This window comes from Vibrio sp. R12-SW3-ISO1 (assembly GCF_059834005.1).
In genome coordinates, this window is sequence record NZ_JCBDGK010000004.1 from 1 (window position 1) to 48086 (window position 48086).

A 48086-nucleotide genomic window follows, 5' to 3' on the forward strand; every position below is an offset into this window, starting at 1 on the left:
GTATCACCACGAATGATGATCGTATTGCAATGTGTAAGCAATTAAATCTCCCTTACGTTTGCATTGGAATGTGTGAAGGCTCATTTTGGGTTGCACCGGATGATTTCAATGGGGGACGAGCAGCGACGCAACATTTAGTGGATAAGGGACTCACTAATATATGTTTCGTCACTCCCACAACGTATGGCGATGGTTACCAATTTCGTCATCAAGGTTACATGTCTGTCATGGCAAATAATGCGCTGCCTGTTCGAGAGCTAAGAACAGGGGCTGAGCCTCTAGGTGAAATTGCCGCTTATCGCTTTTTTATGTCTATGGATAGTAAACAACTTGAAAGCTACCAAGGGTTTGTCTGCGAGTGCGATGAAACGGCCCTCGGTGTCATGGCTGCCCTTAGTGATAGAGGTTACGATATTCCCGGTGACTTTGCATTAGTAGGCTACGATGGGTTGCCGGGTATCTCAAACAGCCTAACCACCATAGTCCAAGATACGGATATGATTGCTCAACGAGCAGCCATCATGCTCGAAAAAGCGATGATGGGTGAACACCCAGTGGGTTCTATTGTGCCTGTGGACCTGAAAATCGGGAACACAACGTAACCATTCCTTTTTTGATTTAGGTTGGATAAAAGCGTGCTATTAGTCACGCTTTTTCTATTTATACAATGGATATTTACGTAATGTGATCCAATTAACGTAAGCGCTTACGTTAATTCTGCATAATACCCTCGAACTAAGAACGAATGGATTTGAGGGCAACATGAAAAAAACGACATTAGCAGTATCCCTACTTGCTGCTAGCCTATCAGCACACGTTACTGCAAAAACCGATATCACCATTGCTGGCTGGGGTGGTAATGACGTCGTCGTACTCAATAAACTGGTGAACGAGGTCCTTGCAGACGATTTTGAACAAGCCGGACTCAATATTAAATATCAGGCGATTGAGGGGGACTTCTCACAATTTATCACTAATTCACTTTCGGCAGGCACTGCCCCTGACGCTTTCTATATTGATATCGTTTTTGCTAACACGTTAGTTAAGTCGGGTAAGGTAGCGCCGAACAACGCGGATCTTAATACTCTATCCAACGAACTTATTCCAAGCCTAAACAGCGCGTTTACGCTTGAAGATGCACAATACGGCATTGCGAAAGACTTCAATACTATCGCGCTTCAATTCAACAAAGATATTTTCGATGACGCTGAAGTTGACTACCCAACAAACGATGACTCTTGGGAAGACTTGCGTACCAAGCTTCTTGAAGTGAAAGAAGTATTGGGTGACGAAGTTTCTGGAATCTGCGTAATGCCTGACTACGCACGTTTCGCACCTTTCGCATTGGCAACGGGTTGGAAGCCTTTCAATGAAAATGGCCAAACGATTCTAGATGAGAACTTCGAGCGTGCCTTTAACTTCTACACAGGTCTTGTGACGGAAGATAAAGTGGGCATTCTGGCGACAGACCTTGGTCAAGGTTGGGGCGGTGGCTGTTTTGGCACTGAAGAAACAGCAGTAGCACTAGAGGGTAACTGGATCAGCGGTTACCTGCGCGACAAAGCGCCAAACTTGCCTTACGGCACAACGCTTATGCCTACTGATCCTGTTAGTGGCGAGCGCGGCAACTTGTTGTTCACGGTTGCATGGGGCGTAAACGCCGATGGTAAGAACATCGAAGCGACGCAAAAAGCGGTAAAGATCCTAACTAGTCAGAAAGCTCAAGAATGGGTTTTGGATTCTGGTTTAGCACTGCCAAGTCGTGAAGCTCTAGGCGAGTCTGAATTCTTCGCTCAGCAAGATTCAGAAAGTGAACTAGCCAAACAAGTCTTTGATGGCGCTCTCAACGGAAATGTAGAGCCTTTCGCGTTTGGTGATTACGGTACAGCATGGATGACCCCAATTAACGAAGCGTTAAATTCAGTTCTACTGGGTCAGATGTCGCAAAAAGAAGCGATTAAAATGGCTCAGGAACGTTATAACGCTCTAACAGTAAACTAAACGGGGCGTTGGATGAACTCTTTACGTTTACGCCAACAAGTCTACGGATGGCTCTTAGCAGGGCCATTTGTACTGACGTTGGTAATCTTTTTCCTTTATGCATTAGTCAGAACGGTCTATTTCAGTTTCACGGAATACGATCTGTTTTCAGAAGCTGTTTGGGTAGGCTTGGGTAACTTTAAAGCCCTGCTTTCAGACGATCTGTTTTTACTTTCGCTGGCAAATACAATCTGGTTCTCTCTTATTGTAACCAGTATTCAAACGGTCTTAGCGCTTGGTTTAGCCATCTTGGTGAATTCGAAGATTCGAGCCAAAAGCTTCTTTAGAACAGCTTTTTACCTGCCGAGTATTTTGTCTAGTGCAGCCGTTACGTTGATCTTCATTTGGTTCTACCAAAAGAATGGCTACTTAAATGGTTTTGTTACGGACGTGGTGAATCACTTCCCGCATCTTAGCTGCTTTGTGTTGATTGCAATGGCAACTCAGTTTGTACTAGTGACTAAAGATCGTTTGAAAGGCTTACCGGTAAGTTGGTTTGATCCGGCATGGGCGATTTTATCTTTCATCATTGCGGGTGTGGGAACATTCGTGGCAAGCGCGATGGGCTGGGTGTCGGTGACAGACGCTGTTGTTGAGGTGAACTGGTTAAATACACGTGACCATGTTGGGCCGATGCCGCTTACGCTGTGGGCTATCGTGATTCAGAATATCTACACCACGATTCCAACCTTCATGTTGCTGTTCCTAGCGGGCCTACAAGGTATTCCAGGTGAGCTTTATGAAGCGGCGCATATTGATGGCGCAAACAAGTGGCAACAACACTGGAACATTACGATTCCTCAACTTGCACCAGTGACATTCGTTGTTGTGACCTTCTCAATCATCGGCACACTGCAAATGTTTGACCAAGTCGCACTGCTGGGTTCAGCAGCACCGCTGGAATCACGTATTACGCTGGCTTACTACGTTTACCACAACGCCTTCCCACCGGGTGGCACGCCACAAATCGGCATGGCAAGCGCAGCAGCTCTAATACTGGCAACCATTACATTAGCCGTGGTTTACCTGCAAAAACTCTTCGGTATTAAGGAGAAAGCAGATGGCTAACTCAATGACAAACACTCAAAAGTTAGACGATAAACCTATGGCATCTATGGCTGAGGTCGCTAAGTTCCAAGCACGTCGCCGCTGGGCAAAAGTGGCTTGGGTTTACACCGCGCTACTGGCTATTGCCACCATCATGTTAGGTACGTTCGTTGTTGCATTCCTAGCGAGTTTGAAAGATGACCCACTTGAGCAACCATTTAAGTTTAGTTTTGCTCAGGTTCAACCAAGCAATTGGAGCGCTGCTTACCTACTTGGTAAACAGGGTAATGATGCGCCTATGTTTGGTGGCTTTGCTCCGGGTGCAGAGGTTGACTTCACCGTGACTTACGCGGTGGAAGAGGGCAAAGAGCTAGCAGTACCAACTATTGAAGTACCGCGTCGCCGACCTGGTACCGGCATGGCTGCTGCGACGGTCACTGACTTTGCATCTGACTACGCTGTGGTATCTGAGCCAAAGCTGGTGGATAGCAACGAAGAGGTGACGTTCATCGAGCGCCGCGGTCGTCGCGAAATCGAAAAAACAGGTCACAGCCAAACGTGGGCATTCACTATTAAGTATGACGGTGAGGGGCCAGAGGTGGCAACGCTACCGCTAACAGTCGAAGCGCCACGCGGCCAGATTCTAATCGACAGCACACTCGCACCAAGCAAGATGGAGCGCCGTGGCCGAGTCGCTGCATGGGACAACGCTGCACCGGGTTTGATTGGTTATGTCTTTAAGTCTTATGTTCGTGTTTACACCGAATCGGTAAGTCTTGATACCGGCAAGAGCTTGTTCATGAGCTGGACCATCAACTCGTTTCTCATTGCGATTGGTAAAGTGATTTTAACTCTGTTCTTTGCCTGTACTGCGGGCTACGCCCTAGCAAGACTGAAGTTCACTGGAGCACGTGCAGTATTTGCCTTCATGTTGTTTAGCATGATGATTCCGGGGCAAGTGACCTTTATCTCGAACTACCTTATCTATCGAGAGATTGGCTTACTGAATACGCCTTGGGCCGTGATAACTGCCGTGGTGGCATCCGGGCAAGTTCTTATTATGAAGCAGTTCTTTGAAAACATACCAAAAGAGCTGGAAGAGGCCGCGATTGTCGATGGCGCAAGCCCAGCGGTGATTTTGTGGAAAGTGTTTATGCCATTGGCTAAGCCAGCCATCTTGTCGGTAACAATCCTTGGTTTCCAAGGTGCTTGGAACGACTTCTTCTGGCCGCTGGTGGTGATAAATAGTCCAGCAGATGCGTTCACGCTACCCGTTGGTCTATTGAGTTTACGTAACGCTTATGGCGTAGCAGGTGACTGGAACCTGATATTGGCGGGAGCATTCCTGTCGACAATCCCAGTACTCATTGTGTTTATGGTTTTTCAACGTTACTTCGTTGGTAACGATATTTCTTCCGCTGTTAAAGGTTAATTCTCGGGGATATTTAAGATGTTAATGAATTACACTGCTGGTCAAGGCGAACTTAAAAACTGGATCGTTGAAGAGACGGCATTTGACTCAGCATTCCAAGGTAAATGTGAAGTAGTAATGAGCCAAGGAAATGGCTACATGGGCGCACGTAGCTCAACGGAAGAAAAATACGTGGGACAGGTTCGCAACCTTTTCGTTGCGGGTACATACAACAAATTTGATGAAGATGAAGTAACAGAGCTGCCAAACGCGGCAGACATGAGCGCTATCGAAATCTTCATCGATGGTCGTCGGTTCCACCTAGAAACGGGTGAAGTGAGCAACTACTCTCGTCGTCTAAACGTGAAAAACGGTGAACTTATCCGTGAGTTCACGTGGACAAACACAGAAGGTAAGAGCTTCGAGATGCGCTTCCGCCGCTTCTTCTCGCAAGCAAACCTTCATCTAATGGCGTTCGATGTTCAAGTTAAGGCTGTGAACAGCGATGCGAAGATTGAAATCCGCTCTGGTGTGGATGCGCAACTTTCAAACTCGGGTGCACAGCACTTCCACGAAGGTGAAAAGCGTATCTATGATAAGCGATTCATTGAGCTTCTACAGCACACCACAGAGAGCAAAGTAGACTTCGTTTTCCTAACGTCTCACCGCTACTTTGTAAACGGTCAAGAAACTGAAATCGACCCAGGTCTACAGATGGATCGCCGTAAAGTATGGCTTAACATCCACCACGATTTGAAAGCGGGCGACACATTCGGTACTGAGAAAGTGGGTGTGGTACACACTTCACGTGACAAGCAGTTTGATGTTGAAGGCTACGAACTACAAGCGCTACGTGACCACGCGCTGACAGACCTAAAAGCAAACGCAGACCGCAGCTTCGACGAGTTACTAGCAGACAGCGCGGCTGAATGGGACAAGCGTTGGGCTGGTATGAACATCACTATCGGTGGTAACGACTTTGACCAACTGGCGATTCGTTTTGCTCAGTACCAACTGAACATCTTCACGCCAATGCACGATTCTCGTTTCGGTATCGGTGCGAAAGGTCTGTCTGGCGAAGGCTACAAAGGCCACTCGTTCTGGGATACAGAAGTCTTCATGCTTCCGTTTTTCATCTACACCATGCCAGAAGTGGCTCGCAGCCTGCTAGAGTACCGCTTCCGCACGCTAGGTGGGGCACGTAAGAAAGCAGCAGATAACGGCTACCTTGGTGCACAGTTCCCATGGGAATCAGCACTAACAGGTGAAGAAGTCACGCCAGTATGGGGTGCAGTAGACATCATTACAGGTAAGTCGACGAAGATTTGGTCTGGCTTTATCGAGCAGCACATCACGTGTGACATCACTTACGCATTGTGGCAGTACTACCAAATCACAGGCGATCAGAAGTTTATGGACGACATGGGCTACGAGATCATGTTCGACACGGCTACGTTCTGGACCAGCCGCCTAGATTGGCTAGAAGACCGCAACATGTGGGGTATCTGTGACGTAATCGGTCCTGATGAGTACAAAGAGCACATCGATAACAACGCGTTTACTAACTACATGGCAGTAGAGAACATCAAACTAGCGATTCGTTACTACGAAGATCTAGAAGCGTCGAACCCAGAGCTACTGGCTAAGCTGTCTGACAAGCTAAACCTAGTGGAAGCTCGTCAAATGTGGCTAGACCGCGTAGACAACATCTACCTACCCAAGCCACGTGCTGAAGATAAGGTAATCCCACAGGATGACACTTACCTACAGAAAGAAATCATCGACCTGACTAAGTACAAAGAGCAGCCATTCGTTGGTGGTCTGTTCCAAGACTACAACCTAGAACAGGTTAACGACATGCAGGTTTCTAAGCAGGCGGACATCATGGTGTTGTTCCTGCAGCAAGAAGATAAGTTCGACCTAGAAACTAAGATTGCTAACTGGAACTACTACGAGCCTAAGACACTGCACGATTCATCGCTTAGTCTTTCTACGCACTCAGTATTGGCCTCAGATGTAGGTAACCCAGAGCTTTCTTACGACCTGTTCCAGCAAGCAGCATCTATCGATATTGGTCAAAACATGAAGAGTTCTGATCACGGCATTCACGCGGCGTCTATCGGCGGCATGTGGCAGTGTGTGGTTTACGGCTTCGGAGGTGTTCGTATGCTAGGTGGCAACCTGCGTATTAACCCTAACCTTCCTAAGCAATGGGAAAGCCTGAACTTCCCAATCTACTGGAAAGGTGAGCGTCTAGAAGTGACCGTTGACCAAGAGCAAGTTCGTATCGAGCGCCCTGAGTTCAACGGCCAAGCACTAAACATTGAAGTTGCAGGCGAGCCACGTGTTATCGATTCAACAGAGGTGACGTTCAATGTGTAAGGCATTTATTTTCGACCTAGATGGCGTTATCACGGATACGGCTGAGCTGCACTACCAAGCGTGGCAACGTATGGCGAACGAAGAAGGCTACTACTTCGACCGTGAAATCAATGAGCAGCTACGTGGCGTATCTCGTCAAGCCTCGCTGAACATCATCTTGAACGGCAAAGAGATCAGCGAAGAAAAGTTTGCTGAGCTAATGAAGCGCAAGAACGATTACTACGTGGATCTGCTGAACACGATTTCTGCAAAAGACGTTCTACCGGGTATTGAGCAATTCCTACTTGAGCTAAACGCACGTGGCATCAAAGTGGCACTGGCATCAGCAAGTAAGAATGCTCGCCCAATTTTGCATCGTCTTGGCTTAACGCCGCTGTTTGATGCAATTGGCGACGGTTGGTCGGTAAACCGCTCTAAGCCGGCACCAGATGTGTTTATTCATGCTGCGGGCCAAGTTGGAGTCAACGCTGACGAATGCATCGTGGTTGAAGACGCAGAAGCAGGCGTCGATGCAGCGAAAGAAGCGGGCATGCGTGTTGTTGGCATTGGCCCTGATGACCGAGTTGGTCACGCAACATGGCGTTTCGACGACACTAAAAGCATGAACTTAGGCGCAATCCTAGGTTAAGCATAAGAAGAGTGATGGGCAGTGGTGAAAGCCACTGCCCACAACCACCAATAATTATTAAGGTAGAACAATGGCACGTTTAGAACTGAAGAACATCAATAAAATTTATCCAGATGGTGCGCATATCATCAAGGATGCCAACCTGACCATTGAAGACGGTGAATTTACAGTATTCGTTGGGCCATCAGGCTGTGGTAAGTCAACCATGCTGCGTATGGTCGCAGGTTTGGAAGAGATTTCATCAGGGGACATGTGCTTAGACGGTGAGGTGGTTAACAACCTTTCACCAACCGATCGTGGGATTGGCATGGTGTTCCAATCTTATGCGCTTTACCCGCACATGACGGTCTACGAAAACATCGCTTTTGGCCTAAAACTGGCGAAGAAAAGCAAAGACGATATTGATTCAGCAGTACGTCAGGTAGCGGAAATGCTAGAGCTGACAAACCTTCTGAAACAAAAACCAAGTCAACTATCGGGTGGTCAGCGTCAGCGTGTGGCTATTGGGCGCGCTATTGTGCGAAATCCGAAACTCTTTTTGCTCGATGAGCCCTTGTCAAATCTTGATGCTTCATTACGAGTGCGCATGCGATTACAGCTTGCTGAGTACCACAAAAAGCTGAAATCAACGGTGATCTATGTGACGCACGATCAAGTGGAAGCGATGACATTAGCGGACAAAATTGTTGTATTGCGTTCGGGCGTAGTAGAACAAGTCGGTTCGCCTTTAGAACTGTACTATTTTCCGAAAACGTTATTCGTTGCCGGCTTTATTGGTTCACCAAAAATGAACTTGCTACCCGCTACGCTGCTTAGTGCTTGTGATGAGCAGGCAACGGTTGAGGTAGGGGATTACACTTTCCAAGCTGGTGTAAATGCAAAAGGGGCGACAGAAGGTGCACTGATGACACTCGGGATTCGCCCGGAAGACATTCATTTGGATGAAGAAGGTGTCGGGGTGATTGTTGAAGGTTTTGAGCGTCTTGGTACGGAATCTTTGCTCTACACAACGTTGGTGAGAGGTGGTCAAGAGGTCTTGGTTCGTGTACCTGGTACAGTTAAAGTCGATATTGGCCAGCGCTTAAATATCCGCATTCCGGCAGAAAAATGCCATCTATTTGACAGCAAAGGTAAAGCGTATAGGCGAGGCATGACACTGAATGACTTGATCACCTTGCCTCCGCAAATTAAGCGCGCAAGCTAATATAACTTCAAATAAAACAATTATAAAAAAGCCCGCTTGGCGGCGGGCTTAGGGTTCACTGCACTCAAAATTCACGGTTTTGAATGTGGTACTTAATGCCTGTTGGCGCAGGCATCCAGTGACACTACCCCGTTGGCGCGGGGTAGACAGTAACAATGTGATAATAAGGTAATCATCATGAAAAAAACAGTAGTGGCATCATCTGTTCTCTTTAGTTTGGCTCTATCTAGCTCTGGTTGGGCAGATGAGCTGGCAGCCCCCGAAAAAGAAAAGCAACTAGCGCAAAAAATTGAGCAACTCAAATCAGAGTACTCCAATGCTGAGCTCTTGACCGCGCTCGATGTCCCCAAAAGTGAAGAGAGTAAGTTTCATGGAACGCTTGGTTCGAATATCGAAGTGGAACGTGTCATCCGTGACGATGGTGTCAATGAAGGAAAACTGAAATATACAATCGCGCAGGGAAGTTTTAGGCATGATGATTTGCCAGGGTGGGACTTTGGCTTCTATTCAGGTCGTGAGGAACTATTCAATGGCAACTTGAAGCATGCCGACTACAACCGAGGCGTAAACTCAATCCAAGAAATCTATGTTAACCGTAGTTACAACCATGAAAAAGGTAATATTGGTTGGGGATTGAAGTTAGCCGGTGAGAGTATTGACCAACGCACTACTCCGGGCGGTAAAGTGTTTGGTTCTTACCAACTGACAGATCGTTTAGGTATGCATGGTTACGCGCTTTACCACGTGGAATACAAGCGTGGCACGGGGGAGTTCCCGTACTGGGAAGTTGAGCCAGGCTTTAGCTACAAAATCAATGACAACACGGGCGCATGGTTGAATTTCCGTTACCAAGAAGGTCAATGGAAGGCAAAAGATGGTTACTCTGAAACAGAGACTGAGTGGATCATTAAACCAGGTATTTGGCATAACTTCGGTAAACTTTCTGCGTCATTGTGGGGGGAGTTTGGTTCATTCGAAAAGAGTGTTGACGCAACAGGCGCTCATGCGTGGACGGAAGACTACTCTAAGCTAGGCGTATCTGCCAACTACCCACTTTCAAAGAGCTGGCGCATGTTTGGTGAGGCAAGCTATAAGAAAATTGACTTCGCTAGCGGTCCGCAACGTGATGAGTTCGATGGTTACATTCCTCTATTTATCTTAGGTGTGAACTACAGCTTCTAACCGCGCAAGAAATCCCTCCTTCGTCGCAAGGAGGGAACCCCACTCTTTTTCAATGTTTCTAGTTTTGGACCAGCATTGGCTGCGTAGCGTCCGTTTTGGGAGCCTGTTCCGGCTCCATTTTTCGTCGCGTCCAAACCTAGAAATATTTACAACAACATTGGATTGGCTTATGAGCGAACAGTATCGCCCTTTATTGCATATGACGCCTAACTCAGGTTGGATGAACGATCCAAACGGATTGGTGTTCTTCAATGGTCATTATCACCAGTTCTACCAGTATTACCCAAGCGATACGGTTTGGGGACCAATGCACTGGGGACACAAAATCAGCACCAACTTGATAGATTGGCAAGAGCTTGAGCCTGCACTGTATCCAGATGAATCTGGCATGTGCTTCTCCGGTAGTGCAATTGTCGATTGGCACAACACCTCAGGTTTATTTGAGGTTGGCAAACCAGGCTTATTGGCGTTCTACACCTCGTTCATTCAACCTAAAGCGACGTTGGCTGATGGCACTGAAATTGAAGATCCAATTCAGCAGCAGTCTCTCGCTTATAGCCAAGATGGCATGATGTGGAAGAAGTTCGCCAATGGCGCACCGATCATTACTGCACGGGGTAATCCGGATTTCCGTGACCCTAAGGTGATTTGGCATGAGCAAAGCCAAGCGTGGGTGATGGTGGTGTCTTGCGGTCAACATATCGAGTTCTACCGTTCGACCAACCTATTGGATTGGCGTTTAGTGAGCGAGTTTGGCTACCGTCATGGTGCGCACAGTAAAGGCCCGTGGGAATGCCCAGACTTGTTTGAACTGGCTATCGAAGGCTCACAAGAAACACGTTGGGTATTGGTGGTTGGCATCGGTGAAGGCGCTCACTGTGGCGGTGCAGGTACGCAGTATTTTATCGGCGATTTTGATGGCGAAACCTTCATCAATCACAATCATCCAGAGACCGTGTTGTGGCTCGATTTCGGTCGTGATTACTACGCGACTCAGTCTTTCTCTGATATCCCTGTTGAAGACGGTCGCCGTATCGTCAGTACATGGATGAGTAATCATCAGTACTCGCTTGAGCTACCAACCCAAGAGTTTCGCAGTTCGATGGCTATGCCTCGTGAGCTGTTCCTGTTTGAAGGGAAAGCAGGGTTACGTGTTGGACAACGCTTTGTGAGAGAGCTTAATCAGGCGTTAAGTCTTGATGTGCAAACGCCAGAGCCAAGTGACGAACAAGCGATTAGTCTTTACAGCCTACAAGAAGTCATGAAGTTCAGCGCTGATGTGACGCTACAAGATAGCCAAACGTTGCACCTGAATGTGTACCAAGACAATCCAGCTTACTTTGAGTTTGTTTGTGTCGAACAAGGCATAGAAGTGCGCTCTGTACGTCGCGGTCAGTTTGGCTCGGAACGCATTGATGAACACTTCCCACACGATTACCGCGTGACCTTACCGATTGAGAATGAATTCCAAGTCGAAGTGTTGATCGACAAAGGCTCAGTCGAGTTGCTGCTCAATGCTGGCCAATTCAGCTTTACCAACCTTGTTTACGCCAAAGAGACGCAAGCAAGTGTCGCCCTAAACGTGGATAGCGGCTCGCTGGCACTGCGCAACGTTCAAGTGTCTAGCTTGGCAGGAGAGAAAACATGTTAAACGAACGACAAACCCAGCAAGCACTGCAGCAAGTTCTTGATTCGGTTGAATTGCCAAAGTTAACCAAAAAAGATGAGAAGGTATTTCTTGAACGTCTGGCGCAGTATTTTCCATCTTTAGTTGGGCAACTGCACTCGCTTTATGGTGAACGTTATGACTTCTTCTTGCATCTACAAAAGCTGGTGGTTGTGCTTGCCAAAGCCTTTGCAGGTCGCAAACGCAAATGGAAGAACTTGGATGAGAAGCGTCTCGGTAATCCAAGTTGGTACCGCAGTGAAAAGATGCTCGGTATGGCGGTGTATGTGGACTTGTTTGCGGGTGATTTGAAAAAGCTACAATTGAAGATCCCGTACCTCAAGTCTCTGGGGATTAACTATCTTCACCTGATGCCGCTTTACAAAGCACCAGAAGGGGACAGCGATGGCGGTTATGCGGTATCGGATTACCGCAAGGTCGATCCAAAGCTAGGCACAGAGAAAGATCTGGCGCAGTTAGCAGAGGCATTGAGTGATGAAGGCATCAGCCTAGTGCTGGACTTCGTGTTCAACCACACCTCTGATGAACACTACTGGGCAGATCAAGCGCGTAAGGGCAACCCTGAGTTTGAAGATTTTTACTACTTTTTCACCGATAAGCAAGAAGTGGATGAGTACAACCAAACCTGTCGCGAGATCTTCCCAACCGTTCGTCGTGGCAGCTTCACTTTCTTAGAAGATGTAGAGAAGTACGTTTGGACGACATTCAACAGCTTCCAATGGGATCTTAACTACTCAAACCCAGCGGTGTTCAATGCGATTACCGATGAGATGTTGTTCCTAGCCAATATTGGTTGTGAAGGTCTGCGTTTGGACGCGTTGGCGTTTATTTGGAAAGAGAAATGGACCCAATGTGAAAGCTTGCCGAAGGCGCATACTCTGATTCAGTGTTTCAATACCTGTTTGCAGATTGCAGCGCCTGCCGTGTTATTCAAATCAGAAGCGATTGTGCACCCGGACGAGGTGGCACAGTACATCGACAAAGAAGAGTGTCAGTTGTCCTACAACCCACTGATGATGGCGCTGATGTGGGAAAGCTTGGCAACACGTGAAACCAAGCTACTGACAGCATCATTAAAGAAAAGCTTTGAGATTTCAGATGCGTGTTCATGGGTGAACTACATTCGTTGTCACGACGATATTGGCTGGACGTTTGATGATGCAGTCGCTGAGCAGCTTGGCATTAATGGCTATGAGCATCGCCGCTTCCTAAACCAGTTCTACACTGGCAAATTCGACGGTTCATTCTCTCAAGGTGTGCCATTCCAAGAAAACCCAACTACGGGCGATTGCCGCGTATGTGGTTCTTTGGCCTCTCTTGCTGGGTTAGAAAAAGCAATAGAAGCGGATGATGCAAAAGCGATTGAGCACGCATTGATGCGTATTCGTCTGCTTAACAGCATCAACTTGAGCATCGGTGGTATTCCGCTGATTTATCAAGGTGATGAACTAGGTATCTTGAACGATCACAGCTACTTGAATGATGAGTTTAAACGCGAAGATGCGCGCTGGGTGAACCGCCCTCAAATTAGCGCAGAAGCGGTCGCATTGGCAGAAAGCAAAGGCAGTTATCAGTATCGCATCAATCAAGACCTCCAACAGATGATAGCACTACGTAGAAATCACCCAGAGTTTGGTAATGCAAAAACAGAGATTTTAGAAACGTATCGTTCGCAACTTTTTGCTTACTGCCGGACGAACGCAAAGGGTGAGCAACTTCTCGCTATCTGTAATTTTGCCGAATCCACGCAATCAATTCCGGCGTCAATATGCGATATTTTGGGGTCAAGGCGAACCCGAGATTTACTGTCTGGTAAGCAACTGGTCGGTGAAGATATTTTGCTCGAAGCATATGATGTGCTTTGGTTAAAGGTAACTGAGTGATGAGAACCGAAAAACAAAAAATGCTCGCTGGTGAGCCGTACAATGCGTGGGACGAGACACTCTACCAAGAGCGTATCCGTTGTAGAGAGCACTTACTCAAGCTCAACAACACGATTCCCAACAGCCCAGAATGGCGCGAGGCGATCGACAGCCTGCTGCCTGATGCGGGAGAGGCCTATTTAGAGCCGCCGTTTCGTTGTGATTACGGCAGTAATATTCATGTGGGTAAAAACTTCTACGCTAACTTTAACTGCGTGATTTTGGATGTGGCGCCGGTGTACATTGGCGATAATGTGTTACTCGCCCCTAATGTTCAGCTTTACACCGCTGGCCACCCGTTGGATGTCAAAGGGCGTGTGGAAGAGGGGGTTGAGTTTGGTACCACGATTACCATTGGTGATAACGTCTGGCTAGGCGGTGGTGTGATTGTTTGCCCAGGAGTCACCATTGGTGATAACACGGTTATCGGGGCGGGCAGTGTTGTGACGAAAGATGTTCCGGCGAATGTTGTTGCCGCTGGTAACCCGTGCCGCGTGATTCGCGAGATTGAGCAGCGCTAGTTAGCCATGATCTCGAAGCGTCGGGGGAACCACGGAGAGCGTGGCGCTCTTCCCGGCGCTCATTTCTTCTGCTTGTTGGTAGAGAATGCGGCTGATGGCCTCGGCGTAAACAGGTTGCGAATAAAGATACCCTTGGCCGAGTTCACACTGCTCGCTGCGTAAGTAGCGTGCTTGCAGCGCGGTTTCTATGCCTTCAGCCACCACTTTGATATTCATCTGCTGAGCCATTGAAATCACGGCCGAGCACAATGCGCGATCATTCTCATCCTCTTCAATATCAGACACAAAGCTGCGGTCGATTTTCAAACCATCGACGTTGAATTCTCTCAGATAGGCGAGCGACGCGTAACCTGTCCCAAAGTCATCCAACCATACTTCAATACCCAATTGGCGGATTTTATCCAGCGTTGTTTTGGCTTTGTCCATGTCTAGCATTAAGGCGGTTTCCGTCACCTCGACGTGCAGATGCGAGGCGTGAAGCTGATGTTTGTCGACCAGTTCCGCTAGGCGTGCGGCAATGTCTTGGTTGTAAATCTGCTTGGCAGAGAGGTTGATCGCAACATGAAAATCATCCGTGTGCGGTAACTGATGCCACTTGTTCAGTGCCAGACACACTTGTTCCATAATCCACTGGCCGAGAGGCAGAATCAGCCCAGTGGATTCTGCGACGGGGATAAACTCGCTTGGCGCGATTAACCCTCTGGCTGGGTGATTCCAGCGAATCAGCGCTTCAACGCCGATGACTCGACCTGTTTGCATATTCACTTTCGGCTGGTAGTGGATTTCAAACTGAGAAAAGTCGATGATTGCCGCCCGCAACTCTCGTTCAATCACGCCGCGATTGAGTACTTGATATTCCATCTCTGCGGTGAAATGGCAGTAACGCCCTTTGCCTTGCGTTTTGGCGGCGTACATCGCGATGTCGGCGTTTTTGACCAGTTCCTCGGCGCTTTGGCCGTTGGCAGGGAAGAGGGCAATACCAACACTAGCGCCAACGACCACGGATTCGTTGACTCCTTTGAGTAATATCGGTTCTTCAAACAGGTGTACCAGGCGCTGCGCGATGTCACCGGCTGCGTGTTGATCAATGTGAGGAATACAGAGTAAAAACTCGTCCCCGCCGACGCGGGCAATTAGGCTATTTTCTTTGGCGTGACGACTGAGTAGATTCGCGACAAAATCGCTGTGACGTAAGTTCTCGCTAATTTTGCTCGCGACACTGCACAATAACTCATCGCCGGCTTGATGACCTAAGTTGTCATTGATGCGTTTGAATTCATCCAAGTCGAGGAAAAGAATCGCGAACGTCAGTGATTTGACTTTACTTTGTGCGAGTAGCTCGTCAACAAAACTCAAAAATTGAGTGCGATTTGGCAGCTTAGTCAACGGGTCGTTATAGGCGAGAAATTGGATCGCCTCTCTACGTTCTTTAAGGCTCGTATCCATCTTATTGAACGCTTGCGCCAATTCACCAAGTTCATCATTGCGCTCGATGTTATTTAAATTTTCATATTGACCGCGACTAATACGTTGAGAGTGACGCACTAATTTAGTGATCGGATTGATCAAGGTATTTGCCATGACAATCGAAATAAGAAAGCTCACAACACACATCACCGCGGTGACGACTATGATGAAAAAGGTGCTGTGCTCAGTACTGGCTTGGTTGATTTGATGGATGATCGCTTGATTCTCTGCGATGTCGTGTTGAATAGCGTCTAGCGAGTAAACCATCATTACTCCGCCAAGCAGTTCTTGATTGAGAACGAGGGGGCGAGCAATCGTCAATGTACTGCCATCATGCTCTAGGTAGCCCACCTGTTTTTTGAGTACGCTTTCGTAGACCGCTTGATCATCAAGTGGCATGCCGTACTCGTTGCCTTCTCGACTACCTCGGTGAATTACAATGCCTTTAAAATCAAATACTTTAACTTCTTTTGTAGATTGGTTTTGCAAGGTAGGCTCGAGTATGTTTTCTATTCCATCCAGATCATAGAAATACATGGGATTAAGCAGGGCTTCAGTCAGGTAACTCATGGTGTGTTCGGCTTGGCTTTTCGCATAGCCGATAAAACGCTGCGCCATGTGCTGTCCGTTTTCTTCTAGTACCTTGGCATTGTAATGGCTGTTGATGAGCCATTGAGAGAGTGCAAAACTCCCTAGCGTGAGAATCACGGCGAGCATATTACCCACGACCAGTTTACTCTTGAGTTTCATCCTATTGCCTCGTCATGCTGGTCACTAACGACCTAGATATTGGTCGACGAGGGCTTTCTGTTGCAGGGACCAGACGATGCTCTGTTCTATGTCGTCGGTAATGGGGTCAAACTTTGCTGTATCCTTGTATTTTTTGAGTGGCAGCGCGGCGCTAGGGTCTTGGTCTGCCAAGAAGAGGACTTGGCTTATCGCTTGTTTGAGATCGGGGTCCATGTCAGGTCGAACGAGCATAAACGCACGCGGCACAGAGGGGCTAGTGTAGATGACGCGCAACTGCACTTTGATTGGAGCCGGAATTTCTTTCTCCCAGTCGATATCACTGAACGCCGCAGCGGACACGATTTTACGATGTACCCAACTCATCATATTGGACTCACCACCCGCAGATGAGAACTCATCGGAAAAGAAGTAGCCAATTTTATCTGCTGGCGGCAGATCGCGCGGTGAAGTCACTTCATGCAGCGGATAGCCTTGTTCTATGAGCGCAGAGATAGGAATTAGAAATGCGCTGGTGGAGTTACGATCCTCAAAGACAATCACTTTGCCCACCAAATCATCCAAGGTATGGATGTCGGAGTCTTGATGAACGAAAAACAGCGAGGCGTAGTTGGCCACCCCGTTTTTCCAGCGACGCGCAATCATTTCAGCATGGCTGTACTTAATGAGATCGTCTGAGGCATACACCGTCTCTGACACGATATCCACTTGGCCACTTTTGACCCAATTGGATAGCTGAAGGTTGGTTTTGGCCACCACGACTTTGGCTTGCACAATACCGTGTTGATGGAGGTTCGCCGCTAAGTAATCGGCAAAGGGCTGCGCACGTTTAAAGGCTTTCTTCGGGTTCGAGCTAAGCGTGCCAAGAATAAGGGTTTGCTCACGCGTAATCTCAGGTGATTCGCTCGCTAATACGCGAGGTAGACTCAACAGCAACGCGACGGACAAGGCGGTAAGGGCAATGTGAACCCAGTGGCGTGGTGTCATAACTCTCCCCTTATTTGAAGAAGATACACGTAACTGTCTGCGCAGTGTTTTAAACAAATGAACAACTGACTTAATAAATTAAGTCTAGTGTGACTCCTAATATTGAGCAATATGAATGATAAATTGCTCATCAAGCTTGAGCGAAAGTTCACGGTTTACAATGTAAATGCTAGGAAGAAAAAGGCTTCTCATGCTGAGAAGCCAGTTCAATGAGTTTATAGAGTGCGGTGTGAAGGCCACAGGATGCTTAACGCTCGTCTAGCCACGTTTGCAAATCGAACGTGCGTATATTGCCTGCATCCTCAAGGTGAATCTGCGCTCTGCGAGTTGCCAAATCAAGTTGAAGCGTTGCGCGACTGTCTAAATGTACCCATTCCATCGTGAGGTTTGAACCCTCGCCAGCCACGCTAAAATTGCCATCAAACGCGGTGCTGCGATTACGCAATCGAATCAGTTCACACAAGGCGTTGACGACAGGCTTGCCTCGTTCAGAGGCTAACTGCGCTGGTGTGAGGTAAGGGCGATTGATGTCTCGACCCACTTGAGTACGATGGAGCAGGGCCATGTCGTTGTGCATCGCCAACAAACCGCCGTAGTAGACTTGAGGAACGCCGGGGCTGAAGAACTGAATGGCTCTCGCCACCAAATAATCAAAATCGCATCGCCCTAGTGCGTCATAGTAGCTGCAATTGACTTGATAGAGATCGAGGTTATTCGCCGCGCTGCCTGTTGCCTGCTGACTTTCTCCTTGGCTCTTTTGATGAATGGTCTCGACGAGCCGATCGATTTGTTCCGCGTTGAGTAACCCCGGTTTGTCACCTTCAGGACCAGCGTCGATGATGCCGATGCCATCGTGTGTATCGAGCACGGTTAAACAGTTTCGTGGTGCGATCGTCAGCCACTTGACCAACGCCTCGACATTATTGCTATAGAGGGTGTGTAGGACCAGTGGCGGCAGAGCAAAGTCGTAGACACGATTGACTTTGCTCGCCACGTCAATTTGGGTTTTATAGTGGCTATGAATTTCAGCCACGGTCTCCATGCCAAGTGCGTTGGCGCGCTTGGACAACGCATCGATAAACGCAAAGGTATCCTCAATCATAAAACAGGAGGTGCCCGCGCGTTTAATCGCATAGCCTGCAGCGTCAAGGCGAATGATTTTTACACCGTTATCAGCAAATAGGGTCAGTACGCGCTCAAGGTAGGCTTGACCCGCTTGCGTTTCCACATTGATGTCGATTTGGTTGTCAGTGAAAGTGGTCCAAAAGTTGACGGATTCACCGCTGGCGAGGGTTTTTGCGCTAAAACAACTGCCCGGACGAGGGCGATAGATCCGCTTAGCTTGCTCTTCACTGATGCCATCTGGAAACAGATCGCGCTCTTTAAGAAACATCGACCAATACTCAGAGGCTTCGCCTTTCTCCAGCACATCCAAAAACTCGGGTGATTGGCCAGAGGCATGGTTGACGATAAGGTCGGCCATGATTTCAACGTCTTTGCCAAGTGCGTTGAGATCGGGCCAATCGCCAAGCCTTGGGTCGATTTGTGCATGATCAATGGGATCAAATCCCGCGTCGCTACCATCAATTGGGTAATAGAACGGCAAAATATGCACGCCGCCAAAGAGGTCGCTCAGCGTGTTGCTGAGTGTGTTGCGCAGCGCATGAAGACCGCCACCCGTTAGGCGGTCTGTGTAAGTGATTAACTGAACTTGGTTTTTCATCGGATTCTCTTTTTTACACTCTCTTGTCCAAACTCTCTTGTTCAAACAGGGTGAGCGATAGACACACTAAAGATGTTTCAGTGAGATACCTTGTTGGTTGAACAAGTGAATCTTATCGGGCTCTGCGGTCAGTTTAATTTGCTCGCCTTTGTGATAGTCGAGAATACCCGGCAGTTTGGCGACGATGGACTCATCATGATTGGGCAGCTGAATGTGCAGCAGCGTGACTTCACCGAGCGATTCGACAAACAGCACCGTGCCCGTCATCAGTTCTTGCCCCTCGGCGGCGACGCGAAAATCTTCTGGGCGAATGCCCATTTGTAAGGTGTCGCCAACTAATGCGCTCTGAGCTGCGATTGGGACGGTAATGGTGAGGCCGCTTTCGGCTTTGATTTGAGACTCGCTGCCTGCCGCTTCAAGAGTGACTGGGCTAATGTTCATCGCAGGTGAGCCAATAAAGCGCGCAACAAACACGTTCGCTGGATTGGTGTAGAGTTCCAGTGGGGTGCCGACCTGTTCAATCTTGCCTGCTGACAGTACCACAATGCGATCGGCGAGCGTCATGGCCTCGACCTGATCGTGCGTCACGTAGATCATCGTGGTTTGCTTGAGCTCCTCTTTTAAGTTGGCAATCTCAATACGCGTTTGTACCCGCAGCGCCGCGTCGAGGTTAGAGAGTGGCTCATCAAAAAGGAAGACTTTTGGTTGGCGTACAATCGCGCGGCCAATCGCCACTCGCTGTCTTTGCCCACCGGACAGCGCTTTCGGTAAACGGTCGAGGTAAGGTTCTAGTTGCAGCATGCGCGCGGCTTCCATTACTCGCTCATGGATCGCTTCTTTTGACTCTTTCGCGATGCGCATCGCAAATGCCATGTTGTCGTAAACCGTCATATGCGGGTAGAGGGCGTAGGTTTGAAACACCATCGCAATACCGCGCATCGCGGCAGGCAAATCGTTGACTTTCGCCCCTTCAATAAACAAATCGCCAGAGGTGATTTCTTCCAATCCCGCAATCATGCGCAGCAAGGTGGATTTACCACAGCCTGATGGCCCGACAAAGACGATAAATTCGCCTTGATCAATCTCCAAATCGACACCGTGAATGACTTGGGTGTCACCGTAGGCTTTTTTTACGTTGGTCAGTGTTAATCCTGTCATTATCAATTCTCTTCAATCCTTGGCTGGTTATTTCACAGAGCCAGAAAGCAATCCGCGCACTAAGTAGCGCTGCAAGGCAAAAAATACGGTCAGTGGTACAGCAATTGAGACAAAGGCTGAGGCCGTGAGGATCTCCCAGTTACCGCCACGCGAGCCGAGCAGTTCGCGTAAGCGGGCGGTGAGCACCATGTGCTCTTCTCCTGTGCCTAAGAACACCGTCGCGACCAGTAAGTCATTCCATACCCAAAGGAATTGGAAAATGCCAAAAGAGGCAAGGGCAGGGAAGGAGAGTGGCAGTACGATGCGCATAAAGATCTCAAAGTCTGTCGCACCGTCTACCTTGGCGGACTCAATGATCTCCCTTGGTAGGCTAGAGATGTAGTTGCGCAGCAGATAAATCGCCAGTGGCAGACCAAAGCCGGTGTGCGCAAGCCAGATACCGAGATAGGTTTTCGCGCCCACGCCAAAGAAGGCACCAATGTCGTTGTAGAGACGTAGCAACGGGATCAGTGACATCTGCAATGGCACCACAAGCAAGCCAACGACCATAGCAATCAGCAGGTTGCGACCGGGCATCTTCATCCAAGAGAGCGCATACGCAGCGTACGCAGCGATCAAAATCGGGATGATGGTAGCGGGAATCGTCACGGTGAGTGAGTTAATGAATGAGCGTCCAATCCCCTCTGCGGTCAGTACCTCGCGGTAGTTATCTAAGCCAAACTTGGGCGGCACGACGGCGGTATAGAAAATACGTTTGCCACGTGAGCCTTTGAACGGCTCGTTTGAGACCATTTCATAGTGACCATCTTCAGTGACGGTCAATGTCCCGTCGTTCATCTCGGCCACGTCGCCGGGTTGGTAAGCGGTCGGCTCTCTTGAGGAGAAACCAAATGCTTTAATATCAACAGGCTCACCATCAAGCAGCAGTTGCCCGGCAAGTACATACTGATCGCCCCGTTGAATTTGTGTGTCGGGATCGCCGGTGCGATCGACGAGGTTTTGTTCTGATGCGGTAAGGGATGTCCACCAACCACTCAGGGCAAGCTGATCTTTATCTCTGAATGAGGAGATGAACAAGCCTGCGGTCGGCAGTGTCCAAAGAATTACGATGACGAGCACAGAAAAGTGGACAAGAAAGGTCAGCGGTGAGCGCCTAAGTTTACTCAGGCTAAACTTGGCTTGGCTCACATTGGGTGCTGTAGTTTGAGGCTGAGACATTAACGATCCTCCATTTGAGCGCTGGCTTGGCGCATGTTCCACACCATAACAGGAACAACCGCGACCATGATCACCACGGCAATCGCCGCGCCGCGGCCAAAGTCACCGCCGCCTCTAAACATCCAGTCGAACATCATGTTCGCCAGCACCTGTGTACTCCATTGACCGTTGGTCATGGCAAGGACGATATCGAACACTTTCAGCACTAAGATGGTGATGGTGGTCCAGACCACAGCAATGGTGCCCCAAATCTGTGGAATGAGTATTTTGAAGAAGATTTGCACGCCATTGGCCCCATCAAGGACCGCCGCTTCCACCGTCTCTTCGGGAATACCGCGCAGCGCGGCTGAGAGAATCACCATCGCAAAGCCGGTTTGAATCCAAATTAAGATCACCATCAAAAAGAAATTATTCCAAAAAGGGAGGGTAATCCATGCTTGCGCCGTACCGCCGAACAGTTCGACGATGGCGTTTAAAATACCGATTTGTTCTGAGCCTGACGCACGATAGTCATAAACGAACTTCCAGATGATCGACGCACCGATAAAGGAGATGGCCATCGGCATAAAAATCAAGCTTTTGGCAATATTGCCCCAGCTGACTTTATCGGTCAGCGCCGCGATCACCAAGCCAAAGAAGGTCGAGGCAGCCGGTACGACCAATAGCCACAATAGGTTGTTGAACAGGGATTCACGAAACTCCGGATCGTTAAACAGCCAGGTGTAGTTACTCAAGCCTACAAACTCAAAGCCGTTTCGATCGTGCAGTGATAACACCACAGATTCAAAAACGGGATAAATAAGGTAGAGGCCCAAAAACGCCAACGCTGGGCCAAGAAAGAGCCAAGGGCGAATCGCTGCGGCGCGACGCAGGTTTTGCGCCATAGTCTGATTGGAAACCCGACGAGTCGGGAAGATCACGCTAAGTAACCAGTTGGTGCCGACAAAGTAGACCACGCAACTGGCGACGCCTAGCGCCATGATAAATAAAGAGGAATAGAGTTGCTCCATCACGACCTCAACTTGGAACCCTTGCCGACAGAAAACGCTTAGCTGACTGTCGAGGGTTGAACATCAATACGGCAGTCTCATCAGCGGGCTACCTTGGGTAGCCCGCATGGGATGAGATGAACTATTTGAGCGCATCCCAGGTTTTTTGGATGTCGTTGGCGACATCTTGCGCCGATTTACCGCCGCTGTAGTCGACCATGCCTGTCCAGAATGCGCCTGCGCCGATTTTACCTGGCATCAAGTCAGAGCCGTCAAAGCGGAAGGTTGTGGCTTGAAGTAAGATCTCACCTTGTTTTTTCAAGGTGTCGTTGCCGTACGCATCCACGTTAGCGCCTTTGTGCGGTGTTAAGAAACCAGACTGAGCCATCCAAATTTCATGCGCAATCGGCGATTGGAGGAACTCCATGAACGCGCGAGCCGCTTTGGAATCTTTGGTGATGCTCCACATGGTGCCGGCACCCAGTACCGGTTTACCTAAGTCTTTGGACTCATAAGCAGGGAAGTAGAAGAAGTCCGCATCCGCGCCCAGTTCCGTTCCTTCAGGGAAGAAGCTTGGAATGAATGACGCTTGACGGTGCATGTAACATTTGGCCGGAGAGGTAAAGAGACCTTTTGGCGAATCCCTAAAGTCAGTTGCAGCGACCGCACGCGCGCCGCCATCCACGTAGGCGTCGTTGCGAACAAACCAGCCGAATTCTTCAATTGCGCCGACCACTTTCGCGTCGTTGAATTTCAGCTCGTTGCTCACCCATTTGTCGTAATCTGCGGGTGATTGGGTGCGCAGCATCATGTCTTCTACCCAGTCAGTGGCTGGCCAGCCGGTTGCGCCGCCAGAACCTAGACCGACACACCAAGGTGTTTCACCATCTTTGACGATTTGATCGGTAAGCGCTTTAAGCTCTTCCATCGTTTCTGGTACTTCGTAGCCTGCGTCTTCAAAGTTTTCAGGCACATACCAAACCAGTGATTTCAAATCGACTTTATAGAAGAAGCCGTAGAGCGCTTCTTTGCCATCTTTGCCGGTAAATGTGCCCAGGTCGACCCAGGATGAGCCTGCCGCATAGTTATCATTAATCCAGTCGGCCATGGAAGGCTCAAGTGGCGTGAGGAAGCCTTTTGAGGCCAAATCAGCCGCAAGACCTGGCTGCGGGAAGATCGCAATGTTTGGCGCACTACCTGCTTGTACATCGATGGCGATTTGCTGCTCAAACGAGTCTGAGCCAGAGTATTTCACCACGGCGCCTGTTGCCGCTTCGAAGTAGGCGATAACGCTTTCCACCAGCTCCTTATCTTCGGTCAACCAAGGGCCGAATACGGTGACGGTTTCACCTTTTAAATCCATATTTTTGAGTGCTTCGTAGCTCTGCCAATTAAAGCGAGCGTCTTCACCCGGTGCGTACTTCAGTTCGGCGGCAAACGCGGAGGTACCAGAAATCGCGACCGCGATTGCACCAGCAAGTAGAGAGGTTTTCATCAGTAAGACTCCATGTATTCGATACCCTTTACCTTCAATGGGTTAGGGTGGGTTCAGATACTTTGTTTCATTGTTATAATTGATGTTATTCCCTAGACTTAACCCATCAAGATTCTATAACTTCTATAAAGACCAGAAATTTCTTAATCGATTAAGCTATCAATAAACAACATAAGACGTTATTTCAAATTCGCCTGTTTTTCTGCTCAATCTTGTGCTTTTGATCAAATTTTTCTCTGGTTTGCTGCTCACTCTATGACCGCTGTCAAACTAATCAATTTTTAGTGATTAAGTGAGTTCCTTATTTCTTCTTAATCGATTTAGAATTGTGACATATAACCCTGAACTATCGACGCCGTTGGTGTGGTTCACTCAGGGAGTCAGTGAAGGAGTGGTAGTGCGATGAGCAGTGAAAGGCGAAAACCGACGTTGAAAACCGTGGCGGCCCATCTTGGGGTCTCGACCGCGACGGTGTCGAACGCTTTCAATCGTCCCAACCAACTCTCCCAGTCTCTGCGTGAGAAAATTTTGGCGGAGTGTGAAACGCTTGGTTACACGGGGCCAAGCATTACGGCGCGCAGTTTAAGAACGGGGAAAACGGGCGTGATTGGTGTATTGCTGGCAGACAGCCTGGCGTACAATTTTACCGATCCGGTGGCGACCGAATTTCTCGCGGGAATATCAAAAACCTTGGACGCAGCACACGTCAATATGCTGCTGCTGCCCTCCAATCACGAGAACTACCAAAATACGCAGGTGGAAACCATTCCGGATAGCTTTATCGTCTATGGTAAGCCGATGGACCCGAGCGTGATCAATCTGATTTTGCGTCAACACAAGCCGGTGGTGTCGGTGGATTTCTCTCTTCCTGATATTCCTTCCGTGAACGTAGATAACTTCACCGCGTGCTATGAGATTGCTAAACACGCCATTCGTAGCCCGGATGACAATGTGTTGATTCTCGGCCTGCGTCTAGAGCCATCGACCTCCATGTCACTGGCGAACCTGAGCTCACTGTATACCAGTGAAGAGTCCGTCTCGCGTTGCCGATTTGAAGGTTATAAAAAAGCTTTGGCAGAAAGCGGGATTGATTTGGCCTACGAGAACGTCTGGCAGATTCACGACCTTGACGAAACCAGCCTGAAAACCATGCTGCGCGGCGCGTTGGCCAACCCGAAAAAAGTCGATGTGCTGCTCTGTATGAGTGACAAAATCGCGCTTGCCGCGCTGGATGTGGCCAATGAACTTAGTCTTTCTATGCCCGATACACTGCGCGTTGTCGGCTTTGATGGCATTCCGAAAGCGGCGCAAGCGGGCCTGACAACGATTGCTCAACCGATTATGAAAAAGGGCCAAGTGGCGGCGCAAATGGCGCTTGGACACATCCCCTACGAAACTGTCCAATTGGACACAGAGCTGGTGGTTCGCACCAGCAGTTAACTTGCTAAGGAGTCTCCCATGACGACGGGACAACTGGAAAAACGCTGGTGGCACGATGCTGTGGTGTACCAAATCTACCCAAGAAGCTTTAATGATTCTAATGGGGACGGGATTGGTGATATTCCGGGCATCATCGACAAACTGGATTACATTCAAGAGCTCGGAGCCAATGTGATTTGGCTCAGTCCTGTTTACAAGTCACCGATGGATGACAACGGTTACGACATTTCAGACTATCAGCAGATCGCACCAGAATTTGGCACCATGGCGGACATGGACAGGCTGTTGGCAGAAGCGGACAAACGCGGCATCAAGATTGTGATGGATCTGGTGGTGAACCATACCTCTGATGAACATCCCTGGTTTATTGAATCTAAAAGCAGCAAGGATAACCCTAAGCGCGATTGGTACATCTGGAAAGATCCCAAACCCGATGGCAGTGAACCCAACAACTGGGAGTCTTTCTTTAAGCCCAAAGCGTGGACACTGGATGAGAATACTGGCCAGTATTACTTGCACCTGTTTAGCAACCGCCAGCCGGATCTCAACTGGGCTAATCCAGAAGTGCGTGAAGCCGTGTATGAGATGATGCATTTTTGGCTCAAAAAGGGGCTTGGCGGGTTTCGCATGGATGTGATCAACATGATTGGTAAGCCATCTGATTTTCCCGATGCGACCATTTTTGATGCCGGTGTCGCAGGCTGGGAACATTGGTCCAATAACCTGTTGGTGCACCAGTACTTACGTGAAATGCATGAGAAGGTACTTCAGCATTACGATGTGTTGACGGTAGGCGAAACGCCCTTCACGACGACCTTAGATGGCCGCTACTATTCGCACCCTGATCGCAAAGAGATCAGCATGATTTTCCAATTTGAGCACGTCAGCATTGATCGCGAAGAGCATAACGCAGTGAAAAAGCCGTTCGATCTGGTGCAGTACAAGGAGATCATGACACGTTGGCAAGACGATTTGTACCAAAAAGGCTGGAACAGCGTCTATTGGAGCAATCATGATCAGCCGCGTACCGTCTCTCGCTACGGTTGTGATTCGCCGCAATATCGAGTCATCAGTGCGAAAATGCTCGGTACGGTGCTGCACATGATGAGCGGCACGCCCTACATCTATCAAGGCGAAGAAATTGGCATGACCAACAAGCACTTTGCCAGTATCGAGGAGTTCAACGATTTGATGGCTAAGTTCCATTATCAAAAAATGATGGAGCGTGGCATGACCGAGGAAGACGCATTGGCGTTTCTCAACGACTTCTCACGCGACCATGCCCGAGTGCCAGTGCAGTGGGAAGACGCGCCCAATGCCGGATTCACAACCGGGACACCGTGGTTGCCGGTCAATGACAACTATCCAGAGATCAATGCGGCGCAAGCGGTGCTTGATCCTAACTCGATCTACCATCACTACCGCGCTCTGATTGCGCTGCGTAAAAGTGAAGAGTTTGGTGATGTGGTGGTGTATGGCCGTCACACACTGCTCGACCCGCAAGACAGTGAAGTGTACGCCTATGTGAGGCAAGATGAGCAAAGCGGTCGCGCGCTGTTGGTTGTGGCGAACTTTACTGATCAAACCTTAGAGCGCCGCTATCCGTATCAAGCCAAACAAGTGTTGATCAACAACTATCCGCAAGCGGAATTTAACCTTGATGGATTAACCTTAGCGCCCTATCAAGCAGTGGTGATGGAGATTACGCCAAGCGTTTAAGTGGGTGTTTCGCGCCCTCATTCTCACTGCCATAGCATGAGTTCATAAGCCGCATAGCATCAACACTATGCGGCTTTTTTTAAAGCTCACACGGCGCTTCGAAGATGAGCGGCTCTTTAGTGTAAGGATGCTCAAACTCCAATCGCTCAGCATGCAAATGTAGGCGATCAGCTTTATGGCCGTAGAGCGCATCACCGACAATCGGGATGGCGAGGCCAAGGTAATGGGCACAGTGAACGCGCAATTGATGGGTGCGTCCTGTTCTTGGGTAAAGCCGTAACTTGCTGCGGCCATCGCGTTGTTCAATCAATTGCCAATGGGTTAACGCCGGTTTGCCGTGTTCAAAGCAAACCAGTTGGCGTGGTCTATCGTCTGGGTCGCCTCGTAGCGGCAGCGAAATCTCCCCTTCATTGCCAGGCACTTGGCCATCGAGTAGCGCGATGTAGCGTTTTTGTACTTGGCGAGAGATAAACTGCTTTTGCAGGCTTTTGTTCGCACGGCGCGTGAGAGCGAACACCAAAAGCCCAGAGGTCGCCATATCTAATCGGTGAATAACAAACGGCCCTTCACACTCAGGGTAGCGCTCAGTCAAACGGGTGTAGGCGGAATCTGTGATGGTTTTGCCCGGGACTGAAAGTAGGCCTGAAGGCTTATTGACCACCACCATGGCGTCATCTTCATAGATAATGTCGAGGGGCAGGTTTTCGGCCCAGTTTTGCTCAAGTGGATTGTCATCCACCTCTAGCCCTTGCAGCATGTGGCCGAGAATCGGTTGACACTTACTATTGCACGATGGATAAAAATGACGATGCTGGCGAATTTCCGATTTGGGTGACACTCCCCACCAAAACTCCGCCATAGCCAGTGGCGTATAACCATGCTGATACGCGTAGTGGAGCAGTTTCGGCGCAGCGCATTCGCCTGCGCCAGCAGGGGGCGTCGGGGTGGTGGTTGGGGCGAAAATCGCATTGAGTGAGCGTGATTCACCGCGTGCATTGAGAAACTGATAGTGGTCAAACAACTTGTGTTGCAGTTGGTTTGAGAGCGTTTTGCGCTTTTGTTTTAACGCATCTAACTGCGCTCGTTGTTCGTCAATGCGTCGCTGCAATGCTGTCGCTTTCTCTTCCCACTCCAGTTTTAGATACTTGAGGCGGTTTTTATCCGCGACACTCTGTTTTGCTAATTCATCGAGGCGCGCTTGCTGCTCAGCGCTGTGTGGCTCGCTTTGTAGGGTTTGACGCTCTGCTTTACGCTCAGCACGGCGCGCGATCATGGTTTGTCTCAGAGCGTGCTCCTTTGTGGCGAACGTTTGATTGAGCGTGGTGAGCGCCTCGATAAGCGGTGTCAGATCGTGGTTTTTCTGCCAAGCGGTGACTTGCGCATTAATGTCGGTGATTTGCGCTAATTCTCGGCGGAAAAAGCTCTCTTCCGCGAGCATGTCAAAGACGGGCGGGACAAAACCGGGCAGAAGGTTTTGGTCAGCAATTTTGCCTGAAAAAGCAGAAAAGAAACCAATCTCACCTTGCGGTGAGCGCACTAACAGCACTCCAAACATTTTTCCACTTGAGTGTTGCACGGCTGCAGAATCACTCTTCAGAGCGCCGTTTGGCGAAACACCAAAGTCATGCTGCCACTGGGTTTGGCTCATCAAGTGTTGCTGCAACTGCGTAGCTGCTGCCACGCACAGCGGATGCGGCTGGTAGTAAAAGGGGAAGGTGAACTTCTCAGGTAGTGTGCGGGTATCTATCGCTGGTTCAAAGCGAGTAAACAGCGAGTCCGGTTGGTGCATGGCTGGCATTCATTCTTGATTCAATCTGGCGCCGATTGTACCGAATTAGCGTTTGAATGCCAGCGAGAGCGTGTTACGCGTCAATCAAAGCGAGGTGTTTGGCGTGAAACTCGAGATGATCATCAATAAAGCTCGAGATGAAGAAGTAGCTGTGGTCATAGCCACTTTGCATGCGCAGTTCCAAATGGCTGTCATGGGCTTTTGCCGCGGCAAACAGCATCTCTGGTTTGAGTTGATCGTTTAAAAAGTTGTCCGCATCACCTTGGTCGACAAGGATAGGCAAAGGTGATGGCCCACATTTCAATAGCTCACACGCATCGTATGGCTTCCATGTTTCGACATCTGAACCGAGATACGCCTGAAACGCTTTTTGTCCCCAAGGGACATGAATCGGATGACAAATCGGACTAAAAGCGGAAATCGACTGGTACAGATGCGGATTTTTCAGGCCAATCGTCAACGCGCCGTGTCCGCCCATGCTGTGGCCAGAGATGGAGCGCAGCGAGGAGATAGGGAAGTGCGATTCAATCAGGGTCGGCAACTCTTCGGTGATGTAGCTGTACATCTGATAGTGCTTTTTCCAAGGTGGCTGTGTGGCGTTGAGGTAGAATCCGGCGCCTTTGCCTAGGTCGTACTCCGGGTCATCGGCGACCTCGTCACCTCTCGGGCTGGTATCGGGTGCGATGATTGCTAGGCCAAGTTCGGCCGCTTTTTTGAACGCACCAGCTTTTTGCATGAAGTTTTCGTCAGTACAGGTGAGGCCAGATAGCCAATACAAAGCGGGGACAGGCGAGGTGGCACTGGCATTGGGCGGCAAAAACAGCGCAAAACGCATGGTGCAGTTTAGCACCTCAGAGTCATGGCTATATTGCTTGTGCCAGCCTTGGGCCACTTTGGCTTGCGATAGGTTAGTTAAGGTCATCGTGTGCTCCTAACGTTGGCTGCCGCCACAGTGTGACGGCAGACGAATGATGAGTGTGCGGGCGGGTTATTTGTCCATGTGGATGACAGAGCGAATGCTCTTACCTTCATGCATCAGATCAAACGCGTGGTTGACCTCATCCAGGCCCATGGTGTGCGTGATGAACTCTTGCAAGCCAAATTCACCCGCTAGGTAGCGCTCAACAATGTCGGGCAGCTCAGAACGGCCTTTAACGCCGCCAAAGGCACTGCCGCGCCATACACGACCTGTCACCAATTGGAATGGACGGGTTGAGATCTCTTGGCCTGCACCAGCCACACCAATGATCACTGACTCGCCCCAACCTTTGTGGCAACACTCGAGCGCAGAGCGCATCACATTGACGTTACCAATGCACTCAAAAGAGAAATCGACACCGCCGTCCGTCATTTCGACGATCACTTCCTGAATGGGGCGATCAAAGGATTGTGGATTGATGACATCGGTCGCACCCAGTTGCTTGGCCAAATCAAATTTGCTCTCGTTGATGTCGATACCAATGATACGACCCGCACCCGCCATACGTGCACCGATGATCGCCGATAGACCAATACCACCGAGGCCAAAAATCGCAACGGTATCGCCTTTTTGTACTTTCGCCGTGTTTAAGACCGCGCCCATACCAGTGGTGACGCCACAGCCGAGCAAGCACACCTCTTCAAGCGGCGCTTCTTTGTTGACTTTCGCCAGTGAAATCTCTGGAAGCACAGTGTATTCAGAGAAGGTTGAGCAGCCCATGTAGTGGAAAATAGGCTGGCCATCTTTGTAAAAGCGCGTGGTGCCATCAGGCATCAACCCTTTGCCTTGTGTTTCACGTACCGCTTGGCACAAGTTGGTTTTACCCGAGGTACAGAACTTACACTCACCACATTCTGCGGTGTAGAGTGGAATGACGTGATCGCCGACGGAAACACTCGTTACGCCTTCGCCAACCATTTCGACAATGCCGCCGCCTTCATGACCGAGAATCGCGGGGAATACCCCCTCTGGATCGTCACCTGAGAGCGTGTAAGCATCGGTGTGGCATACGCCCGTCGCCACGATACGCACCAACACTTCGCCTTTTTTCGGCAGTTGGACATCCACTTCTTCCATTTTCAGTGGCTCGCCAGCCGCCCAAGCCACAGCGGCTTTAGACTTAATGAATTCCTGACCGGGTTTAATATCAAGTGCCATCGGGTATTCCTCTTTTTTAGCAGTGGGCAGACGCTCTAAGCCTAGCAACAATAGCGAAAGCTGCAGCGTCCTATTTCATTACTACCTTATACTGTTTCGCTTTTGTTGATAATGAGGTGGATTTGCAAATGATTTTTACGTATATGTAATAATTGGCGAATTCAAATGAGGAGAGAGTCATGGCGAATTGGGAAGGGGTGAACGAGTTTGTCGCAGTGGGTCATCATCAATCGTTTACTGTCGCGGCCAAAAAATTGAATACCTCTGTGGCGCAAGTCAGCCGTAAGGTCGCTGCGCTTGAAGAGCGGCTAGCGGTTAAACTGCTTAACCGCACAACGCGTAAAGTCTCGCTCACCGAAGCGGGTCAAGTGTACTTTCAGCGCTGCAAACATCTGGTCGAAGGGCTTGAATTGGCAGAGCTCTCTGTGACACAAATGCAATCGAGCCCAAAAGGCATGGTGAAAATCACTGCGCCAGTGGCCTATGGCGAGTCGCATGTCGCGCCGATCCTTAATGAGTTTTTGGAGCACTATCCGCAAGTGGATCTGGACTTAAATCTCACCAATCAAACGTTGGATTTGATTGAATCAGGTGTTGATATCGCCGTGCGCCTTGGCCGCTTACAAGACACCAGTTTGATTGCAAAGCGGCTGTCATCTCGGCAAATTCACGTCTGTGCTTCACCGGCTTATTTGGCGCGCTATGGCGAGCCGCATACCTTGTCTGAACTGGTGAATCACAGTTGCTTGGTTGGGTCACTGGATCATTGGCGGTTTGTCGAAGGGACGCGAGAGCGAGCGATTAAAGTTTCGGGTCGCGTACGCTGTAACTCTGGTTTTGCGCTGCGCAGCGCGGCAAAGCGCGGCCTTGGTTTGATTCAACTGCCCGACTACTACGTCAAACAGGATTTAGAATCGGGCCAATTGACCGAAGTACTCACCGATTACCGCGTTGACCGAGAAGGCATTTGGGCGCTGTATCCCCACAATCGAAATTTGTCGCACAAGGTTCGCCTTGTGATTGATTTTCTGGCAGAGAGGCTCGCACAGCGCGAGCCGGTTAGTGAGTAACTAGGCGAGGCTATCGGCGTCTTGCTTTTTAATTTGCTTGTGGCCATCTTCTGAGACACCTTGCTTCCAATAACTGCTGATGTAGATGAAGTCGCGGTCCACCTCTTTCTCATTTCTAAAATACTGGCGCAGTTGGCGCATCGAATCAAACTCACAGGCACACCAAATGGACGCTTGACCTGCCAACCAAGGTTGCGCTTTGACATGCTCCGCCAAAGGTTTGTCTTCGGTGACCCAAAGTACATTAAAGTGACTGGGTATCGTTAAGGCTTGTTTATCTTGCTCGGATTGAACCTGAATCACCGCATAACCGCGTGCGTCTTCAGGCAGTTGTTTGATTTTGGCCGACAGAGCAGGGAGCGCAGTCATATCGGCGACCATAAAAAACCAGTCGGCATCTGTGTTGATGGGCGCAATGGTGCCAGGGCCGGCAATTGAGATGGTATCGCCCACCTGAGCGGACATCGCCCAACGCGCCGCAAAGCCGCAACTTAAGTCGCGGGTTTCGTGACGAACAAAATCCACCTCAAGAGTGCGTGCGGCCGAGTCAAAGTGTCGAATGGTGTAGGTACGCATGATGGGGCGCTGACCTTCTTGTTGTGAAGTGAGATCGGTGCCACCTTCTGCGTTAAACAGTAGTTTAATGTAACCGCCATCGCAGTCATGGGGAAAGTCACTTAAGGCGTCGCCGTGCAATACGATGCGCTGCATATTGGGTGTGATGGTCTCTGTTGATACAACAGTAAGCAGTTTTGGTGAAGGCTTCTTCATAATGAGGACTCTTACAATCAGGTTGAGCTCGACAGTCGTTGTCGATAATTATTCTTTTTCGCATTTAAGATTAACAGCTCAACCTCGTTAATGTCAGTTCCTTTAACTAAATTTACATTCGAAAGGTGTAAATTAACCAAAAGCACATCCGCACCAACAGCGTTGAGGTGAATCACAGCATCGGTAAGGTAGAGGCGACCAACAGCAGTGCCATCGTGACGTTAAACACGCGCACGCGAGTGGTGCTGGTTAACCAGCGTTGCATCTCTTTGCCTGCCAATACCCAAAAGGAGCAAGAGGGGAAATTCACGAGCATAAATGCGCTGGAGATCACCAACAGTTCCCATACACCTCCTCCATTACTATAGAGCGTGACCGCCGTCAGTGCCATTGACCAGCCTTTGGGATTGACCCACTGAAACCCGGCGGCATTAAGAAAAGTCAGCGGTTTATACGCCTCCTGACTGGAGACTTGTCCGCTCAATGCAATTTTTACCGCGAGGTAACCAAGGTAGAGTAAGCTGAGCCACTTTAACCCTTGATGAAGCGCTGGATAGGTGATGAAAACTTGCGTCAACCCGAGCCCAACTAGTAGCACCATAAACGCAAAGCCTAACACCACACCAGCGATGTGCGGCAGCGTTCTTAGATAGCCGACGTTGGCGCCACTGGTCATTAACATGACGTTGTTGGGCCCCGGGGTAAAGGTAGAAACGAACGCGAACAGAGTCAGCGCAATCACTTGATCCAGTAACATGATGCAATCCTTAATCGAGAAATGAATCCTTATCGTATGTTGTCGTACGAGCAATTGTGTGTTTTTATTTGTGTAAATTCGCCACCAAAAGACATGAATTATCAAGATGGATAAATACGACGACAGGATATTGCGTGAGTTAAAAAATGACGGAAGAATATCCAATGTAGAGCTATCTGAGCGAATTGGGCTCTCAGCCTCAGCAACCTTGCGACGTGTGCAAGAGTTGGAAAAAAGAGGGGTGATCAAAGGGTATCGCGCGGTGCTCGATAATGGGCAGTTGGGTGTTGGCTTTGTCGCCTACGTGTCGATTGGGCTAGCCAGTCATCGCAAGCAAGCCCAGTTGGAATTTGAAGATCATGTCAGGTTTGTTGATGAAGTGGTGGAGTGCCACAACATCACAGGATCGAACGAATATCTGCTTAGAGTCGAGACGAAAGATCTGCCCAGTTACAAAAAATTTCACGCGGATGTGCTGGGTGAGTGCCGACAAGTCAATTCCATATCCACCATGGTGGTGATGGACTCTCCTAAAGATGAACGATAGCGGCTATTTTTTAATCTAAGTCTGCGTTTTTCTATTCAATCTAAATTAATTGACTGATTTTAAATAAGGTTTTGTCATCATCATTACATAAAACTGCCACCAAAGTGTCATCAACGAGCCATGAAACCTTCATAGAGTCTGACTAACTTAGTCGCCATTGAATTGGTTTGAGCAATGAAGCTCTTTGATTAAAAAAGGTAAGTAAGATGAATAAAGCAGTTCTAGCATCAGCTGTGTTGGCGGTTCTCACTTCAGGTTCCGCATTGGCGGCAACAGTTTACAAAGCTGACGGTACTGAATTCAAAGTGGGTGGTCGTGTTGAGTTTCGTGGTGATTTCATTGGTAACGAGGACGGTGAAGAGATTCCAGGTACTATGGAAGATTCTTCACGTGCTCGCCTTAATCTTAAAGGTAAAAGTGAAATTCAAGACGGTATGACGGCGTTTGCTGTCTACGAAGCAGAACAAAAAGTAGATTCTGACTTCAAAAATCGCTACATGTACGCTGGTGTCGACTTTGATGGGCAAGCTTTCTCCGTTGGTAAGCAAGACATGGCATCAGTCATCGTATCTGATATGACCGATATCACTGAGTTTTCTGGCGTACAACAAGCGATTGATGCGTCTAGTGATAAAGCGAGCAGTGTGATCGCCTACCGTGGTGGCTTTGATTCACTACAACTTGAAGTTACCTACCAAGCGAACAGCGAAAAAGACGCAGACGGCTACAGCCTTGCAGGTTTTTATTCTGCACCTATGGGGCTAGATATCGGTTTAGCGTATTCAGCGGCGGAAAGCGGCAATTTAGATGATTCGCAAGTGCTTGCTGGTTTGGGTTACACCTTAGATAACCTGTACTTAGCGGGCACCTACTCAAAAGGTGACAACGAAATTGAGGAAGGTGCTGGCTCTGAATTCACGGCCTACGAACTCGCGGCGCAATACAAGTTTACCAAGCAATTCTCAGCGGCGGTTCTGTACACTTATCAAGAGAACGAAGCGTCTGACGGTACAAAAGCCGACGCGACCGATGGCGTAGAAATTGCGGGCTACTACAAATTTAACAGCAACTTCCGCACTTACGTTTCTTACTTCATCAATGGCATCAGCGAAGAGAAAAACGCAGAAGGTCTAGTTACCGCGGGTGAAGATACACTTCGTCTAGGCGCGCGTTACGATTTCTAATCACAAAACAACGTCAGTTTTGTCTACCCATTTGGTCAAGCTTCGTGCTTGGCCATTTTTTTTGCCTGAAATTTGAGCGGAAAACGCCGTCTGTTTTGAATACCCGTCGCTCAGGGTGTGAGTGGATAAGGTGAAATAACCCAGATGAGTGCGCTGGAAATGAGCGAGCGATAAAAGCAAACGTTTGGCTGGGTGTCGGTAACTGTCTGACTAATAATGAAAAGTTAAGAAGAAATTTAAAGGGTAGGGAATTTAGGTATGCGACTTAACCGAACTGTATCACAAAAAATCTAACAATATCAGTCTTGCAGGAAACAAATCACAACCTATAATGCTGAAAACCGGAGCGTCTGCCAACGCTCCGGTTTTTTTGTGTCCGAAACTCAGTCACGCTTCTGCCAAAGCGTACCGAAAACGCACCGACACTCCGATTTGAAGAGAAAGGAATGGTAATCCATGCGTATCGAACAAGAACTTAAGTTAGGCTTTAAAGATGTCCTGTTTCGCCCGAAACGTTCTACCCTAAAAAGTCGTTCTCAAGTAAATTTAACCCGCGATTTTACATTCAAGCATAGTGGCCGTCAATGGTCCGGCGTGCCTGTGATCGCTGCCAACATGGACTCTGTCGGCAGCTTTGAAATGGCAACCGCACTTGCTGAGCACGGCGTGATGACGGCAATGCACAAGCACTACTCTGTTGAGCAGTGGGCTGAGTTTGTCGCCAATGCCACACCAGAAACGCTCAATAAAGTGTTTGTTTCAACGGGTACTTCACAGCGTGATTTCGAAAAGACACAGCAAATTCTCGCCCTCAGCGATGACTTGGAATTTATCTGTATTGACATCGCAAATGGCTACTCTGAGCATTTGGTGGAGTTTGTCCAGCAAGTGCGCCAAGCATTCCCAACGAAGACCATCTCTGCGGGTAACGTCGTTACAGGCGACATGTGTGAAGAGTTGATTCTAGCCGGTGCCGACATCGTCAAAGTGGGTATTGGCCCGGGTTCGGTGTGTACTACTCGCGTGAAAACGGGGGTGGGTTACCCGCAGCTTTCCGCCATCATCGAATGTGCGGATGCAGCGCACGGCCTTGGCGGCATGATCATCGGTGACGGTGGCTGTTCTTGCGCCGGTGACGTAGCCAAAGCGTTCGGTGGTGGTGCGGATTTTGTCATGCTTGGCGGCATGCTCGCGGGTCATGAAGAATCAGGCGGTGAGCTGGTAGAAAAAGACGGCAAAACCTTCATGAAGTTCTACGGCATGTCTTCTCAGTCGGCTATGGACAAGCACTCTGGTGGTGTGGCTAAGTACCGCGCAGCCGAAGGAAAAACCGTACTTCTTCCATTCCGTGGCAGTGTTCACGGCACTATCTCAGACATCCTGGGTGGTGTGCGCTCAACGTGTACCTATGTAGGCGCAGCAAAGCTTAAAGAGTTAACGAAACGCACGACGTTTATTCGTGTACAAGAACAAGAAAACAACGTATTCGGCAAAGAGTGATTTAAGCACTTTGGAGTAGTGTGTAAAAACAACCATACATTGATTTTACGAAACCATACCGTGACATAAAAACAACCATACCTTGAAATAGCTTACAAAGTGTACAACACTTGAGTAAGTTTACTACAGGTATGGTTGTTTACTATGAAAAAACGAATTCTTAGAAACTCGTCAGTAAAAAACATCTCACGTTTTGTCAGCCTCAAAACTGACTCCATTCATACAGTCGAGTCCGACTTAGAGTTTGATGCCTGTTTTCACTTTGAATTTTCAGCACAGATTTTAACTTTTGAAGCTCAACCCATTGGTTTCGAGTATCATCTCGATGGTAAGCGACGTAAGTATACACCTGACTTTTTAGTAACTTACTATGACTCTTACCAACCATTTTATGAGATAAAACCAAAGCGCATTGCGGAAACTGAAGAGTTCAAGGAAACTTTTTCCGCGAAAAAAGAACAAGCGCTTAGTATGGGGAATGACCTACGAGTTCTAACTGAGGACGATATTCAAATATACCCGTTGCTCGATAACTTGAAGATCATCCATCGGTATGCCTGCGATGATCGTCTTAATTCACTCCAGCGCCAGATACTGAGCTTATTCAGGAAATATGGAGAGTTACGAATAGAGCAAATCGTTCAATACTCTTCAGTTCATTCTTCTAGATCATTACCAGCTCTTTATGACCTGATTGCCAGACAACTTTTGAAAATCGATATGCATCAGCCGATTAATTGGCAAACTCCGATTTGGAGCGCATAGATATGAATGATGAAGACACAGAGCGATTTGGTGAGCTGTTTCCAAGCTCAAGTTCTGGCGTGCAATCAAAGCCTAAGGAAACGTTATCGCTTCCTCTTTGGGAAGACGTCGATTTGGTTTTCAAGGACGTTTTTGGTGTTAGTGAAGAGCGAAGAGACGAAGCTATCCATAGATACAACGTTCTTGAACTTCTTATTGAGCGATATGGAAATAATTTTTCAAAAAAGGAAATAGATGAAGCATTGCCAACTTTAGAAGAAAAGTTCGGTTCAAGCACGCCTTCTGCAATCACCATTTATCGGTACTGGAGAGCCTTTAAAAAATCTGATTTTCAGTTGTCATCACTTATCCCTAAAATCACGGCAGGGAACACAGGCTACAACTTGCCTGAAGAACTCGAGCCATTAGTTCAAGAAGCGATAAAAGACTACTTTTCAGTTGAAAAGCAAACTGCGGCGTCGGCATACATCACACTTGAAACTGAAGTTTCTAGGTACAACGAAATGCATGACACTCAGTATAGTTTGTTTTCAATACAATCATTTAGGAAGCGACTGAGAAAGCACTCTGAGTACGAAAAAATTCTACTTAGAAAGGGAAAAAGTGCTGCCGACTCGACTTTTAGGAAAGTAGGCCAACGACCGGCAACAACACGTGCATTGGAACGCGTAGAGGCAGATCATACTAGACTTGATTTATTTGTTATTGATGAACGCCATGGCATACCGTTGGGCAGACCTTGGCTTACGCTTTTATACGATACACACACTAAGAGCATCATAGGCTTCTATTTGGGATTCGAGCCACCGAGCTATCTTTCAGTTTCATTGGCACTAGAAAATGCCATTTTGCCCAAAGATTACGTCAAAGATTTATATCCCTCGGTAGAGGGGAGATGGCCTTGTTATGGTTTGCCGGAACATTTGATTGTTGATAATGGTGCTGAGTTTAACAGTAGAGATTTCAAAATTGCGTGCAAAGCGCTGAAAGTAAAGGTGAAGAAAAACCCGACCAAAAAGCCTTGGCTCAAGGGATCAGTAGAGCGTTACTTTCGCACAATCAATAATCGACTACTCTCTAGGATACCCGGAAAGAGCTTTACTAACGTATTCGAGAGGAAAGACTACGACCCGCTTGAAAATGCTGTAATTGACAGTTTACTTCTTCAAGAAATGATTCATATCTGGATAGTTGATATCTATCAGAATGGGAAAAATGGGCTTGAAAACAATATCCCAAATTTAAGCTGGATCGATGCTGTCAATTCTTCTGTTCCCCCTCGACCTTTTAACGGCACAAGAGAAGAATTAAAGTTCAATCTCGGAAAAAACCATCAAGTCACTCTTGACAAAAATGGGGTTAGACTTGGCACGACAATACGCTACTCTAGTGCCCGTCTAGCGCGCTATTTCGGTAGCCAAACGTGTAGCAGTAGAAAAAGTGTAAAAGTACACATTAAATATGACCCCAGTTGTCTCGGAAGGATCTATGTACTTGATGAAATAAAGGAAGAGTTCTTCGCGGTTGAAGCGGTCGACGCTGACTATGCCTATTCTGTTTCAGAATGGCTTCACAAAACCTGCTGTAACTACGCAAGACGGCACATTAGGAAAAATTACAATCACAAAGATGTCGTTAAAGCGTGGCAAAAAATCCTCTGTATTATCGATGATGCAATTGAAAAAACAGGGCGGAGCAAAAAGCGAAACTCTTTAGGCATAACTACAACGGCTAGAGTACAACGAGTGAAAGAACATTCAGAAAGAGCAACTTTTGAAACGAAGAAACAACAGACGGATGTTAATGCCAAGGCTACCTCAGATCTTGATGATGAGTTCGATTGGGATATTGAAGTCAATACTAGGGGTTGGTCAATAGAGTGAGTTGTCATTGAGGTAATTGATATGGAGCGTCAACAAGTTGAAACAACTGCTGATAAAGTCAAACAGATCTTTATCCAAAACCCCAAAATTACCGACATCATTGACGATATTTCAGATTGTCGAGAGTTCAGTGACGGTATCCATGAGCCAGACTGTATGATTGTCGTAGGAGACACGGGCGCTGGTAAAACAACGTTAATTAATAAATACTTAGCTAAAAACCCTCGATCTGAGACAAACGACGGCTCTATCATACCTATTTTGTCCACATCACTTCCTCCTAATGCCACCCCAATAACAGCTTCCGAACAATTGTTATCCGATCTTGGAGATCCACTAGCTTTTTCAAGAGGGAATGACCCTGTCAAAATTGCCAAAGAAATGAGTGATTTAATGAAGTTGTGTGGAGTAGAGTTAATCATTATTGATGAATTTCAACACATGATTGATAGGAAAAACAAACAAATCTTACATAGTGCAGCTGATTGGTTGAAAATGCTCATCGTTCGTTCGAAGATTCCAGTGGTACTGTTTGGCATGCCTTACTCAGTGTTGATTTTGGAGGCAAATAATCAATTGGCGGGCCGCTTTGAGCTACAACATACACTAGAGCCTTTTCGATTGAACAATAAAGAAAATCGCACTCTATATAAGACCTTTCTTACAATGCTTGATGAGGCTCTTCCGTTTCATGAATCTTCAGCTCTGGCATCACCTGATATGATGAAACGTATATACGCCTTCTCTCAAGGCAATTTGCGACGCATAAGAAAGCTAATTAATAGGTCGAGCCGTCTCGCATTACGAGATAACTCAAATAAGATTTTACTCGAGCATTTTGCCAAAGCGGCTCCAAAAGTTAGTAAGGCTGCATGCGAAAAACAAAACCCTTTTCGGGTAAACGTGAACGAGCTAAGGATTAAACAGCCGCCTAAAGACATCGGATGGGAGAACTACCTTAACCAGCAAGAAAAGGACATCTCTCCTAGAGACATTTTTTGAAGTGCTTTGTTTCCCCTTGCGCGATAGCTCACGTCAGCAAAAACATGTTTATCCAGAAGATGTCATTACTGAAGACTGAGGGAGAAGTTGCAAGTTTTTGGACAAGAATGAGCTAGAAGTATTGCTCTAGCTCTGGTGATTTGAATTAGAAAATGTATTAATGTTGTGTATAGTTTATCAGCAGGTATTCGTAAGCATCTAGTCAGGAAAAACAACAATACCCAACGCTTCGAGAAGCAGTTCTTGTTGCCAGCTGGCAATTTTGATACCTGATGTATCGACTTTTCGAGGATCTAAACCGTCGAGTTCGGCGTGGCATAAATTAGCACCCTGTAGGCTAAACTGTCCCCAGACATCTTCAGAAAAAACACCTCGACTTAAGTCTGACTCTTTCAGTGATGCGCCCGCGAGGTGAGTCCCTATCCAGCGATTTTCAAACAGCTCACATTTTTCTAAACAGACCCGCTCCATATTGGCATAAGACAGGTTACATCCAGTAATAAAGGCTGAGCAAAAGTACATACGATTACTCACTTGATTGGCAAAGTTTGCTCGGGAAAAGTTGGCCCCTTTTAAATCACACTCACGTAACTCAATACCGTAACAATTGGCGTTACTAAAGTTTGCCATCGCAAGCTGGCATTGTTGGAAACTTGCATCGCGAAGGTCTGCGACATCAAAATGGCAACCTTCGATATCACCCTGTTCAATGAACTTGCAGTTAATAAATGTCGCATCACGCAAGTTAGCACGTCGAAAATCGCATCGGATAAAGGTGCAAGCAGTGAAAGTAATATCACTTAGATCTTGATGTGAAAAACTGTGGTGTCGATATGTGTGACGGTAGGTTTCCATGTTTACTCCTATGATGAACTGGACGCAACACTACCATCAAAGCCACATCACATCACCAAAATAAAAACACTAAAAATCAAGATCTTAAAAACCCTCATTTTGCCTATTTTAAGGGGGTAAAATAGCGCTCTGAGCCTCTATGTTAACGTTCAAAGTACGCGGCACCATTGAAAAAAGTTATCCGCTTAAAAAGCCACAGAGAAAAGGAACCCAATAGATTACTGATGTCCGCCATTAGGTAAAGTAACCTTAAATGGAAGCCTGCAATTTGAAGTAGATACAAGGTCTAAGAAGGAATGGGGCAGAACTGTGTCGACGACTTTGCTAATTTAGTAAATTATGAATCAATTCACAAACTTCCTGTTTAAGCTTACGCTTAGTTCCGAGATCCGGCGTTTGGGCAGAGTTACTCATTTTCAACACCTCTTGCTTTGGCAATCAAGTCAAAGCCATGCTCTATGCCATGCAGTACGTCCCGCAGATGACACTTATGTGGTGAGTTTAAGTTTGCAATGACTCGGCCAATTTCATTGCCCAAATCGCAAAGTTCAATATCACCATCTGGAAGGCAATCAAGCGCTGACTTGAGGTTTGAAAGAAAAATCTCTGGGTTCACTAGACCTGAACTGGAATTATCGAAAACCTCATTTCGGTCAGCCATGAAATCATCTGTAACCCGTTCTACCTCATCGGCGAAAGACAGCCAATCAGATTTTGGTTCGGCCTTGGCGAGCAAGTCATTGTGAGCATTATAAGAAGTCATCCCTTCTAACAGTTCTTTTTCGGTCAATTTTTTCTTGCTCATCGCATACAACCTGACAGGAGATTCATATTAGTTGCAGTATAGCAAAATCAGCTAGGCTGCCGTTAGAACAAACGCGCTGAAACAAACTTTGGCACAGTTTTGAGTTCATCAGGCAACTTGCGTTTCGCAATCTGCGTATTAACAGTGAAAGACGCTTTGAGGCAATACCAGCGAATCGGCAGCCAACATGTGGACTGATAGAAGAAAGCCCCGCACTAGCGAGGCCCAATGACATATATTTACTTGTAGTACTGGTGACGCCTTTTTGATTTATGCTTCCAGCACTTAGCAACATTGTAAACATATGCCGGATAGTCATCCCAAGGGTTAGCTAGTGATTTTCCTCTAGCAGGTCGCAGTTTAAGCGGGTACTCACTGTATTCAACTTTGTGGAGGAAAAAATAGCTCTTCTCCTGCTTGGTTGAAAAATGTTTGTGGGTGCCACTACGTACTCTGGGATACACATCCCATAGATAATCTCCATGCGCCACATTCCCACAACGATACTGTTGTTTTAGCTTTTTCATTTACCCTCCAGGTTTGCATTACCTAGAAGGGATCCTCAGCGTAATAGTTCATTACATTCCTATGTCACAGATGGTCATATAAAATTAGTATAGCAATCTAGACCTTGGAGCCGTCTGTGATCTGGTGAAACTATGGGGCAAAACTGCAAACTAGTTGGAATGGTTACTCGAAACCGCTTTGACAACAAAGCGGCACAGGAACGGACAAGCGTGGGTGGACTACGCATATCTAAAAGCTTCAATTACCCTTTGTTTGAAGTGGTTTAATGTGATGTCGGTGTTATTGTGAGTGTTTGAATTGACAGCAGCCACTTCAGATTGATTACTTGTCCAGAGTAGCTTTTGAGTGAACATTGTGGGTGTATCCTGAATTGAAAAAGGGGGATTTGCCTCACGTGATAGGACGTCGATTTCGTCAGTATGCTCTTGATTGATCTTGATATACCTACAAGTCTCAGGAATGTCATTTTCGATTTCCTCCGCAAATCGGTTCAGGCTTGGTTCTGCGAATGTATAAAACCAGGCCTCTTGATTTGGACATGTGGTCGTTCGAAGGATACGCCCTAGAATTTGTCTGAAATAAAGTTCCGTTTTCACGTTGCTTAGATGGCAACATACCTGAAGGCGCGGTATATCAGTGCCTTCGCTCACCATCCCAACACTCACAATCCATTCAGTACTACTTATTCTAAATTGGTTAATTAAATCTTGAGCATTTTGTTCTCTGTAGGTGACTATACTTGTTGACTGATTGAAATCCTCTCTGAGGATACTATCTATGTATCTTGCGTGTTCTACAGATGAAGCGACGATGAGACCGCCGGCTTTTTTGTTGGCGCTTCTGATTTTTTGTAACCGACTAACGGCTTCACTCAGAATATGAGCAAGAGCATCATCATTTTGTATTATCATAGAATAGCTGACTTTGCCTTTTTCAATTAGCTCGCTCATTGAGCGATAGCTATCCTTTGTTCCTGGACTTGAGACGACTGAGTGATGACAATCAACAAGAACAATTTTCGGTCGGCGACACACTCTATCCTTTATGGCCTGAGCGAGTGAATATTGATAGTCACAGACTATCTGACCTTCAGGATTGGTATATGAGGCTAGGGTAACTGGTGTGAGATTGGATCTCCATGGTGTGCCCGTCAATGCCAATGTATATCGAGCCGCACTTTGTACGTCAGTAAGAATACTGTTACCCCAAGCGTTCGCATTTGTTTCGCTATCGCCACTGCAATGATGTATTTCATCAAAGATACAAAGAACTCGATATCGCGACAGAGTTACCCAAAACTTAGGGCTTAAATGGCGTAATGATTGGTATGTAATAGAGCACCCAACCGTCCCAATTTTTCCATCAAATGTACACGACAGCACGCGTGAAAAGAGAACGCTGGATGCTATCAGCGACGCTTTTTGACGGTGAAAAGCAAATAACAAAATCGATCAATTTTGAGTCAAACATCTTTTTTGATAGACTGGCGGCCATGAACGTTTTTCCGGCGCCCGGTGTTGCCTGTGTCAGAAAGTGTTGCTTCCCTCCTAAGTAAGTCTCGAGAGCTAAATTTATACACTCGTTTTGCCAACGCCTTAGCATGTGGCGTCCTTGTTTTCTTGAATGACACGAAGTGCATCACTCCAGACATTTAATTTTGCTAGTAGCAACGCCGATTTTCTTGTTGTGCTTAAATAGGAGGGTTTAAGTAGGTGCGATAACTCTTCTGAACGATTCATCAGCTTTTTGTATTCATCAATTTCAGCGAGCGTAACCGTGAGTTCTGCTTCAATGTCGTGTTTTTCTTTCTCAAGCGTCGTACCCACTGCGCTTTGGTCTGTTGTCACTCGCTGTGTAGGTTGACTCTTAGTCGAACGTTTATCTACAAGCTCAAATTCTGTTTCATGAAACAGTGTTGTTTTAGAAAACACTTTACTACGCCCACTCCCTTTACTACTCATCAATCCCAATTTTTCTAGTAAATGCAACTGCCTCGAGACATATAGGCGGGCATTATTACTATTTCCAAAACGGCTAGATTTAGCTTGAATGCTGTTCCTTACTTCGATCACACTGAAGTGATTCAAAGAAGATTGAGAAAGAGTTTGGTAGATCTCTCGGTTAATTCGATGCTTTTTGTTCATTGGTCACATTCAAAGTGATTTTTTTGCGGATTATAGTCCGTGGTAATGTTTGCATCAAGCGTAGATAGTTTTTCATTTTGTGATTCGATTTAAATGAAAGACTTAGCGAAACGGTTTGGCACCAACCTACGCAATAAACGCCGAGAGAAAGGTGTGTCCCAGGATCACCTAGCTTTGCAAGCGAACATAGACAGAAGTTATGTTGGGCGAATTGAACGAGGAGAAGTAAACATCACACTCGAAAAAGCCTATCAATTAGCGCATGTACTTGAGTGTGATGTTAGAGAGCTTCTTCCGTAGTTATCTACTTATTCAGCAGTAAAGTGCTCTTGTACTCGAATGAAGGTGGTTCGTTTGTTATCAGCTACTTTGCAGTAGTAATGAGGATTATAGTCCTCTTTGAGGGGTAAAACAAACAGCCGATCGGCTGTTTGGAAAGTAACGGTGTTGATCTTGTGGATGCGCTCTGCCTACTCAGCAGTTCACAGCTATGGAGACAACAACTACATCTATAAGTAATTGTCAGCTACCTACTCGGCAGTTCACTCGAACCCCTCTTTGTCGCAGAGTGCGCGTTGATTATCAGCTACCTACTCGGCAGTTCACATAGCCTTTGAGTTGGCCAAAACGGTTTTTCAATTATCAGCTACCTATTCGGCAGTTCACGTAGAAGGTTCTCTCCACGTTGCACGTTCTATATTATCAGCTACCTATTCGGCAGTTCACCGTTACCACTTAAAGCTTAGCTCATTATTTTCAACTAGTTAGATGCTAAGAAGTGTTTTTACCCTTTTTCTTACAGTATATTAAAACACTAATGATTTCATATGGTTGTAACAAGCCAGAAAATAAGGGTCAGATTAAGGGTACAGGTTGAAACGAGTTTTCTGAATTTGATAAGCCATAGCTACTAAAAATCGAGTTCCCCTCACGGTGTTGATCCGAGATCATCCTGATATTGAGTCGAAAGTTGCGGTTCGTCTGTTTGCTGGACTCCCCAAGTGAGTGGTAGTGCGCTATTGCAGTATGCCCTTTTTGAGCAAAAGATGATGGGTCAAATTGCTCGCCTCTAGACAGAGCACGTTTCTCAAGGCGTCTGATTTTCCTTGCCTGCCCAGCTGCTGTGAGCTTATCTATATATTGACAGCGTCTAAAGGAAACGTAAGTACAATCTTCTGGGACGAGAACAGTGTTGGATATATGAAAATATTGAAGTTGTTCCATTTGGACGAAATAGTGTTGTTTAAGCAGTAAGTCGAGTTCTATTTTGTTCTTGCTGACAAATGAAATCTTCTTTCCAACCGTTGCTTCACACCAAAGCGGAAATGAAACGCCGATATTTCGTGTCTCATACTGATAGTTAAATCCATGCAGAACGCGAAGACACTTTGCAGCCAGTGACTCGTTGTTGCACAACTCTGGCAGAAAGGTGATTGTTTTATAATACCATTTCACAGTCAGTCTCCTTTATGCTGGAACATCCCACCCTTAATCAGGTTAGCCATTAAAAAGTGCATGTCGTTGATAGTTTCTTGAGCGGGAGATTTGTTGGCGCTCAACACTTCAATATAGTGCTCTGCTTGTTGTAATATCGAAAAAAAATCTTTTCCGGTAGACGGATGACGGTAGCAAGTGACATCTTCGCGATGAACCCCAAACCGTCCGACCCTTAGTGGCTCAGTGGCTTCAGGATACCAGTCGTCAATGGTTGCAATAGCTGCTCCCGTTTTAAAGGCACCTAGTATTGGCGTTCGTTCACCATCAATAGTTGTACTCTGAAAAACTCGACTGTTTTGAGATTTAGATTTACTTTTACTGCCATTTTCTTTTTCTGTGAATACTTGGCTTGGCCGCACTATAGCATTGGTTGGCAAGTGCAAGGTGGCCTTGACTTCAAATATTGCCAGCCCATTAGTACTAGAAAATGCGGTTTTTATCATTTCAACTATAGCAGACCAATTTTTATGATTTTCAAAGTCTTGCCGTGATATGTAGTTGGTACGAATATCTTCAAATTTAACTGTTTCCCTGTTCCATGGCCAAGGCGTAAGTTCGATGTTCCAGCAATAAGCTTTGCGCGTATTTTTCCACAGCCACGTGCCGTCGCATATATTGATCAAGTATCGGGTCGCTAGCTCAGCCCAGCCGATTTTCGTTTCGTAGAGCTCGACTAATTGCACTAGCGTTTGTTTAACGTTGCTTGAGTTACACTTATATGGTTGACGTAGTTCAGAAGAAAACGAGACGGAGAAACTGCATTCAATATGACTCGCACCATATGGAACGTGGCAGAAATCAACTTTATGAGGGTTCCCTTGAGCTAACGCCTCAGCGGTGGCACTTTTTATTGGTTGACCTGAGACATCATAGGCTAATGATGCCGCTTCCATTTGCCCGATCAGAGTACGAGAATTGTAGGTTAAAGGTGTTTTTCTATCATCGGGCCAGACGACAAAAAAACAGACATCTGATGGGTCGATAGAGCGCTCATAGGCTAGATTTGTCGGTAGTTTCATCGTTGATACTCCTTGGCTGTACCACTAGGTAATTTTGATGGTTATTTAGTGACCAAAAGATTGTGTTGGCATCGGTCGCTGAATCAAAGGTGATTGAGTTGATAAGGCCAATAATGCACTCGGCGAAAGCGTGTTTGTAACCTCTGAGGGAGTTTGGTTTATCTTTGGGCTCTTCTAACAAGTGGTAACCGACGCAGCTTGCCATGAGCTGATGGTCCTCTGTCATGGCTGCTAATAGATCACCTAGATTATTGTTTGACTGTGCGTAAAGTGACAACCACTTACCAGCTTCTATTGGCAGAGATTCGATCGCTGATTCTAATGTGGAGAAGGAGTTGATATGTTTAAAGTCATCAATTGCAATTTTTGCTGAACCTCGAGCCAATCGCTTTGGTAGTGATGTAACTAACGTATCTTGGTCAATATGTTGAGCAAAGTTGGTGTTCAAAATAAGGCTAAATACGACATCACACTGCCAGTTATCCCGGGTCGCGGGAGCGGATATAGTCCCGTTGCCTTTTTCCACAAACTCTAGTGTCAAACCTCGCTTTTCGACATGTAGTTGATGGACGCATATCGCAAAGGATTCAACACGAAACGATGAGGTGGTGCGATTTATATTCCGTTCAAATGCGTGAACGAAGCCAAAGAAAGCGGTAAGTGATGGAACCCCCACCGTTACAGGGGAGCTTAAAGCTGTTGCGCCACAAACCCTGATATTCGGTAGGACTAAAAACGATCCATTAGTGTGTTGCTCACCATTATTGATTGAACTTGATAACTCTCGTTTCAAAAGCTCAAGAAAGAGTTTGGTCATCGCTGGATCGTAAGCAAAACCCTTGGTGGCTCCAAGGCAAGATAAGTCA

At 47.4% G+C, this 48086-nt stretch carries 42 protein-coding genes; 21 read left to right on the top strand and 21 right to left on the bottom strand.

Translation table 11 applies throughout. From position 1 onward, the window contains the following. From AC6R0R_RS00995 to AC6R0R_RS01045, 11 genes are all read left to right on the top strand, one after another. The coding region (locus AC6R0R_RS00995; protein ID WP_500625358.1) for a LacI family DNA-binding transcriptional regulator at positions 1-602 on the top strand (602 nt) is incomplete at its 5' end. A 160-nt stretch (positions 603-762) separates the two neighbouring features. Then, on the top strand, positions 763-2001 hold the full coding sequence (locus tag AC6R0R_RS01000; RefSeq protein WP_500625359.1) for an extracellular solute-binding protein: 1239 nt from the start codon (positions 763-765) through the stop codon (positions 1999-2001). A gap of 12 nt (positions 2002-2013) precedes the next feature. After that, a complete protein-coding gene (locus tag AC6R0R_RS01005; protein WP_500625360.1) occupies positions 2014-3108 on the top strand; it encodes a carbohydrate ABC transporter permease in 1095 nt (364 codons plus the stop codon). Next, positions 3101-4519 carry a carbohydrate ABC transporter permease gene (locus AC6R0R_RS01010; protein WP_500625361.1) on the top strand — a complete coding sequence of 473 codons (1419 nt, stop codon included), beginning with the start codon at positions 3101-3103 and terminating at the stop codon, positions 4517-4519. Before AC6R0R_RS01005 ends, AC6R0R_RS01010 begins: the two co-directional genes overlap by 8 nt. 18 nt (positions 4520-4537) lie before the next feature. Then, positions 4538-6880 carry a glycoside hydrolase family 65 protein gene (locus AC6R0R_RS01015; RefSeq protein ID WP_500625362.1) on the top strand — a complete coding sequence of 781 codons (2343 nt, stop codon included), beginning with the start codon at positions 4538-4540 and terminating at the stop codon, positions 6878-6880. Beyond that, positions 6873-7508, top strand: coding sequence for a beta-phosphoglucomutase (gene pgmB / locus AC6R0R_RS01020; protein ID WP_500625363.1), 636 nt, complete (start codon positions 6873-6875; stop codon positions 7506-7508). Before AC6R0R_RS01015 ends, pgmB begins: the two co-directional genes overlap by 8 nt. Before the next feature lie 70 nt (positions 7509-7578). After that, positions 7579-8712, top strand: a complete 1134-nt coding sequence (locus AC6R0R_RS01025; RefSeq protein ID WP_500625364.1) for an ABC transporter ATP-binding protein — start codon at positions 7579-7581, stop codon at positions 8710-8712. Between the two features lie 177 nt (positions 8713-8889). After that, complete coding sequence (locus tag AC6R0R_RS01030) at positions 8890-9894, top strand: OmpG porin family protein (RefSeq protein ID WP_500625365.1); 1005 nt, start codon at positions 8890-8892, stop codon at positions 9892-9894. 169 nt (positions 9895-10063) lie between these two features. Further along, complete coding sequence (locus AC6R0R_RS01035; RefSeq protein WP_500625366.1) at positions 10064-11545, top strand: glycoside hydrolase family 32 protein; 1482 nt, start codon at positions 10064-10066, stop codon at positions 11543-11545. Continuing rightward, complete coding sequence (locus AC6R0R_RS01040) at positions 11539-13464, top strand: alpha-amylase family protein (RefSeq protein ID WP_500625367.1); 1926 nt, start codon at positions 11539-11541, stop codon at positions 13462-13464. Before AC6R0R_RS01035 ends, AC6R0R_RS01040 begins: the two co-directional genes overlap by 7 nt. Next, entirely contained in the window at positions 13464-14024 is a 561-nt protein-coding gene (locus AC6R0R_RS01045) for a sugar O-acetyltransferase (protein ID WP_500625368.1), read from the top strand. The genes AC6R0R_RS01040 and AC6R0R_RS01045 overlap by 1 nt, the downstream gene beginning before the upstream one ends. Here the strand turns inward: AC6R0R_RS01045 and AC6R0R_RS01050 are convergent, their stop codons facing one another. The 7 genes from AC6R0R_RS01050 to AC6R0R_RS01080 all read right to left on the bottom strand — a co-directional run bounded on the left by AC6R0R_RS01050 (position 14025) and on the right by AC6R0R_RS01080 (position 23808). After that, the gene (locus AC6R0R_RS01050; RefSeq protein ID WP_500625369.1) at positions 14025-16241 is read right to left on the bottom strand and encodes a bifunctional diguanylate cyclase/phosphodiesterase; all 2217 of its coding nucleotides are present in this window, start codon (positions 16239-16241) and stop codon (positions 14025-14027) included. A gap of 24 nt (positions 16242-16265) precedes the next feature. Then, entirely contained in the window at positions 16266-17225 is a 960-nt protein-coding gene (locus AC6R0R_RS01055) for a phosphate/phosphite/phosphonate ABC transporter substrate-binding protein (protein ID WP_500625370.1), read from the bottom strand. 247 nt (positions 17226-17472) lie between these two features. Then, positions 17473-18948 carry a sucrose phosphorylase gene (gene gtfA, locus AC6R0R_RS01060; protein WP_500625371.1) on the bottom strand — a complete coding sequence of 492 codons (1476 nt, stop codon included), beginning with the start codon at positions 18946-18948 and terminating at the stop codon, positions 17473-17475. Between the two features lie 66 nt (positions 18949-19014). Next, positions 19015-20106: an ABC transporter ATP-binding protein gene (locus AC6R0R_RS01065; protein WP_487903477.1), complete on the bottom strand. Its 1092-nt coding sequence runs from the start codon at positions 20104-20106 to the stop codon at positions 19015-19017. A gap of 27 nt (positions 20107-20133) precedes the next feature. Continuing rightward, positions 20134-21324 carry a carbohydrate ABC transporter permease gene (locus tag AC6R0R_RS01070; RefSeq protein WP_500625372.1) on the bottom strand — a complete coding sequence of 397 codons (1191 nt, stop codon included), beginning with the start codon at positions 21322-21324 and terminating at the stop codon, positions 20134-20136. Further along, on the bottom strand, positions 21324-22334 hold the full coding sequence (locus AC6R0R_RS01075) for a carbohydrate ABC transporter permease (RefSeq protein WP_487903479.1): 1011 nt from the start codon (positions 22332-22334) through the stop codon (positions 21324-21326). The genes AC6R0R_RS01070 and AC6R0R_RS01075 overlap by 1 nt, the downstream gene beginning before the upstream one ends. Before the next feature lie 121 nt (positions 22335-22455). After that, the gene (locus AC6R0R_RS01080; RefSeq protein WP_500625373.1) at positions 22456-23808 is read right to left on the bottom strand and encodes an ABC transporter substrate-binding protein; all 1353 of its coding nucleotides are present in this window, start codon (positions 23806-23808) and stop codon (positions 22456-22458) included. A 402-nt stretch (positions 23809-24210) separates the two neighbouring features. Here AC6R0R_RS01080 and AC6R0R_RS01085 point away from each other — a divergent pair, with 402 nt between their 5' ends. Both AC6R0R_RS01085 and AC6R0R_RS01090 read left to right on the top strand, forming a co-directional pair. Then, complete coding sequence (locus AC6R0R_RS01085) at positions 24211-25248, top strand: LacI family DNA-binding transcriptional regulator (RefSeq protein WP_500625374.1); 1038 nt, start codon at positions 24211-24213, stop codon at positions 25246-25248. 18 nt (positions 25249-25266) lie between these two features. Then, positions 25267-26967 carry a glycoside hydrolase family 13 protein gene (locus tag AC6R0R_RS01090; RefSeq protein WP_500625375.1) on the top strand — a complete coding sequence of 567 codons (1701 nt, stop codon included), beginning with the start codon at positions 25267-25269 and terminating at the stop codon, positions 26965-26967. A gap of 79 nt (positions 26968-27046) precedes the next feature. Here AC6R0R_RS01090 and AC6R0R_RS01095 read toward each other — a convergent pair whose 3' ends face one another. From AC6R0R_RS01095 to AC6R0R_RS01105, 3 genes are all read right to left on the bottom strand, one after another. Then, a complete protein-coding gene (locus AC6R0R_RS01095; protein WP_500625376.1) occupies positions 27047-28756 on the bottom strand; it encodes a pseudouridine synthase in 1710 nt (569 codons plus the stop codon). A gap of 73 nt (positions 28757-28829) precedes the next feature. Next, positions 28830-29678 carry an S-formylglutathione hydrolase gene (gene fghA / locus AC6R0R_RS01100; protein WP_500625377.1) on the bottom strand — a complete coding sequence of 283 codons (849 nt, stop codon included), beginning with the start codon at positions 29676-29678 and terminating at the stop codon, positions 28830-28832. 66 nt (positions 29679-29744) lie between these two features. Next, positions 29745-30893, bottom strand: a complete 1149-nt coding sequence (locus AC6R0R_RS01105; protein WP_500625378.1) for an S-(hydroxymethyl)glutathione dehydrogenase/class III alcohol dehydrogenase — start codon at positions 30891-30893, stop codon at positions 29745-29747. Positions 30894-31072: 179 nt separating this feature from the next. Between AC6R0R_RS01105 and AC6R0R_RS01110 the strand changes: the two genes are divergently transcribed. Next, positions 31073-31963 carry a LysR family transcriptional regulator gene (locus tag AC6R0R_RS01110; RefSeq protein WP_500625379.1) on the top strand — a complete coding sequence of 297 codons (891 nt, stop codon included), beginning with the start codon at positions 31073-31075 and terminating at the stop codon, positions 31961-31963. On the opposite strand, the gene AC6R0R_RS01115 is transcribed toward AC6R0R_RS01110, so the two are convergent. Continuing rightward, the gene (locus tag AC6R0R_RS01115; protein WP_500625380.1) at positions 31964-32734 is read right to left on the bottom strand and encodes a siderophore-interacting protein; all 771 of its coding nucleotides are present in this window, start codon (positions 32732-32734) and stop codon (positions 31964-31966) included. A 172-nt stretch (positions 32735-32906) separates the two neighbouring features. Then, positions 32907-33491 carry a LysE family translocator gene (locus AC6R0R_RS01120; protein WP_500625381.1) on the bottom strand — a complete coding sequence of 195 codons (585 nt, stop codon included), beginning with the start codon at positions 33489-33491 and terminating at the stop codon, positions 32907-32909. A gap of 106 nt (positions 33492-33597) precedes the next feature. On the opposite strand from AC6R0R_RS01120, the gene AC6R0R_RS01125 reads away from it, so the two are divergent. The 6 genes from AC6R0R_RS01125 to AC6R0R_RS01150 all read left to right on the top strand — a co-directional run bounded on the left by AC6R0R_RS01125 (position 33598) and on the right by AC6R0R_RS01150 (position 40372). Next, a complete protein-coding gene (locus tag AC6R0R_RS01125) occupies positions 33598-34038 on the top strand; it encodes an Lrp/AsnC family transcriptional regulator (protein WP_487903489.1) in 441 nt (146 codons plus the stop codon). 206 nt (positions 34039-34244) lie between these two features. Continuing rightward, positions 34245-35222 carry a porin gene (locus AC6R0R_RS01130; protein ID WP_500625382.1) on the top strand — a complete coding sequence of 326 codons (978 nt, stop codon included), beginning with the start codon at positions 34245-34247 and terminating at the stop codon, positions 35220-35222. Positions 35223-35678: 456 nt separating this feature from the next. Next, the gene (locus AC6R0R_RS01135) at positions 35679-36722 is read left to right on the top strand and encodes a GMP reductase (protein WP_500625383.1); all 1044 of its coding nucleotides are present in this window, start codon (positions 35679-35681) and stop codon (positions 36720-36722) included. 144 nt (positions 36723-36866) lie between these two features. Continuing rightward, positions 36867-37487, top strand: a complete 621-nt coding sequence (locus AC6R0R_RS01140) for a TnsA endonuclease N-terminal domain-containing protein (protein ID WP_032480133.1) — start codon at positions 36867-36869, stop codon at positions 37485-37487. 2 nt (positions 37488-37489) lie between these two features. Next, the gene (locus AC6R0R_RS01145) at positions 37490-39370 is read left to right on the top strand and encodes a TnsB C-terminal domain-containing protein (protein WP_500625384.1); all 1881 of its coding nucleotides are present in this window, start codon (positions 37490-37492) and stop codon (positions 39368-39370) included. Between the two features lie 21 nt (positions 39371-39391). After that, positions 39392-40372, top strand: coding sequence for a TniB family NTP-binding protein (locus AC6R0R_RS01150; RefSeq protein WP_032480131.1), 981 nt, complete (start codon positions 39392-39394; stop codon positions 40370-40372). Positions 40373-40570: 198 nt separating this feature from the next. Here the strand turns inward: AC6R0R_RS01150 and AC6R0R_RS01155 are convergent, their stop codons facing one another. The 6 genes from AC6R0R_RS01155 to AC6R0R_RS01180 all read right to left on the bottom strand — a co-directional run bounded on the left by AC6R0R_RS01155 (position 40571) and on the right by AC6R0R_RS01180 (position 44704). Then, a complete protein-coding gene (locus tag AC6R0R_RS01155) occupies positions 40571-41227 on the bottom strand; it encodes a QnrS family quinolone resistance pentapeptide repeat protein (protein WP_500625385.1) in 657 nt (218 codons plus the stop codon). A gap of 406 nt (positions 41228-41633) precedes the next feature. Beyond that, a complete protein-coding gene (locus AC6R0R_RS01160; protein ID WP_500625386.1) occupies positions 41634-42032 on the bottom strand; it encodes an AbrB/MazE/SpoVT family DNA-binding domain-containing protein in 399 nt (132 codons plus the stop codon). Positions 42033-42271: 239 nt separating this feature from the next. Beyond that, on the bottom strand, positions 42272-42559 hold the full coding sequence (locus tag AC6R0R_RS01165; RefSeq protein ID WP_500625387.1) for a hypothetical protein: 288 nt from the start codon (positions 42557-42559) through the stop codon (positions 42272-42274). 219 nt (positions 42560-42778) lie between these two features. Next, on the bottom strand, positions 42779-43510 hold the full coding sequence (locus tag AC6R0R_RS01170; RefSeq protein WP_500625388.1) for a DEAD/DEAH box helicase: 732 nt from the start codon (positions 43508-43510) through the stop codon (positions 42779-42781). A gap of 412 nt (positions 43511-43922) precedes the next feature. After that, a complete protein-coding gene (locus tag AC6R0R_RS01175; RefSeq protein WP_500625389.1) occupies positions 43923-44162 on the bottom strand; it encodes a DEAD/DEAH box helicase family protein in 240 nt (79 codons plus the stop codon). Beyond that, positions 44156-44704 (bottom strand): VspR family transcription factor, encoded by a 549-nt coding sequence (locus AC6R0R_RS01180; RefSeq protein WP_500625390.1) that lies wholly within the window; start codon positions 44702-44704, stop codon positions 44156-44158. Before AC6R0R_RS01180 ends, AC6R0R_RS01175 begins: the two co-directional genes overlap by 7 nt. A 93-nt stretch (positions 44705-44797) precedes the next feature. On the opposite strand from AC6R0R_RS01180, the gene AC6R0R_RS01185 reads away from it, so the two are divergent. After that, complete coding sequence (locus AC6R0R_RS01185) at positions 44798-45004, top strand: helix-turn-helix domain-containing protein (protein WP_032480064.1); 207 nt, start codon at positions 44798-44800, stop codon at positions 45002-45004. A 555-nt stretch (positions 45005-45559) separates the two neighbouring features. On the opposite strand, the gene cas6f is transcribed toward AC6R0R_RS01185, so the two are convergent. The 3 genes from cas6f to AC6R0R_RS01200 all read right to left on the bottom strand — a co-directional run. Then, positions 45560-46159, bottom strand: coding sequence for a type I-F CRISPR-associated endoribonuclease Cas6/Csy4 (gene cas6f, locus AC6R0R_RS01190; protein ID WP_500625391.1), 600 nt, complete (start codon positions 46157-46159; stop codon positions 45560-45562). A 2-nt stretch (positions 46160-46161) separates the two neighbouring features. Then, positions 46162-47220: a type I-F CRISPR-associated protein Csy3 gene (gene csy3 / locus AC6R0R_RS01195; protein ID WP_500625392.1), complete on the bottom strand. Its 1059-nt coding sequence runs from the start codon at positions 47218-47220 to the stop codon at positions 46162-46164. Further along, the coding region (locus tag AC6R0R_RS01200) for a type I-F CRISPR-associated protein Csy2 (protein ID WP_500625393.1) at positions 47192-48086 on the bottom strand (895 nt) is incomplete at its 5' end. The genes csy3 and AC6R0R_RS01200, both read right to left, overlap by 29 nt.

Coding starts and splice junctions, on each gene's coding strand:
- AC6R0R_RS01000 (WP_500625359.1), top strand. CDS start 763: ATGAAAAAAACGACATTAGCAGTATCCCTACTTGCTGCTAGCCTATCA.
- AC6R0R_RS01005 (WP_500625360.1), top strand. CDS start 2,014: ATGAACTCTTTACGTTTACGCCAACAAGTCTACGGATGGCTCTTAGCA.
- AC6R0R_RS01010 (WP_500625361.1), top strand. CDS start 3,101: ATGGCTAACTCAATGACAAACACTCAAAAGTTAGACGATAAACCTATG.
- AC6R0R_RS01015 (WP_500625362.1), top strand. CDS start 4,538: ATGTTAATGAATTACACTGCTGGTCAAGGCGAACTTAAAAACTGGATC.
- pgmB (WP_500625363.1), top strand. CDS start 6,873: ATGTGTAAGGCATTTATTTTCGACCTAGATGGCGTTATCACGGATACG.
- AC6R0R_RS01025 (WP_500625364.1), top strand. CDS start 7,579: ATGGCACGTTTAGAACTGAAGAACATCAATAAAATTTATCCAGATGGT.
- AC6R0R_RS01030 (WP_500625365.1), top strand. CDS start 8,890: ATGAAAAAAACAGTAGTGGCATCATCTGTTCTCTTTAGTTTGGCTCTA.
- AC6R0R_RS01035 (WP_500625366.1), top strand. CDS start 10,064: ATGAGCGAACAGTATCGCCCTTTATTGCATATGACGCCTAACTCAGGT.
- AC6R0R_RS01040 (WP_500625367.1), top strand. CDS start 11,539: ATGTTAAACGAACGACAAACCCAGCAAGCACTGCAGCAAGTTCTTGAT.
- AC6R0R_RS01045 (WP_500625368.1), top strand. CDS start 13,464: ATGAGAACCGAAAAACAAAAAATGCTCGCTGGTGAGCCGTACAATGCG.
- AC6R0R_RS01050 (WP_500625369.1), bottom strand. CDS start 16,241: ATGAAACTCAAGAGTAAACTGGTCGTGGGTAATATGCTCGCCGTGATT.
- AC6R0R_RS01055 (WP_500625370.1), bottom strand. CDS start 17,225: ATGACACCACGCCACTGGGTTCACATTGCCCTTACCGCCTTGTCCGTC.
- gtfA (WP_500625371.1), bottom strand. CDS start 18,948: ATGAAAAACCAAGTTCAGTTAATCACTTACACAGACCGCCTAACGGGT.
- AC6R0R_RS01065 (WP_487903477.1), bottom strand. CDS start 20,106: ATGACAGGATTAACACTGACCAACGTAAAAAAAGCCTACGGTGACACC.
- AC6R0R_RS01070 (WP_500625372.1), bottom strand. CDS start 21,324: ATGTCTCAGCCTCAAACTACAGCACCCAATGTGAGCCAAGCCAAGTTT.
- AC6R0R_RS01075 (WP_487903479.1), bottom strand. CDS start 22,334: ATGGAGCAACTCTATTCCTCTTTATTTATCATGGCGCTAGGCGTCGCC.
- AC6R0R_RS01080 (WP_500625373.1), bottom strand. CDS start 23,808: ATGAAAACCTCTCTACTTGCTGGTGCAATCGCGGTCGCGATTTCTGGT.
- AC6R0R_RS01085 (WP_500625374.1), top strand. CDS start 24,211: ATGAGCAGTGAAAGGCGAAAACCGACGTTGAAAACCGTGGCGGCCCAT.
- AC6R0R_RS01090 (WP_500625375.1), top strand. CDS start 25,267: ATGACGACGGGACAACTGGAAAAACGCTGGTGGCACGATGCTGTGGTG.
- AC6R0R_RS01095 (WP_500625376.1), bottom strand. CDS start 28,756: ATGCACCAACCGGACTCGCTGTTTACTCGCTTTGAACCAGCGATAGAT.
- fghA (WP_500625377.1), bottom strand. CDS start 29,678: ATGACCTTAACTAACCTATCGCAAGCCAAAGTGGCCCAAGGCTGGCAC.
- AC6R0R_RS01105 (WP_500625378.1), bottom strand. CDS start 30,893: ATGGCACTTGATATTAAACCCGGTCAGGAATTCATTAAGTCTAAAGCC.
- AC6R0R_RS01110 (WP_500625379.1), top strand. CDS start 31,073: ATGGCGAATTGGGAAGGGGTGAACGAGTTTGTCGCAGTGGGTCATCAT.
- AC6R0R_RS01115 (WP_500625380.1), bottom strand. CDS start 32,734: ATGAAGAAGCCTTCACCAAAACTGCTTACTGTTGTATCAACAGAGACC.
- AC6R0R_RS01120 (WP_500625381.1), bottom strand. CDS start 33,491: ATGTTACTGGATCAAGTGATTGCGCTGACTCTGTTCGCGTTCGTTTCT.
- AC6R0R_RS01125 (WP_487903489.1), top strand. CDS start 33,598: ATGGATAAATACGACGACAGGATATTGCGTGAGTTAAAAAATGACGGA.
- AC6R0R_RS01130 (WP_500625382.1), top strand. CDS start 34,245: ATGAATAAAGCAGTTCTAGCATCAGCTGTGTTGGCGGTTCTCACTTCA.
- AC6R0R_RS01135 (WP_500625383.1), top strand. CDS start 35,679: ATGCGTATCGAACAAGAACTTAAGTTAGGCTTTAAAGATGTCCTGTTT.
- AC6R0R_RS01140 (WP_032480133.1), top strand. CDS start 36,867: ATGAAAAAACGAATTCTTAGAAACTCGTCAGTAAAAAACATCTCACGT.
- AC6R0R_RS01145 (WP_500625384.1), top strand. CDS start 37,490: ATGAATGATGAAGACACAGAGCGATTTGGTGAGCTGTTTCCAAGCTCA.
- AC6R0R_RS01150 (WP_032480131.1), top strand. CDS start 39,392: ATGGAGCGTCAACAAGTTGAAACAACTGCTGATAAAGTCAAACAGATC.
- AC6R0R_RS01155 (WP_500625385.1), bottom strand. CDS start 41,227: ATGGAAACCTACCGTCACACATATCGACACCACAGTTTTTCACATCAA.
- AC6R0R_RS01160 (WP_500625386.1), bottom strand. CDS start 42,032: ATGAGCAAGAAAAAATTGACCGAAAAAGAACTGTTAGAAGGGATGACT.
- AC6R0R_RS01165 (WP_500625387.1), bottom strand. CDS start 42,559: ATGAAAAAGCTAAAACAACAGTATCGTTGTGGGAATGTGGCGCATGGA.
- AC6R0R_RS01170 (WP_500625388.1), bottom strand. CDS start 43,510: ATGAGCGAGCTAATTGAAAAAGGCAAAGTCAGCTATTCTATGATAATA.
- AC6R0R_RS01175 (WP_500625389.1), bottom strand. CDS start 44,162: ATGCTAAGGCGTTGGCAAAACGAGTGTATAAATTTAGCTCTCGAGACT.
- AC6R0R_RS01180 (WP_500625390.1), bottom strand. CDS start 44,704: ATGAACAAAAAGCATCGAATTAACCGAGAGATCTACCAAACTCTTTCT.
- AC6R0R_RS01185 (WP_032480064.1), top strand. CDS start 44,798: ATGAAAGACTTAGCGAAACGGTTTGGCACCAACCTACGCAATAAACGC.
- csy3 (WP_500625392.1), bottom strand. CDS start 47,220: ATGAAACTACCGACAAATCTAGCCTATGAGCGCTCTATCGACCCATCA.